Source organism: Algibacter sp. YIN40 (assembly GCF_057219435.1).
The window spans coordinates 288356-346026 of sequence record NZ_JBXVVC010000001.1; the positions used below are offsets into that span (position 1 = coordinate 288356).

The following is a 57671-nucleotide window of genomic DNA, read 5'->3' on the forward strand; positions in this document are numbered from 1 at the left end:
ATTTTATAAAGAAAATGAAAAAATTGCTGAGTTTACTAACAAGAATATAAGATTCTTATAAATATTTTTTTCAATTCAAATAATGTATTTTTGAAATCAAGAATACAAACTTTTTAAATCGTCAAAAACTAAACTCAATTTTCAATTTATACTTGAATTAATTTCATATTTATTTGAAACAACAACTCTTTAAAATATTAATTCTTGCTGTACTTGCATCATATCTTTCATCTTGTGATGCCGTGAAAAGAGTTTCAGAAAACGAATATTTGCTTACTGATAATAAAGTTATTGTAAATGGCAAAAAGGAAAGTTCAGAAACGATTAACAACCTACTTTATCAAAATCCGAACAGAAAAATTTTAGGCGTACCGTTGCGTTTGCATATTTATAACTCAGCGCGCCCAAATATTGATTCGACGTTACAAGCACAGATATACGATAATGAGGAAAAAGTAGCCCGTAAAACAAAATTATTATCTCGCAAGCAACTTGATAAAGACGTTGAGACTCGAAAAGGCTTCAACTCTTGGTTAAAAAAAACAGGTGAAGCCCCCGTAATTGTAAGTGCTAAAAAAACTGGAAAATCCATCAAACGTTTTAGAGATTATTATTTTAACAACGGTTGGTTTGATGTGGATGCCACATTTTACATTAATAAAGACGAAAACAAACGCGCTAATATTGACTATTACATAACAACAGGCAAGGGGTTTTTAATTGATTCCATTTCTAAAAAAATAACTTCCCCATTGGTTGAATTATTATATGAAGCCAGCGAAAAAAAGTCGCTTATTAAAGTTGGCGAACAATATAGGACTCAAAATTTTGAACAAGAACGCGAACGAATCTCTAATGAATTAAGAAATTCTGGTTTGTATCACTTTAACCAAGACTATGTTACTTTCGAAATCGATACTATTGGAACCAATAAGAATGTTAATGTTGGTGTTCAAATTCAGAATCGAGCTATTAGAACTCCAGACTCACTTTTAAGAATCCCGTTTAAAATTTTTAAAGTTGATAAAGTTAATATTATTACAGACGATGCTTTTGTAAACAGAAACAAGCCTTTTAAAGATTCTATAACCTACGAGAATTATAACCTCTATAGTTACGGAGACATGCGTTACAAGCCCAAAGCGCTAACCGATGCTATTTTTATTACCCCAAATACTGTTTTTAAAGACATTGACAGAACACGTTCTTATAGATATTTGAGCGAACTACGGACTTTTAAGTATCCAGACATTAAGTATATAGAAGAAACGGATTCTACTCTAACAGCCAATATCTTCCTGTCGCCTTTAAAGAAGTTTAGTTTAGGGTTTAGAGCTGAAGTGTCACAAAGCAACATTCAATCGGTGGGGTTTGGTTTAAACCCGAGTCTCTTAATACGTAACATTTTTAAAGGGGCCGAAACATTTGAAATTTCTGGAATTGCCTCGGTTGGTTCATCAAAAGATAAAAATGACGAAAACGACCCCTTTTTTGATATTAATGAAATTGGTGTTGATTTAAAACTTACCATACCTAGAATTTTTTCGCCATTTAATACAGAAAAAATAATTCCTAAGTACATGTCTCCTAGTACCAGGATAAGTTTATCTACAACAAATCAAACAAATATTGGACTCGATAAACAAACCTTTAGCGGTAGCTTTAATTACAAATGGTCACCTTCAGAAAGAATAACGAATAACTTAGACCTTTTTAATGTACAATATGTTAGAAATTTGAATGCTGAAAATTATTTCAGGGTCTATGAAACTTCATTTAACTCACTCAACCAAATTGCACAAGATGTAAATTTTATTGATCCATCGTCAAGTTTAAATATTCCAGATGAAGCTAATACCTTTATAGAATACGCCCTGGCTAATCCTACCCCGAATGAAATTTCAAGCAATCAACTTCTTACTATTAACAGTATAGATGAAAGAAAAGGCAGGCTAACCGAAAACAACCTTATTTTTTCATCAAGTTTTGGTTTAACAAAGGATGGAAGAACCAATTTAATTGATGAAGATTTTTCGATTTTTCGTTTTAAACTCGAATTAGCAGGTAATTTACTCGCCAATACTTCTAAATTATTAGGGTTACAAAAAGATAGTGATGATCGCTATGAAATATTTAATGTAGCATTCTCTCAATATGTAAAAACCGAATTCGATTATATAAAACATTGGGACTTGGGCAAAAAGAATGTATTGGCTATGCGTAGTTATTTTGGCATTGCTCTTCCATACGGTAACTCTACAAACATTCCCTTTTCAAAAAGTTTTTTCGCTGGTGGCGCTAATGATAATCGTGCTTGGACTGCCTATAGTTTAGGTCCCGGTAGTTCTGAAACATCGAATGAATTTAATGAAGCCAACTTAAAAATTGCATTAGGTTTAGAACAGCGCTTTAATGTTTTCGAAAATCTAAATGGTGCTGTTTTTATAGATGCTGGTAATATTTGGAATGCTTTGGATGACGTTGATGATGATCGAGCTACATTCACCAATTTCAATTCTTTAGAAGATATTGCAGTCGGCTCTGGTTTTGGTTTACGATATGACTTTAGCTTCTTCGTATTTCGTTTTGATGTAGGATTCAAGACTTACGACCCTTCATATCGCGATAAAAACAGATGGTTTAATGATTATAATTTTGCTAATGCAGTTTATAATATAGGAATCAACTATCCTTTTTAATTACAGAAATAGGCATTTATACTTTTCTTAAAATCCAATTTCTTTTTAATTTTTAAATTAAATTATTCTTAAAAAACTATAACGTTTTAGTACCGCATTACTCTTTTCAAGTTACAAAACCACAGTTATTTATTTAAAATTTGATTACTTTTGTTGCTCATTAATTTAGAAATCATATTAAAGAAAAAATGGGACACAATATTAAACCAGGCGTAGCTACAGGACAAGAAGTTCAAGCTATTTTCAACCATGCAAAAGCTAACAACTATGCGCTTCCTGCTGTTAATGTTATCGGTTCAGATACTATTAACGGTGTATTAGAAACTGCAAGAGACTTAAATGCTCCTGTAATTATTCAATTTTCTAACGGTGGTGCTCAATTTAATGCTGGTAAAGGCTTAAACAACGATGGACAAAAAGCAGCGATTGCTGGTGCTGTAGCAGGTGCAAAACATGTACATACCTTAGCAGAAGCTTATGGTGTTCCAGTTATATTACATACAGACCACTGTGCAAAAAAATTATTGCCTTGGATAGATGGTTTATTAGACGCGAGTGAAACACATTACGCTGAAACCGGTAAATCATTGTTTAGTTCACATATGATTGACCTTTCTGAAGAGCCAATTGAAGAAAATATCGAAATCTGTAAAACCTATTTAAAGCGTATGAGCAAAATGGGTATGACATTAGAAATTGAACTTGGTATTACAGGTGGTGAAGAAGATGGTGTTGACAATACAGATGTTGATGATTCTAAATTATACACACAACCAGAAGAAGTAGCTTATGCTTACGAAGAGCTTAGTAAAGTAAGTCCTCAATTTACAATTGCTGCTGCATTTGGAAATGTGCATGGCGTTTACAAACCAGGAAATGTAAAATTAACTCCAAAAATTCTAAAGAATTCGCAGGAACATATTTCAGAAAAATATGGTGTTGAACATAATCACATCGATTTTGTATTCCATGGTGGTTCTGGCTCAACTGTAGAAGAAATTCGTGAAGGTATTAGTTATGGTGTTATTAAAATGAATATCGACACAGATTTACAATATGCTTTTATGAGTGGTATTCGTGACTATATGGGCGCTAAATCTGAGTATTTAAAAGCTCAAATAGGTAACCCAGATGGTGATGATTCTCCAAACAAAAAATATTACGATCCAAGAGTTTGGTTACGTGAAGGTGAAAAAACTTTCGTAGCCAGACTAAAAAAGGCTTTCCAAGATTTGAATAATGTAAACACTTTATAAATTAAAGTAAATTTACTACAAGCATTAAATATTTAAAGACTCTGTTTAAAACAGAGTCTTTTTTTTACCCATCTGTAAAACAATTAGTTACACACTTTCGGTTAATAAAATCAATTGGGTACTACTCCTAAATTAAAAAAAGGCTTAATTTTGCATTCAGCCAGTTTTAATTGATTGGTTAAATCCTTAACGTTAATATTGAAAGGAATAAGTCTTCAATATTTTTAAAATCATAAATCTCTATGTCTTGGTTTAAAAGAAAAGATAAAGGAATACAAACGTCTACCGAAGAAAAAAAAGATATCCCTAAAGGTCTTTGGTATAAATCTCCTACTGGTAAAATAATAGACACAAAAGAACTCGAACAAAATTTTTATGTAAGTCCAGAGGACGGTTACCATGTTAGGATTGGTAGTAAAGAATATTTCGAGATTTTATTTGATGATAATAAATTTAAAGAATTAGATGCCAATTTAGAATCTAAAGATCCATTAAAATTTGTTGATACCAAAAAATATCCCGATCGCTTAAAGGCAGCACAAGAGAAAACGAATCTTAAAGACGCCGTTCGTTCGGCAGTTGGAAAATCTAAAGGAAAAGAATTAGTAATTGCCTGTATGGATTTTGCATTTATTGGAGGTTCTATGGGTAGTGTTGTAGGCGAAAAAATTGCCAGAGCAGCAGATTATGCCTTAAAAAATAATCTTCCTTTTATGATTATATCAAAATCTGGCGGTGCTAGAATGATGGAAGCAGCTTTATCGCTCATGCAATTAGCTAAAACATCTGTTAAATTAGCACAGCTAGCAGATGCTGGAATACCATACATTTCGTTATGTACAGATCCTACTACAGGAGGCACAACTGCTTCTTTTGCCATGTTAGGCGATATAAATATTGCAGAACCAGGAGCGTTAATAGGTTTTGCAGGACCTAGAATAGTTAGAGACACAACAGGTAAAGAATTGCCAGAAGGTTTCCAAACATCAGAATTCTTATTAGAACATGGATTCTTAGATTTTATTACTCTTCGTAAAGAACTAAAAAATAAAGTAAATCAATATTTAGATTTGATTTTAAATCAACCTTTAAGAGCCTAAAAAAGAGCGGCTAATTAGTCGCTCTTTTCTTTTTATTATATCCTCTTTCAAATCATTAAAAATTCTTATATTTGCCGCTCGAAAGAAAGGCTTTCGTGTACATAACAATCATTTACAATAATATTAGCATGTATTTATCAAAAGAAGAAAAAGCAGAAATGTTTGCAAAACACGGTAAAGGTAAAACTGATACTGGTTCTGCAGAAGGACAAATTGCGTTATTTACGCAACGAATTAATCACTTAACAGAACACTTAAAAAATAATCGTAAAGATTATAACACAGAGCGTTCTTTAGTGAAATTAGTAGGTAAGAGAAGAAGCTTACTTGATTACTTAACTAAGAAAGATGTCTTAAGATATCGTGCCATAGTTAAAGAATTAGGATTAAGAAAATAATTTATAAAAAAGAGGCTTTCATTAGCCTCTTTTTTGTTTTTCCTTCAGGATTGTAGTCCTTTGACTGCGCTCTAGATAAACTAAATATTTTTTATGTAAGTTCGAGTGTTTTGTGAAATATGAGCAAAATATAACGAGAACAAATAAAAAGGATATAGCGAAAAGCCCAAAATAATATAACTCGAGCGTAAGAGTATAAATTACGCAATAGAAGAAGCTATTTATAGTTTTTCATTGGTCACACAACAACTACACACAACACAACGACCATTGTTTAACATAATTTGAGCATGATTGTGCTTGAATTACAAGAAAAAATTTATGATTCCAAAAGTTTTTAGAGAGGTCATTGACCTAGGAGACGGTAGAGAAATTTCTATCGAAACCGGAAAATTAGCAAAGCAAGCGCATGGTAGCGTTGTTGTTCAATCTGGAAAATGTATGTTATTATGTACAGTTGTTTCCAATTACAGACAAAGTCCAGTGGACTTTTTACCACTTACAGTAGATTACAGAGAGAAATTTGCTGCTGCAGGTCGTTACCCAGGTGGTTTCTTTAAAAGAGAAGCAAGACCTAGTGACGGTGAAGTTTTAACGATGCGTTTAGTAGACCGTGTTTTACGTCCACTATTCCCAAAAGATTATCATTCTGAAACTCAGGTGATGATTCAATTAATGTCTCATGATGATGATGTTATGCCAGATGCTATGGCAGGTTTAGCAGCTTCGGCAGCTATTCAATTATCAGATTTCCCATTTGAATGCGCTATCTCTGAAGCTAGAGTAGGTCGTGTAAATGGCGAATTCGTTATCAACCCAACTAGAGCACAATTAGAAGAATCTGACATCGACATGATGATTGGTGCTTCTGCTGATTCTGTAATGATGGTTGAAGGTGAAATGGATGAGATTTCTGAAGAAGAAATGGCTGATGCTATTAAATTTGCTCACGAAGCTATTAAAGTACAATGTGCTGCTCAAGTAAAATTAGCGGAAGCATTTGGAAAGAAAGATGTTCGTGAATATGAAGGTGAAAGAGAAGAAGAAGATTTAGCTAAGAAAATTCATGACATGGCTTATGATAAAGTTTATGCTATTGCAAAAGCTGGATCATCTAAGCATGAAAGAAGTGCTGCTTTTTCTGAAATAAAAGAAGAAATAAAAGCTACTTTTTCTGAAGAAGAACTAGAAGACTTTGGCGATTTAGTATCTAAATATTACTCTAAAGCTGAGAAAGCTGCTATTAGAGATTTAACCTTAAACGAAGGTTTACGTTTAGATGGGCGACAAACTGACGAAATTAGACCAATTTGGTGTGAGGTAGATTATTTACCTTCTACGCATGGTTCGGCAATTTTTACACGTGGAGAAACTCAAGCATTAGCAACAGTTACTTTAGGTACTTCTAGAGATGCAAACCAACTAGATATGCCGTCTTACGAAGGTGAAGAGCGTTTCTATTTACACTACAACTTCCCTCCTTTTTGTACTGGAGAAGCTAGACCTATTCGTGGAACATCTCGTAGAGAGGTAGGACATGGTAACTTAGCACAACGTGCTTTAAAAGGTATGGTTCCTGAAGATTGTCCATATACAGTAAGAATAGTTTCTGAAGTTTTAGAGTCTAACGGTTCATCTTCTATGGCAACTGTTTGTTCTGGTACTATGGCGCTTATGGATGCTGGTGTACAAATGACGAAACCTGTTTCTGGTATCGCTATGGGATTAATTTCTGATGCTGAGTCTGGAAAATATGCTGTGTTATCTGATATTTTAGGTGATGAAGATCATTTAGGAGATATGGATTTTAAAGTAACTGGTACTGCAGATGGTATTACGGCTTGCCAAATGGATATTAAAGTAAAAGGTTTATCATACGAGATTTTAGTGAATGCACTAAAACAAGCGCGTGATGGACGTTTACACATCTTAGAGAAATTGACTGAAACAATTGCTACTCCAAATGCAGATGTTAAAGATCATGCGCCTACAATGGTAACAAGACGTGTTCCTAACGAATTTATAGGCGCTTTAATTGGCCCTGGTGGAAAAGTAATTCAGGAAATGCAAAAAGAAACTGAGACGACTATCGTTATTAACGAAGATCCAGTAACTGAAGAAGGTATTGTTGAAATATTAGGTGTTGGCAAAAAAGGTATTGATGCTGTAATGGCAAAAATTGATGCTATATTATTTAAACCAACTGTTGGTAGCGTTTACGAAGTCAAAGTTATTAAAATGCTTGATTTTGGTGCTGTTGTAGAATATATGGACGCTCCAGGAAACGAGGTTTTATTACACGTAAGTGAATTGGCTTGGGAACGCACTGAAAATGTAAGTGACGTTGTAAATATGGGTGACGTTTTTGATGTGAAGTATTTTGGTGTAGATCCAAGAACACGCAAAGAAAAAGTATCTCGTAAAGCTATTTTACCTAAACCAGAAGGTTATGTTGCAAGACCGCCAAGAGACAGCTCTAGAGACAGTCGTGGGGGACGTGATAACAGAGGTAGAGACAATCGTGGACGCGATAACCGCAGAGACGATAGAAAACCAAGAGAAGATAAGAAAGAAGATTAATTCTTTCTAAATAATAATTTATTAAAGCCTGTTTCTCTCGATACCTATCGGGATTGAAACAGGTTTTTTATTTACATTTGTAAATAAAATAGTACTTTAATATTTCTTTTCATGGTTATAACACTCTTACCTTTATTTCATAAAAACCAACATGTAATTTCCATAAGTTTTGAGTTTAATCTTACTGTTAAAAACTACATTAGCTCTATTGAAGGTGTGAATTGGAGTAAAACACATAAAACGTTTTATATAGAGAACACCTTTTCAAATAAACAAATGTTATACAACATACTAAGACGTAAAAATTGGTATGTAAATTATAGTGCCATAACATCACAAAAAAATAAGACACAGAAAATTAAAGGCGAAATTCCAAACATTAAACTTCCTACTTTATTAGAAGTTAAACAAAAAGAATTAGAAAAGTTTAAAAAATGGATGCTGCAAAAACGCCTAAGTATCAATACAGTAAACACCTATTTTGAAGTAACGTCATTCTTTTTAAGGTATGCACAACTTAAACAAAAACCTATAACCGTAAGATTAGTTGAACAGTTTAATTATGATTTTATTGTAAAACCTAACAAATCTATTTCTTATCAAAATCAATGTATTAATGGTATTAAAAAATATTTAGATTATATAGAGGTTTCGCTCTCAAATTTTACAATTGAACGCCCAAAGAAGCCCAAAAAATTACCTGAAGTATTAAGTGATTTTGAAGTTAAAAACGTGCTAGATAGCATTACAAATTTAAAACATAAAACCCTACTCTCCCTTATTTATTCGGCAGGTTTACGTATTGGAGAAGCATTGCAGTTGCGTGTAACAGACATTGATAGTAAACGTATGCTAATACACATAAAATCTGGCAAAGGCAAAAAAGATAGATACACACTTCTTTCTCCAAAATTTTTAGAATTACTGCGCTTATATTACAAAACTTATAAACCAAAAGATTATTTATTTGAGGGACAATCTGGGAATTTATATAGTACATCAAGTGCTCAGAACATTTTAAAAAAAGCGGCAAATAAAGCCAACATTACCAAACCTGTTACGCTACACACCTTACGTCATAGTTTTGCCACTCATTTACTTGAAAATGGAACAGATATTAGATACATACAATCTTTATTAGGCCATAACAGCACAAAAACCACAATGATTTATACTCACGTAAGTCAAACTAGCATTAGAAACATAAAAAATCCTTTTGATAATTTATAAAATAGCATTACATTTATTTATATGAATTTTTCTACAAAAATAAAATTAAATATACTCAATCAAAACAATCAAAACTTCAGCATAGTTATCCAATATAGCATAATATACTGAACAAACATACGCATATAAACAAGTTGGCATTAATAAAAAAAGAATAACTTTATGTTTTAAACTAAAAATCAATTAATTATGAAGAAAAATTTACTTGGACTATTTTTAGTAGTATTTATATGTGGGTTTGCTAATGCACAAACATATATGTATGGAACTACTTCAGAAGGAGGCGCAAATAATTTAGGAACTATTTACCGTGTTGATGAAAACGGTCAAAATTTTCAAAATCTTTTTGATTTCACCTCTGCTACTGGAGGAAATCCATTTGGAGGATTAACACTAGCTAACAACAAGTTGTATGGTTTTACAACGACTGGAGGACAAATTGTAAATGCTGGAGCAACTATAGCTTTTGGTACTTTTTATGAGTTTGATCCACTAACCAATAATTTGAATGTAATTGAATTTATAGATGACAAATCACTTATTGGGTCTTTCTTCAATCATTCACCCACACTGAGCATGAATGGTAAACTTTATTTTGTAAGCTCACTAAATGGTTTGGACGCTCTTGAAGGAGTTTTATCGTCTTTCGATCCAGTTAGCTCTGAAATTGTTGTTCTTTATACATTAACATCTTTTTATGGTCAACCGAAATCAAAGTTATTGGAAGCATCAGATGGCAATCTATACATAACAACTAATAATGGTGCGGAATTTGGCTTTGGAGCAGTCGTTCAGTATGACATAACAAATGGAACGCTTAATAGGTTGCACAGTTCAATAGGCGGTATCGATGAAAAAGATCAATACGATAATGCGCTTAATAACACCCTTTTTGAAGCTTCTAATGGTGTTTTGTATGGTTGCTCACAAGCAGGAGGAACTGGAGCAGGTGTTGTTTTTAAAATAAATAAGGATGGTACTGGTTATCAAACATTATTTGAAATGAGTGCGGGTATTTCGAATGAAGGTTATTATCCAGAAGGTGGTTTTATTGAAGAGAATGGAGTTCTTTATTCCTCAACACCACAGGAGAATGTAATTGATGTAAATTCAGGTACTCTTTTCACACTTGACATTAATAATAACAATGTTTCTTTTATTCACACATTAGACCTAGAAGGGGCTCAACCAAAAGGTGTATTTACTGAATCTTCAAATGGGAGATTTTATTTAACATGTTCAGGTGGTCTAATAAACAATGGAAGTATTATAGAATATAATCCTTTAAACGGCAACGTAACTCAAAGACATTTATTCGGTATTAATGATGGTTTTAAACCTCAATATGATGAATTGGCTGTTGTAGATTTTTCAGCTTTAAGTATTAATGAATATTCTTTACTAGACAACATTGTTAAAACCTACCCTAATCCAGTTCAGGACGTAGTTAATATTAAAGTTGAGGAATCACATTTGATTGAAACTATTAAAATATTAGACATGAGTGGTTCTGAATTGTTTATTGACAACTCTAGTTCAATTGAATACACTGTGAATACTTCTTTCCTATCATCAGGTGTTTATTTATTGTTCATCCAAACAGATTCTGGAAGTACAACAAGAAAGATTATAAAAGAATAACTAATGCCAACAAGGTATAAAAGCAATAGCGGTTTGGGTGTAAACTCGAACCGATTTTGCATTTAAATAATTACCTTGCTTACCGAAAGGTAAGTGCTTTTAAATCCGCTACTGCTATTATACTGAACGTTGGCAACAATTTGAGAAAAATTGGAGACAAACAATTTATTTTGTAATTTTAAAAAATACTAACTAATTGAAAAACAGAATGAAAACACTCAATAAAATCAATCATCAGCATTTTGGTATAGTTTTATTAATACTTTTTACAATTGCCTGTAAAACCGATAAAAAACAAAATGTTCAAGCAGAAACTGAAAAAAAAGAAAACAACATTATTGAAGTTATTACCAGAAGTATGGATTTCCAGACAGCAGACACCTTAAAATCTGGATGGAATACCTTTGCCTATAAAAACCTGTCTGGCGAAGTGCATTTTTTCATAATGGATAAACTACCTTCTGACTCAATCGTAAAGAGCGATATCAAAGACCATTTATTACCTCCATTTGAAGATGGTTTGAAGTTTCTAATTGAAGAAAAAGCTGATAGCGCGATGGCTGCATTTGGCAAAATACCTGCTTGGTTTAATGATGTAAAACGATTTGGTGGAACAGGATTAATATCGCCAGGTAAAACAGCAGTATCAAGTATACATTTGGAACCTGGAAAGTATATGATGGAATGTTATGTAAAGGCTATTAATGGCGAATGGCATACATCACATGGTATGTGGAAGTTTATAACCGTAGTTGATGAAACTACAAATTTTTCTCCGGATGAGGCCGATCATAATATCAGTGTATCAAGTATAGATGGATATGTTTTTGATGCGCAACCTAAATTAGGCAAAAATAAGTTTAAAGTAGAATTTATTGACCAAGTTCCTCATGAGCATTTTTCTGGTCACGATGTTAATTTAATTAAATATGACGCTTCAGCAAACATTGATTCTTTGGTCTACTGGATGAATTGGATGAATCCTACTGGATTAAGAACACCTACACCAAAAGGCTTTACTTTTTTGGGTGGAATGAACAATTGTGAAGCTGGCGAAATAGGTTATTTTGAAGTAGATTTAGAGTCTGGCAACTATCTTTTGATTTCTGAGACACCAAAAGCAGATGAAAAGGGCATGCTAAAAACTTTTGCTGTAAATGATAATTAAAAAAACTGCACACAACAATAGCTATAAGTAATTGCTTATTCTCGCCTGCTTTGGAAATTCCTGCGGAATTTCCAACTTGGTGTGTACTTGCAAAGTTAAGTGCTAAACCACGCAACTACTCATAGCCGGACCGTTAGCATCCATTAAAATCTTAATAAATATTTGGTTTTCAGCAATTTAATCTCTATTTTTATTTCAACAAAATTCCAACACTCTACTTTTTTGTTCTAATAAACTTCCTACTCTAGAGTCCTTCTAGAAACTATTTTAACTGCGTTGAAGCGGCGAATAAGAATTAATAATAGCAAAATCAATTTTTATTAACTTAAACCAATTAATTATGAAAAATCGAATTTTAATTCTGATGCTGTCAGTCGCTACTTTGTATGCCTGTAGTAGTGATTCACTAATCACAGATGAAGCTGATTTAACCGAACAAACGTTAGAGTTACAGAGAAGTTCTATAGAAAAGGCTGTCACTCGTCCCTTTAAAATTAACGCAGAAGGTGATTTTAATTTATTTCCAGGTGATGGTGTAACTTGCCCAGCTGTAGTTCTAAATGCTCTTGGCGAAGGAACAGCAACACATCTAGGACTCAGTACGATGTTAGAGGAATGGTGTTTTAATGGAGAAGGAAATGACTTAGGAACAAGAACACTCACACTTACAGCCGCGAATGGTGATGTATTGCATGGCACTCACAGTTATATTCTGTGGACTTCTCCAACCTCATTTGAAGAGGTATTGGTCTTCGATGGCGGAACTGGACGGTTTGAAAACGCCACTGGAGAATTTAATGAATCCGTAGTGGTTATATTTGACACCGAGTTTGGCGGAACATTTACTTTGAGTGGTAAAGGAACATTAACATATTAAATAATACTTATACATTTAAAAATCATTCTAAGCACTAGTTGCTTGGAATGATTTTTTTTGAATTTCAATGCCTCCTTTACTTATAAAGTTTGGAATCGATTGAATAATACATTTTTAATAGAAGTAAAAGAATGCATAAAATTTTAATTTTTTTACTTGTTACCATAATTTGTTACAAAACCTTTTGGTAAAATGTGCTCAGATTAAATTAACACTCCAAAAAATAAATTGAACAACAGAAATTAGGTGAAGCAATTAAATATAACGTATGCTAACACCGTGTATAATTAATTGCTTTGGCAAGTGCTCATCTGGAAAATTCCTTCGGAATTTTCTCGCGTTCGTTTTTGTTTACTAAATTAGTTGCTCAAACACGCAACTAACCATACACAAAACCGTTGGCAGTAATTAAAACAAATTGAACATTGACAAATAACATAATAAAAATTTCAGCCCTTGCGTTGGTCGTATTATTAAATGCTTGCAAAACTGAGAAATCCAATACGAAGGAAAGCGATTCATTGACCATAGTAAATCCATATCTTGGTCAAAAGCCCCCCGGATTAAATCCTATACCATTTGCTCCAGGTCTTGTATCTACAGAAATATATGAGTACGATGGCGCATTTACCCCAGATATGAGGGCATTTTATTTTATTAGAAGAGGAGAAGAAACTAAAGAATCAGCTTTTTACGAATACAAATACAATGAAATTAATGGGATGTGGGAAAAATCAGAAGTAGCATCTCCATGGATAGGACGACCAGTAATTTCACCAGACGGTGAAACCATGCATTTAGGTGACAGATATCTAAAAAGAACGGAATCTGGATGGTCTGAATTACAGACTCTTGAACCTCCAACTGTAAGCAATGATTCTATGTATATTATGCGTCTTTCATCATCCGCAAATGGTACATATTATTTTGACACCTATAAAGAGAATGATTCAACTTTTCCAATTCGTTATTCCCGTTTGATAGATGGAAAGCACGAAGAACCAATAGCTTTACCAAAAGCAATAAACACAGGAACTTTTTTAAGCCATCCTTTTATAGCACCAGATGAATCGTATTTGTTATTTGATGCTGAAAGGGAAGATGGTTTTGGTGAATCTGACATTTATATCAGTTTTAAACAAAAAGATGACACTTGGGGTAATGGAATTAATTTAGGAGAAAACATAAACACCGAAGCATGGGAAGCTTCAGCAAGTATAACCCCAGATGGTAAATACCTTTTCTTTAGTAGAAATGTAGGTTCAGACGATTTTGAAAATGTAGATATTTTTTGGGTAAGTACAAAGGTTATAGAAAAACTAAAAAAATAACTACTGCCAACAAAGTGTATAATTCATTGCTAGTACTCGCCTACTTACGAAAATCCTCGCGGATTTTCTATTCGGTTTGTATTTGCTAAATTAGTTGCTGAAACACGCAACGAAATCATACACCAACACGTTGGCAGCAAGCAGGAAAAATATACTTTTTAAACCATAAAATAATACAGATATGAATCCTATTATAAAATTTCCTATCAGATTATCCTATCTGATTATGGTATGTATCATAGTCGGATGTAATAACCCAGAAAATCAGTCTGCTAATGTTGAATCAGATAATATCTCAGTTCTTGTAAAGTATAAAGCTCAACCAGATAAGGGAGGTGTTGCGCTGTCTGAATTGAACCATCTCATCGAACAAGTAAAAGAGGAACCTCATTTCATAAAGATTAAGCTTCATGTCGACCTAAAGGACGATACAAACATCTTATTGTATGAAGAATGGAGTAGCGAGTCTTACTATAATACAGAACACATGAATACGGCTCATTTGAAGGAGTTCATTGCTAACTCTAGAAATTTCTTAGCTGGGCCTCCAGAAATATCACAATGGACAATAGAGAAAATTTTTAAATAGTTAAGCCAGCTGCCAACAACGTGTATAATTAATGCTAACCTACTACTTCAATTTAAAATTTATATATTTAAACAACTGATTTGCAACGATGGAAAATCCTGCGGATTCTCAATCGCACAAATCATACACGAACACGTTAGCCTTCATTATGACCAACCAATAACCAATGATGAAATTCTTTAGAAAAATTCGAAAAAGATTATTGACTGAAAATAAATTTAGTAAGTATCTGATTTATGCTATTGGAGAAATTATACTTGTAGTAATTGGTATTTTGATTGCACTACAGATAAACAACTGGAATGAGAATCGTATAGCAAAAATTGAAGAAGGAAAATATCTCAATGCATTACTAACAGAAGCGAAGATTAATGAAGGAATTCTTTTAAGGAAAATTGAAGATAGAAAAGTCACATTAAATGCTGTTAATTACGCTATAGACCATTTAAATGAACCTATTTTAAATCCACAAGTTATTGATTCCATTTATTCCAAGTTAGGAAGGACGTTCAGTTTGTCATTTACCTTATTAAATACATCTGCGTTTTCAGAAATGGAGTCATCAGGTAGATTGCAAAATATTACAAATGATTCTTTGAGAAATGTCGTAGTAGGTTTTTATGAATATTTAGAATTTGTTAATGATATTGAAGACAGAGGCCCTGTGCATTTCTGGAATAATGATTATAGTCCCTTTTTCCAGAAGCATCTGGACAGAACAAAAACTACAAAGTCATGGAATTCTGATATAGGCATACATGAATTAGATTTACCGCCTATGCCATTTTGGGCATTATCAAAAACGCATCCATTAAAAATTGAATTCTATAATCTATTATCGCAGTATTACTCTGGTTCTTGGTGGATTTTGAACTCACAAAAACGCTTACTAAAACAAGCAGAAAAGATACAGTCAATGCTACGAGATAATCTTGAAATTGTTAATAATGATTAAATTCTTTAGACAAAATGGTAAATCTCTTCTCAAAGAATGGAAATAACGAAAGGCTAACAACGTGTATAATTTAAGCTAGCACTCGAACTTCAATTAAAAGTTATATATTTAATAATCTGATTTGCTACTTCTGAAAATCCTGCGGATTCTCAGCCGCACAAATCGTACACGAACACGTTAGCCTTCATTATGACCAACCATTAAACAATGATAAAATTCTTTAGAAAGATTCGACAAAGATTATTGACCGAAAATAAACTTAGTAAATACATCATTTACGCGATAGGTGAAATTATTTTGGTAGTAATTGGAATTTTAATTGCTTTAAATATTAATAATTGGAATGAAGACAGGAAAACAAAGTTAAGTGCTCAAAATTACATCAATGAAATAGTAAATGACCTTGTAATTGATACTCTAAATATCAATACGTTAATTTTAAAAGCAAATGATTATAAAATGAACGTAAATAATTATTTCTCCTATTTTAATCAAGCTATTGCTCCGATAGAAAAATTCATTGATAGTTCTAAAAATATTAGAGCTGGCTATTTAAGATATATTCCCGTCAATCATACATTTTTGGATATGCAATCCTCTGGTAATACAAACTTATTAAATAAAACTCAACGTAACTTACTCATTGATTTATCTTCTGAACATGAACAATTACAACTAATTATAGAAAAAGTTATTAGTAGCTCTCTCAGTGAAATGAATGAAAGAAATAGATTCTTGGGTTATCCAGATGATTTTTTTGATAAGCTTGGAAAAACAGCCAGTGAAAACAATAAATTACAATGGCTTATCCACCAACACTTAAGTCTTAATAGAAATATGGAGCTCTATTACTTTATTGAGAGAAGAGGTGAAATAATAAAAGAAATGTCTAAGAAGACCATATTAATTTTGAAAGAAAACGATACTTAAAATAGAATAACGAAAGGCTAACAATAGCTATAATTCAGCGTGGCGACTGTACAAAAACCAAAAGTAAAACCTATATTTAAGCTGGTTTCTCTGCGGAATAATCCTACGGACGATTCCACGCCGAAACCATAGCCCAACCGTTATGTAACATAAACGAAAATCAAAAGAAACATGAACCTAAAATTTTACATTACTTCACTATTAATTATCCTAAGTACAGTACTTGTGAATGCACAGGTCATTATCACCGAAGACATAGATTATATTGCTGATTCTGTTTACAATGACAACAAGGATTTTTTAGATATCTACATGCCTGAAGGTAAAAAAGATGCTCCAGTTATTGTTTATTTCCATGGAGGAGCTCTTTTAATGGGAAATAAAAGTTGAGGCAAGGATATCGGTCATAAAGTAGCTCAGTCTGGAATCGGTCTGGTTAGCGTCAACTATCGGTTGTCTCCTGATTTTCAACATCCAGCTCATTTGAATGACGCAGCAGCTGCAACAGCATGGGTAATCAATAACATAGAGAGATATGGCGGAAATCCCAAAAAGGTCTACGTGGCTGGCCATTCCGCTGGAGCTTATCTCGCTGCACTCCTTGCAATTGATTTTTCAGTATTACAAGCCCATAGCATCGAGCAGTCTAAGATCAGAGGTGCTATCTTAATTAGTCCTTTTCTTTATGTTGAAGACACAGCAAAAGACCGTATCCAAAGAGATTCAATTTACGAGACCATTTGGGGTAATAATCCGCAAAATTGGATGCAAGCCTCCGTAACACCTCATATTTTAAGTAATCGAGATAATATTTTACTTATCTACGCCGATGGTGACGATGCCTGGAGAAAAGAACAGAACGAACGATTTGCTGCTGCAATGACAGCGGCGGGTAATCTTCATGTATTTACAAAAGAGGTGCCAAATAGAACCCACGCTACACTACTCACTGCAATTCTAGATAATGATGATATGATTGTAAAACTTATAAGTGACTTTGTAATGAAAAAATAATAAATAAAACGTTACATAACAACGTGTATAATTCATTGCTGGTTATAGCCTACTTACGAAAGTCCTCGCGGACTTTCTATTTCTGATTTATTTGCTAAATTTAGTTCCTAAACCACGCAACGAAATCATACACAAACACGTTGTGTAACATTTGACCCGTCCTGAATAAAGGCAACATAATTTTGAATAAAGTAGAAAAACCATCTTGAAATTGGAGTACTCACATGAACTAATTATTAAAAATGTTAACAGGTTTATTGATTTAACCGAGCTTGAAAAACAGAAGTATATTTCTTTGCTTACAGAAATAAAAGTAAAAAAGAAGGCCTATTTAATACAAGCAGGAGAAATTACTAAATACGAGTATTTTATCACTAAAGGCTGCTTAAAAGTATATACTTTAGATGAAGATGGAGCACCTCATATATCTATGTTTGCTGTTGAAGATTATTGGACAGGAGACTTGGCCAGTTTTATAACCAAGCAGCCATCACGTTATTTTATTAAGGCTACTGAAGATTCGGAATTATTAGGTATCTCTAGAGCTAATTATGATTTACTTTTTCAAGAAATACCAAAATTTGAAAAGTTTTATCGTATACTATATCAAAGGTCACTCATAAGCTACATAAGACGTTCTAACCATGGTATATCCTTAACCGCAGAAGAAAGATATATAGTCTTTAAAAAGAAATATCCAAAAATCGTCAATAGAATTACCCAAAAAGACTTAGCAGGTTATATTGGTATTACGCCAGAATTTATGAGTAAAATTATTTCAAAAGTCAACGGGATGTAAAAATCTTAAACTAGTTCATTTTTTTTCATGTATTCATATTGGAATTTTGAAGCATGAAAAAAATAGTAATCATTACATCGTTTTTAACATTTGGGTTTGCTAACTATTTGCAAGCACAGTTTACACAAGTAGAACTGTTTTCAGGTTTTGATAAAACAGATTTTACTTTATACTCAAGTTATAATGTTAATGAGAGCAAGACTCTAAACATTAATACCTTGGCCTTCTTTCAAAAATTTAGAGATGAAGAAAACCAAGGCTTTGATGAGATAGGTGTGCAACCAACTTTATTCTGGAACATTAATAAGCATATAACAATTGGTCCATCTTTATATTATAATAGTGTTGCTGGGTATTCTGAACGCTTCTCAGCAAAATTCACACTAAAAAATTCACGAATAGTATTTGTATTAATTCCCACAGTTGCCCATTCTCAACAAACGGACGCTAGCTATGCCGAAGTGTTTGCACAGTTTCAGTTTAACATACCCATTAATCACAAATCATTTCTTTGGTTAAACGGACAGTTTTTAACGGTCAAGGACGAGTTTAAAACGCATTCAAGAAGTTTTCAGCAATTACGTGCAGGAGTATCCTTTAACGGGCACCAATTTGGTGTTGGTCTGGACTTTGACCAGTATGGGCCTAGCCCTATAGAAAAATCATCTTTCGGTTTGTATTACCGAAAAATTTTATAAACAATTTAAATATTAAACATTATGAAAAATTTAGTAAAAACACTTTTAACGACAAATCCAAATATTGGATTTAGCATTGCACGATTAACACTTGGTTTAGTAATATTTCCTCATGGTGCACAGAAATTACTGGGACTATTTGGAGGGTATGGTTATTCAGCAACAATGGAATCATTTACAACACAAATGGGATTACCAAGTATTGTAGCTTTCTCAATAATAATGATTGAATTTTTCGGCTCTATATCACTAATTCTAGGATTCTTCAGCAAGTTTTGGGCATTATCACTTACAGGAATGTTCATTGGAATCATTTATACTACACAGTTAGAACATGGCTTTTTTATGAATTGGTTTGGTAATCAAGCTGGTGAAGGTTACGAATATTCTCTTCTAGTCATCGGTCTTGCCTTAACCATAATAGTTAATGGTAGTGGAAAATGGTCAATAGATAATTTAATCTATAAAAAATAGTAATAATGAAAAAAATAATCACAATAGCAGGGAGCAATAGTCAAAAATCTATCAACAAAAGTTTAATAACCTATACCAATGGTTTATTAGAAAATGCAGATATTATTTCAATTGACCTAAACGATTATGTCTTACCTATTTATGGTGCTGATTTTGAAGCTGAAAATGGTATTCCGACTTCAGTTAAAAGACTAGACGAGTTATTAAATACTGCTGATGGATTTATAGTATCCCTCGCCGAACATAATGGGTCTTATGCAGCAGTATTCAAAAATACGATAGACTGGTTATCTCGTGTAAACATGAAAATATGGAGAGAAAAACCCATGTTGTTAATGGCAGCCTCACCAGGAGGCAGAGGTGGTGCAACTGTATTACAATTGGCAAATGACTATTTCCCGTTTATGGGAGCTAGCATCACAGATACGTTTTCATTGCCTTCATTCTATGATAATTTCAATAACGGTGAAATTAATGATGTAAGTTTGAAAAATGACATTCTTACCAAGGTTAATAAATTTCAAACAACAATTAAATAAAACCATTATGAAACAAATTGCAAAAATTTCAGGAATAGCTTATTTAATGATTTTTATATCTGGCTTTTATGCGAATTTTGCAGTGCTTGAAAGCCTTTTAGATATTAATAATCCATCAATTACAACAACAAATTTTATTAATAATCATTCACAATTCGGAAACGGAATACTTGGGTTTGTTATGATGTTGTTTTTTGATGCCCTTTTGGTTTGGTCACTTTTTGGTTTGACAAAATCGATAAGTAAAAACATCTCTTATTTGGCTTCATTTTTTAGGTTGTTACACACCCTATTTTTTGGTATTGCCTTATTTAAGCTATGGAATATTTACCAGCTAACATTTAATGCAAGCAATTCTGTAGCCTTACAGAATCGTGTATTGAAGCTATTATTAGATTTTGACACACTATGGACTGTTGGATTATTGCTTTTTGGTATCCATTTAATTGTTGTAGGCTACCTAGCCATAAAATCACACTACATCCCGAAAGCTCTAGGCCTGTTATTGTTTCTAGCAGCAATAGGTTACATTATAGACGGGATGGCTAAATTATTCATGCCAAATTATTTTGATTATAAAGAAATTTTCGAAGTTATCGTGATTATGCCATCAGTAATTGGTGAGTTTTCTTTTACGGTTTGGCTACTAATTAAAGGGTTTAAAAAACAAAAGGGACTGCAAAATGCAAAATTTGTATAACCCCAAGAACCTCTTTTTAGTCATAATTGGAGATAGGTGAATTTTCTTAAGATTCCTTAAGATTATTGAAAAATTAACTGATTAATTTTGGTGTATGAATAATAAAAAAAGTTAATGCTTTTCTAACAAAATTTTATCCTTTTAAAACCAGTTAGTCATTTGCCAACACTATTACTTTGAAAAATAATAATTATAAATCAATCAAAAAATGAAGAAAACACTTTTGGCTTTACTAATATTATTAATTTTTGTTTCCTGTAAAATTGAGAAAACTGAAAAAGGAAAAATATTAATTATAGTATCAAATACAGAAGACATGGGTGACCCAGAAAAACATTTTGCTGGAAACAACCTTTGGGAAGTAGCTCCTCCTTATCATATTTTTGTTTCTCATGGATATGAAGTTGATTTTGTTTCACCAACTGGTGGAAAAGTCCCTTTTTCAATGGATCCTTTAGGAATTAGCAGTTATACTATAAAGTATGAAAATTTTAATGGTAATGTTGAAAATTCACTTACACCTGACCTAATAGATTATAAAAACTACAAAGCCGTTTTTATTGGTGGTGGATATGGACCACTATTTGATGTGGCAAATAACGAAAATTTATTATCAATTATAGCCAATATTTATGAAAATGTAGGAATAGTAGGAGGTTGTGGACACGGACCCGGTGCTTTTGCAAATGTCAAACTTAGTAATGGTGAATACATGGTAAAAGGGAAGAAAGTGACTGGTTTTCCAAATTCAACTGAAATTACTAAAAATTGGGCTAAAGAAGGAACATTATTACCAGTAATGCTAGAGGATCAGTTAAGGGATAATGGAGGAATATTTCAAACAAAAAGCGATTTGAAAGATAAACATGATTTAGTAATTGACAAAAGAATTGTGTCGACCATGTTTCTGCCCTCTTCGGCAATAGTTGCAAAAGAAATGATTAAACAAATAGAAAGGTAATGCCAACAAAGTACTGTGGTAAATAACAAGTAATAATTGAATACTTCAATAAATGAAATATCAAATAAACTAACAATGAAAAAAATAGTTTCGTTAACACTATTAAGCTTTTTACTCATTAGTTATATAAATGGTCAAAACAGCGTTACTAATAACATCGTAGGTACAAACCACTATATAAAATCTGGAGTTCTGAACGAAGAACGACAAATACAAATCTTTCTTCCTCCCAATTATAAAGATTCAAATAAAGAATACCCAGTTTTTTATCTATTGGATGGTCAGCGTTTTTTTTTATATGCAGTTAGTTTGAGCCAATCTTTCAAACAGTTTCAAGTAACTCCAGAGTTTATTGTTATTGGAATTCACACAGATTACCCAAAGCGATTTCAGCAATTAGGAGACGGAAGGGCTACTTTTATTGAGTTCCTAAGCTCTGAACTTTTACCATATATAGATACTAACTTTAGAACCAATGATGAAAATCTATTTTTTGGATGGGAGTTTGGTGCAAGCTTAGTTTTTAATACGATGTTATCAAACTCAATATTATTTGATGTATATATTATGGCAAGTGCTTACCCTATAATGGAATCCATAGATAAGTTAAACGATGTCTCAGCATTATGTACAAACCTATATTTTTCTGTTAGCCCAGATGAATATGATGTAAAACACAGCGCAGTTAAATTAGAGACATTATTATCCCAAAAACAAATAGAAGGGTTGGAATGGTCCATTTTAAAACTTGATATAGAACAACACCGCTCAACAGGTTACCCAACTCTTTATCATGGAATACGAAATTATTATAAATATTTTCAGGAATTTGAAACCAATAACCTTCAAAAATTTATCAATGCTAGTGGTATAGATTATGCTTATCGATATGTCAAAGAAAGAGCCAACAGACATGAGTTTTCTCCAGAGCTTTCTCTCTGGTCTAAATTTACTATGGTTAGAAGTGCCATGAGAGCAGAAGATTTTTATCATTTTGAAACATTACTCAATGCTTTAGATAAAGAGAAAATAATTAACGGTCTGATGAGTGGTAAAATGGAGTATGCCGTTTCTCATTTTGCTGCCTTTTATGAGAAGAATAATCGCTTTAATGAGGCGGTTGAATTGTATAATATTTTACTAGAAAAATATCCATATTCGGAAAATTATTAAAAAAGAAAGCAAAAGCAGTAAATGCAATAAAAAAAGAGTAAAATAAAAAGAAAATGAAAAGAATAGTAAAATTGTTAGGGTTAATAGGATTTGTTGCTATTACTTTTTCTAGTTGGGCAAAAAGCGATTTGCATAATGATGATTCCAAGATAATTGACTTAATTATCAAGACAAAAGATGTCAAGATAGGTGGAACCCTTATTATACCAACTAATCTTAAAACCTCGTCATTAGTTATAATGACTTCAGGAAGCGGAGATCAGGACAGAGATGAAACCTTAGAGGGTTTTAAAATATTTAAAGTTATTGCTGATCATCTAGCTTCAAAAGGAATAGCCTCTTTTCGTTATGATGATAGAGGTGTTGGAACGAGTACAGGAGATTTTGTTAATAGTACAATCGAAGACCATTCAAATGATTTAGAAAGCATAATAAATTATTTTAAATCCTCAAAAGTTCATCAATTCAAAAGATTCATATTGTTTGGGCATAGTCAAGGAGGTATTGTTGCTGCAAAAGTCGCTGTTGGAAATGAGTCTATTAAAAAAATAGTGTTAATGGCTGCACCAGCTGTTCCTTTAATAGAAGTGGTTTCTTATCAAGTAAGGCAGGAATATAACCACTCTAAAATTTCTAAATCTCTTATAGAAGCTGATGTTTCAGCACATAATATATTGATGAGGGCTATTGAAGATAATAAGAATATCAACAAGGCATATAGCTTATTTAGAGACACAAACGAAACTATATTATTAGAAATGTCTTCAACAGATAAAGTTGTTGATACTGTAAAACTTAAACAGAATGCTATAGCTAAAGCGGACGAATTTAAAATAATTTATGCATTACCATCATTAACGTCCTTTCTATATTATGATCCTTCTAAAGATTATGAACGTTTAAAAGTGCCAGTATTGGGTCTATTTGGTGGTTTAGATTTTCAAGTTCCTATTCACCAAAATAAAGATCGAATGGAAAATGCCCTCCTTAAATCGGGTACAGATTATCATTTTACAACTTTTGATAATGCTAATCATTTTTTCCAGAAAGCAAGAACAGGGAGTAGAGATGAATACACAACACTTGAAAAGAAGTTTGTAAATGATTTTTTGAATGAAATTTCTTTTTGGATTCTTGCGTTTAAATAGTTGTAAATGAAATTACTGTGCACAACGGCTATACTTCATTAAGGCTGAAATTCCTGATCGGGATTTCAAGACTTTTTGATAAATTTATGGTCACGGCGGAACGGTTCGCGAGTATCATTCCGGAACGAAACTGTAGGTACTGTGTTAAAAAACAAATAAATTAATAAAAAATCAGAATGATAAACAATAAAGTTAAAGGATTAGGGGAAATAATATTACGAGTTAAAGATATGGAATTGATGAAAAAATTCTACAATCAAACTATTGGACTTGAATTAATAAATGAATCTGAAAATTATACTTTTTTCAAAATCGCAGTTGGTTATGGAGGGCATACTCAGACTCTTGCATTATTCGCTAAATCAAACCTAAATGCCTTTAATGAAAAGTTTAAAGATATTAAAACAGTTAGAAGTACTTTACATCATTTTGCCCTTGAAATTGATAAAAAAGACTATGAGAATATATTAAACTCCTTTAAAAAGAATCATATCGAATATATAACGGAAATTTTTGAGTGGGTTAAATGGAAGTCAATCTTTATCAAAGACCCTGAATCAAATATTGTTGAATTTGTTTGTTATGATTCTGAAATTTAAACCTATCTAACTGAAAATGAAAACAGGAATAATAACTGGATGTAGTAGAGGAATTGGACTTGCAACAGTTGATCTACTGACAGACAATGATAACATAAAAGTTATTGGAACTTCTACTTCTGGAAATTGTTCAATCTCAAAATCAAATTTTGATTGTTTTCAATTAAATCTTTCCGAAAGTAAATCTATAAATGAATTCGTTAATATCATTGGAAACACAAAGATTGATTTCCTTCTTAATAATGCTGGGATTTTAATAGAATACTGGAATGAATCTGTAATAAACCTCGAACATTTGAGACAGACATTTAATGTGAATTTATTCGGGACAATTGAATTATCTGAAAAGTTGATTCCTAATTTTAATGAAAATGGACAAATAGTCAATGTTACATCTGATTGGGGTTCGTTCAGCGAAAAGAATTTTGATGAATTTCAACCACATTATAAAATGTCAAAAGCTGCCTTAAATATGTACACAAAACTACTGGCAAAAAGACTTGAAAATAAAAATATAATTGTCTCGTCTTTTGACCCAGGATGGACTCAAACTGATATGGGAGGAAATGATGCTACAAGAAAACCAATAGCAGTTGCTAATGATATTAAAAACTTACTAAATAGAGTTCCTGAAAGTGGAAACTTTTGGCATCAAGGAAAAATAAGAGAATGGTAAAATACGTTACACAACATTGTGTATAAGTAATAGCGGTTTAAGTGATAAAACGAAAGTATGAATATAAAACTAAAGTCAGTGCTAAACCGAAAGGTTCATGAGTAGAAATCCGCTACTACTCATACACGTGGACGATGATGTACAATTCACCAAAAGGTGAACCCAAATTGCTACATCTCACTACGTTCGATTCCCGCCCTTTGGGATATGTACATCATCGCTGCGCTATGCCAGATTGCATTAGGCTTATGAATTAGGCATATAACTGGCAATCACCTTTGGGTGCCATCGAGGAAAAATGTACATATCAGGTCGCTAAATGCAATCTGATCACGTTTAATCTGTATTTTAAATTTATTCCAATAAATTGCATAAATTTAAAATCCAAAACGTGACTGCACATAGCGCAGCGTTAGGTTTAATTAAAAAAACGGAATGAAAAACCCATTCCGTTCACTTTTAGATTATGCTCTCTGAAATCCAAATGCTCGTGGAGCGAAAGTTGCTTTAAGACCCATACCTATTGCAGCTTGTTTCATTTCTTCAGGAATTTCACCACAAAATAAGAATTCACCTGGGTTAGCAATTGAAAGTAAATTTTCAAAGTGTCCAGCAGCAGTCGTTCCAAGATGAAATCCAACTGCACTAGCATTTGCAAATAAATCCATAACTACTAACGTTGAAGATGTTTCATCAAAATAACATTCTACGTGTTTTGCATCAGGTTCATTGGCTTCCATTTGCTGTGAAACTTCTCTATATATTCCCTTAAGAGTTTCAGATTGTCCCTCTTTGGCAGTCCACTTATATACTACCATTACTTCTTGATTTGTCATAATTACTGATTTTAAATTTATAATAATACAAATATATGTCGTATTGATAATTTGTAGTTGTGTCATTTACGACATTTTAAAGGGTTGTTTCCGACACGTATTTTAACTACATTTGTCAAAACCCAATAAATGAAACACATAAGTGTAATAGTTCCATCTGGAAAGAGTATTGTTGATACAATCATAGCTCCATATAATTTGTTAAATATGGCAAATTCCTATTCAATGCAGCTAAGTAAATCTCACGAGAAACCATTCAAAATTGATTTAGTGGGTTTAAAATTAGAACCTGTCTTGTATCAAGGTCTATTCAGTATCCAACCAACAGCAACTATTAGTGACATAGATAAAACAGACTTGATTATTATTTCTCCAATTAGTGGTGATTTAGTTTTGGAAGTCCAACAAAACATTGAGTTTGTTCATTGGATTAAAGAACAACGAATTAAGAACGGAGCAGAACTTGCCAGCTTATGCAAAGGAACATTTTTATTAGCTGAAACAGGATTGTTAAATGGAAAGTCCTGTACAACGCATTGGACTGCTCACGACCTATTTAAACAAAGGTATCCTAAAGTAAACCTTTTACCAGAAAAAATAATTTGTGAGGATAATGGAATTTATTCAAGTGGTGGCGCATATTCCATATTAAATTTCACTCTATACTTGATTGAACGATATTTTGGAAGAGAAACTGCGATTTGGTGTTCTAAAATTGCTGAAATTGATTTTGATAGAAAAAGCCAGAGTGAATTCATTATTTTTAATGGGCAGAAGGATCATTCTGATACAGCAATTCATAAAGCTCAAGAATACATTGAAAATAATTTTAAAGACAAATTGAGTGTAGAGCAAATTGCAGATGTCGTTAATTTAGGTTCTCGCAGCTTTTTAAGGAGATTCAAAAAAGCGACATATAATACACCATTAGAATATATACGTAGAGTCAAGGTCGAAGCTGCAAAGAAGCAACTCGAAAGTACAGCAAAATCAATACTCGAAGTGATGTATTTTATTGGGTATAATGATGAAAAAGCTTTTAGAACTACTTTTAGAAGGTACTCTGGGCTTTCTCCAAAAGAATATCAAAAAAAGTACAACCGAGAAATGGCTTTTGCATCTTAACAATTGAGAAATAACTAAACCTAACAACGTGTATAGTCAATTGCTAGTTCTATGTGTACTCGGAAAATCCTGCGGATTTTCCTCTGGTTCGTTTTCTTTTGCTAACTTAGTTCTTGCCAACGCAACTAACCATACACGAACACGTTGTGCTTCATTCTCAGAAATCGCTAACCAATGACAGTATTTACTTTTGTTATTTTATAGAAAACACATTTGAATGACGCATCATTACATATGACTAGTTCTTGTACTATCCATAATTTATTCTATAGACAAATACTAAGTTTCGGATAAAAAAATACACATTTCGTCCTATTATTGGTTTTATTTAACTCTGAATATCAGTAACTTGCTGTAAGGATTCCAAAAATGAATTTATTTATCATTAACCATTTAAAAGCTATTAATTATGAAGACTTTAAAAACAATTTTATTAGTAGTTTGCATCGCATTAATATCTCCAGCTACAACACAAGCTCAAGAGCAATCAAATAGGTCTATAGAAGAAATGGTCTCCATTATTGACCGGACTGTTAATTCTGAATATATTTATGAGTATGAACAAACAAAATATGTGCCACCTAAAGGAAAAGCGCTACTAATTATGGGGCAAACCACTGAAACAATTTCAGAATATATGGATAAATTTCCAGACCGAAAAAAGCCAAGTGGCTGGTCGTCGTATTGGGGTGTTGCTGAATTTAAAGGTATCATGGAGCCCCTCAAGATTAATGCGGCTAATACACAACATCATCAAATGATTGTTGAAAAATTCCCAAATACTATAATACAAAGCGCCATGTGGATGGTAGGTAAATGGGATATAGCAAAAAATGCGGGAAATGGCGTATATGATAAGGTTATTAAACAATTTAGCGCTTGGGCTAAAAGTGCCAATAGACCAATATATTTAAGAATAGGTTACGAGTTTGATGGCCCTCACAACGAACTTGAACCAGATGAATATGTAAAAGCATACAAGCATATTGTTGATTTAATACGTGCGGAAGGCGCCGATAATGTCGCCTTCGTGTGGCATTCATACGCATCAAAACCTTATAAAGACTATCCCTTATCTGCGTGGTATCCTGGTGATGACTATGCCGATTGGGTGGCCATATCCGTTTTCGGACACGCATACGGTAAAGACTTTGGACTCGATTGCCAAAATGTTTTAGATTTTGCCAGAGCTCATAAAAAGCCTGTAATGATTGCTGAATCTAACCCGGTAGATGGTATAACGAAAGAAAATACTGAAGTATGGGATAGTTGGTTTGCAAATTACTTTTCATTCATTTACAACAAGAATATAAAGGCAATTAGCTTTATAAACGAGGACTGGCCCAATATAGGTATTGAAGGCATTTCTGAATGGAAAGATAGCCGCCTTTACACCAATGCTAAAGTTTCTGAAGCTTGGTTTAAAGAGACTAACAATTATCTGTATTTAAAGCAATCTTCGGAATTATTTGGGATGTTAGGCTTTGACCCCGATCCAAACGCTCCGGATTTCATTCTTGAAGAAGAGAAAATAGTGGAGATAAAAAAAATGGACTTGCCATTCTACGTTTATCGAGATGGAGAAAACAACCCATACTTTCCTAGTGCTTACATGGGTAATCACGAGGGGATATCGGTGGACTTAAAAAGCACACAAGATGCGCATTCTGGTACGTCTGCCCTAAAACTCTCTTATAATGATGACTACCAATGGTATGGCTTAGGTTTAGTAACACCTCCAGATGATTGGGGCGATATTGAAGGTGGCTATGATCTTTCAGGTGCTACCCAATTTAGTTTTTGGGCAAAGTCAAGTGAAAATAAACTATCTGCTAAAATTGGTTTTGGGCTCATAAAAAAAGACAAGCTATTTCCAGATAGTGCAATAGAGCATAAAGAAATTAGACTTACCACTAAATGGAAAAAATATACCATTAAATTGAAGAATAAAGATATGTCTTGTATTCGGTCAGGTTTGGTTATTTTTTCGCAGGCTAATGGTATGCCACATCAAATATATATTGATGATGCAGTTTTTGAATAAGTCAAGAAAATTACGGATGAAGTTATCAAAATACATCTAAAGGGAACATATAGGTCTAAAATGAAATAACTAAAGCACAACAACGTGTATAGTCAATTGCTCGTTCTGTGCGTACTCGTAAAATCCTACAACCTAAGCTAAAGCTTCGGTTTTCGTGGACAGATTTTCCTCTGGTTCGTTTTCTTTTACTAATTTAGACCTAGCCAACGCAACTAACCATACATGAACACGTTAGCATTAATATAAATCAACCATGAAATTAGCACTAAACTTCCTAATTCTTATTTTAATTTTTGGATGCAAAGAACAGGCTGACTTAAATCAATCAGTCGTTACAGCGTCAATTCCTGAACCTGATTTTACAATTTCAGTTGATAAAAACCATAATAAATTCAGCAGTTCCATCCCTTATCAAATCAAAGTTCCAAGTGGAAGTATAATTGAAGCATTTACGCTAGAAGCCACTGGTGGACAATTGAACATAAATTCCACCTTAGAAGATTTTGAAAAAGTGGATATGGATAAAGTCCACACATTAACAGGACCCATATACGTTGAAGATGCAGAAGTGGGTGATGTATTGGCTGTTGAGTTATTGGATTTAGAGCCTGGAGAATGGGGATGGACTGGTATGGGACCCGAATTTGGGTTTTTAGCTGGTGAGACCGATGCCAAAGGATTTAAAATCTATAAACTGGATAAAGAAAATAATCTAGTACACTTTTCTGGAAGCATTAGTATACCTATGAAACCATTTCCCGGAGTAATGGGTGTAGCACCAAATACAGAAGAAATGTTAACGACTTTTCCACCTAGAGCAAATGGAGGAAATATGGATGACCCAAATTTAGTCAAAGGTGTAACTGTATATTTTCCTGTTTTCGTTAAAGGAGCATTTTTTTCTATTGGAGATACGCATGCCGTTCAAGGTCTTGGTGAGGTAGTTGGTACAGCCGTAGAATGTGATATGCGCATTCGATTTAGATTAAGTGTTATAAAGGATAAAAAAATAGCAGAACCACAATATGAATCTGAAGATTATTATGCTACAACTGGTTTTGGCACGACTATAGACGAAGCAGCTAAAAAAGCTACACGTTACATGATAGAACATATTTCAAGCACTTATGAAATATCATGGGAAGAAGCTTATATGCTTTGTTCACTTGTTGGAGACTTAAAAATTGCGGAAGTAGTTGATGTACCTCATATGCTAGTAACAATGCATATTCCAAAAAATGTATTTGAAAAAGATAAAAAATACTAATGCCAACAAAACCTATAATCTATACGCGCTTCAGGCTTAATCGAAAGGTTTGCGTATTTTTATGATGTCCGCAAAATCTTTGGAATTTTGCTTTTTAGCGGGACAAAGAAAAAAATAAAGCCAAAAGATTTCGCTATGTACGTGGCGGAAAGCAAACTCTAGTTTGCTCCCGTAATGTTCATAGCTCAATCGTAGGCATTAATTGCGAAAGACTGTAACATTCTTCCCAGTTTAGTATCTTATATAAAATTCAATCAATCAAAAAAATGAGAAAAACACTTTTAGCATTACTGATATTACTAATTTTTGTTTCCTGCAAAGATGAGAAAACTGAAAAGGGAAGAATATTAATTATAGTATCAAATACAGAAGACATGGGAGACCCAGAAAAGCACTTTGCGGGTAACAACCTCTGGGAAGTAGCTCCTCCCTATCATATTTTTGTTTCTCATGGATATAAAGTTGATTTTGTTTCACCAACTGGTGGAAAAGTCCCTTTCTCAATGGATCCTCTTGGAATTAGCAGTTATACTATAAAGTATGAAAATTTTAATGGTAATGTTGAAAATTCACTTACGCCTGACCTAGTAAATTATAAAAACTATAAAGCCGTTTTTATTGGTGGAGGATATGGACCATTATTTGATGTGGCCAATAACGAAAATTTATTATCAATTATAGCCAATATTTATGAAAATGGCGGAATAGTTGGAGGTTGTGGACACGGACCTGGTGCTTTTGCAAATGCCAAACTTAACAATGGTGATTACATGGTTAAAGGGAAGAAAGTGACTGGTTTTCCAATTTCAACTGAGATTACTAAAAACTGGGCTAAAGAAGGAACTTTATTACCTGTAATGCTAGAAAATCAATTGAGAGCAAATGGCGGAATATTTCAATCCAAAAGTGATTTGAATGATAAACACGATGTAGTAATTGACAAGAGAATTGTGTCGACCATGTTTCTACCCTCTTCTGCAATAGTTGCAAAAGAAATGATTCAACAAATAGAGAACTAATGCCAACAACGTGTATAGTTCATTGCGGCTGAATTCCTTATCGGAATTCATTGCAATTTTGCTATCTTTCGGTCACGGCGGAAAAGTCCTTTGGACATTTTCCGCAACGAGCTATACACAAAATTGGAGGCAAGACTAACGTAACTTAAAATTATTAATTAAATAAAAAAAATCATGTTCATTGGACATTTCGCACTTGGATTATTAGCAAAAAAAGATAAAAAACTACCATCATTAGCAATGATGTTTATTGCAGTTCAAATGTTGGATTTGATATGGCCAATTCTTGTCTTATTTGGAATTGAATCCATGTCAATCGACCCAGGTAACACTAAGCTAACACACCTTAGTTTTGATTATTATCCTTATTCGCATAGTTTACTTATGGCTTTAGTTTGGAGTTTATTGCTAGGATTTTGTTATTACTTATATACAAAAAATAAAAAAGGTTCGTTATTACTTGGCGTATTGGTTATGAGTCATTGGCTTCTAGATTTTATTACACATCGACCCGACTTACCACTATCTCCTTTTACTGAAACAAAAGTTGGGCTCGGGTTATGGAATTTTCCAATTGGAGAAATTTTTCTAGAATTGACACTTTTTCTAATAGGAGCAATTATATATTTTAAGTCTTCAAACTTCAAACGAAAAACTGCTTTTTGTTTATTAATTGTATTCCTTCTTATTGCTCATTCGATGAATCTCTTTGGGTCTCCTCCTCCAAGTATCATGGCTGTTGCTTGGTCTGCTAACTTAATGTGGATTATTGTTATTTGGGCTTGGTGGATAGAAAAAAAGCCCTCCATTAGTTCATGAAAATTGTCCAGCCACCAACAACGTGTATGGTCAATTACTGGTTTTGTGTGTACTCGGAAAATCATTCGGATTTTCCTCTGGTTCGTTTTCTTTTGCTAACTTAGTTCCAACCAACGCAACTACTCATAGCCGAGACCGTTGTGCTTCATTATGACCAACCAATAACCAATGATAAAATTCTTTAGAAAAATACGACATGATCTTATGGAGAAAAATAAAACTGGAAAGTATTTTAAATATGCCATTGGAGAAATATTGCTTGTAGTTATTGGGATATTAATTGCGCTTCAAATTAATAATTGGAATGAAGAAAAAAAAGCAAGTCTTTTTCAACACAAAATACTCGTTGAATTGCATTCTTCGACTCTTAATAATATTCACGAACTGAATGAAGGGATAAGAATGAACGAAGAAGCTAAAAGATCGTGTGAGATTATATTAAATCATTTAGCAGATAACATAGAATATCAGGATTCATTGGACATTTCATTTAGTAAATCGTTGTTTTGGTATAAGTATGTCCCAGATGATAGTTCCTATGAATCAGTCAAAACATATGGACTTCATATTATAAAAAATGACAGTATTAGAAATTTAATACCTAAAGTAAATGAAAGTAAAGTAGATTGGATTCAGACCAGGGAAAAAAGAAATCATGATTTCTTTTATTTAACCATTCAACCAGTATCATTAGAATTATTTGAATCGACCACTGACTGGCAAAGGATGACACCAATGAATTATAATGATTTAAAAAACAATAAAAAATATCTGCACATCTTAAATTCTCTTGTAAATTACAGAATTGAAGATATTATTTGGTATAAAGAGTTATTAGTGGAAATGAAACATCTGGAAAAACTTTTACAATCTGAAATTAATAAAGGATTGTAAAAGTCAAAAGACTCGAAAATAAATAACGAAAGCACAACAACGTGTATAATTAATTGCTAGTTTGTGCCTACTTACGAAAATCTTCGCAGATTTTCTATTCGGTTTGAATTTGCTAAATTAGTTGCTGAAACACACAACTACTCATAGCCGAGACCGTTAGACTTAATCATCACCAATCCAAAACAAATTGAAAAAATCAACTAAAAATATTCTAATATGAGAAAAATATTATTTTTTATCTTATTCCAAGTAGTTATGTTACCAGCCTTTTCCCAGCATGATCATGGTGACCATTCAAAAGCAATAAATCACGTCATGGCCTGCAGAAGTGGCGTAAATTATATTGACAACCTTCCTGCTCCAGAACTCACTAATGGTGTTGGATCTTCAACATTAAAAATAAAAACTTCGTCAGAACTTGCACAAAAGTATTTTAGCCAAGGAGTTAGTCAATTACATTGCTTTTGGGACTTTGAGGCCTATAGATCATTTAAGGAAGCTATAAAGATTGATTCTACCGCAATTATGCCATATTGGGGTATTCTTCACACAATTTTATTTATTGATAATGAAGAGTTTGATGAAGAAAAAAAAATAGCCGTAGAAAAACTTAAGGTATTAAGTAAAAATGCAGAAGGACATGAAGCTCTTTATAGCAAAGGAATACTCGATTTTGTTGAAAAGAAAAATCCAGAAGGTTATTTGAAACAGTTAGAAAATATCGTTCATAAATACCCAGAAGATGTTGATGCAAAACTTTTTTTGGCCCTATTTAATATGTCTGGATACGATGAACATATGGATCCCCGAAAAGGGACCATTTATAGTGAATATTTGTTACGAGACCTTCTTATTTCTAATCCAGAGAATCATGGTGTTCATCATTATTGGATCCATCAAATGGAAAACTGCTGTCCTAAGGAGGCTTTAAGGAGCGCTGAAAAACTAGCAGATTTAGCTCCAGAATCAGGACACATTGTCCATATGCCTGGACACATCTATTATAAATTAGGTAATTACAAAAAAGCACATGATCAATTCATTAAAGCTATACAAGTAGACTCAACCTACATGGCCGATCAAAATATTAAGGAGATTGATAACTGGAATTATATACACAATCTTAATTATTTGTTAGCGAATTGTGCTCAAGATGGACGTTATAAAGAGGGTCTGCATTACGCAGAAAAGCTTGAAAAAATGGTTGCTGTTGCGGACAGAGTTGACATGCATCGAGGAGCTTACTTTTATCAAGGAATAATTACCCCTGCAATTATGGAAATGCGCTTTGGCTTTTGGGATAAAGCGGTTGAAAAATTTGATAAAATAGTGGATTTAGATTCAATATATGGAAGGCAAGCCATGGATTACAAAGCTGCGTTTTCTACTTTTTCTTCAGGAATGTCTGCTTTAAAAACTAAAGACATTTCTAATGCAAAATCAAAATTAGATCAACTGGATGCTTTGTTTTGGCGAAATTCACAACTAGAAAATGAAAAGGATAAAATCAATCAATTCCGATTGAAAACACTACTCGTCACTTCCATAGAACTAAAAGGAAATATTTTAATTGCCAAGGAAAAATATGATAAAGGAATAGAAGTCTTAAAAAAAGCTGTTGAAATGGAAAAAGATTTAGGTTATTCAGAACCTCCATATTACCCAAGACCGACCTTGTTAAGTTTAGCAGATGCATACACTAAAAAAGGTGATTATGAAAAAGCTGAATCTTGTTACGGAAAAATACTTGACAAACATCCAAATAGTTCTATGGCATATTGGGGACTAATGAAGATTTACAAAAAGATGAAAAAACAGGACAAATATGAAGGGATTAAATCAAAATTTGATAATGTAATTCAATATGGTGATAAAGACATCTTTAAATAGGATTAACGTAGTCATTTTTAAATCGAATATTAATAAATAAATCTAACAAAGTATATAATTTATAGCTAGTTCTAGCCTACTTACGGGTTTTATATACGGTTTGTATTTGCTAAATTAGTAGCAAAACACGCCACTAATCATACACGAACACGTTGTGTGTCATTGAACTAAAGCAGATTTACTGAAAACTGAATAGAGTAGGCCGAATTTTAAAACCAACTAAAATGAAAAAATCATTGTTCTTATTAACCTTTTTAATTTTTGCGTCTAAAGGTTTTTCTCAAAAGCTGAAAACTTTCTACATAAATTATAAGAGTGAAAAAACGTCAGAGTTAAACGCAAAATTTAAACGCACTGTTCAAAAGCAGAATGATATTTGGGTTGTCCAAGATTACTATCTAAATGATTCATTAAAAAGGAGTGGCAGTTTTAACGATAAAAAACTCACTCAAAAAATAGGTGAGTTTAAGCTCTATTATCCAAATGGAAAGCTGTCATCTGTTCTTGAATTTAAAAACAACAAGAAACACGGTCTTGAGAAAACTTATTATATAACAGGAAATATATCACGATTAGCACATTATAATATTGGAGAAGCTACAGGAAAATGGATTTGGTATAATGAAGATGGCAGTATCGAAAATGAATTAGATAATATTAATCCAATTATCCTTCATGATAATTACGCTCATGCGGAATATCCTGGAGGTAAAAAGAAACTAATGGAATATATTAAAAAAGTTGATTACGAATTACGAAAAGGAAACATGGTATATAATGGCAAAACAATTACGGCATTTCAAATTAACGAAGAAGGTAAAGTAACGGATGTTGATATCATTGTAAATGGTACTAAACAAATGGATTCGGCAATTATTAAGCATCTCTATAATATGCCCAAGTGGAGAGCCTTTAAAAAGAGTGGTAAATATGTTACTTCGAATTATGTTTTACCTATAGCATTTGGTCAACAGAATAAGACAATGTTAAGTGACAAAGTCATTGGTGAGGCTTTCTATAATAGTAGTATTAATGATTACAAAGAAGAGAAATTTGATAAAGCAGTTTTTAAACTTTTAAAGGCCATTAATTATAATCATATGCAGGCGAAATATTATTTTTTATTGGGCCATAGTAACTTTCAACTAAAAAAACAGGATTTTGCATGCGAAAACTGGACTATTGCTAATAGCCTTGATAGTGAAATATTAAAAAAAGAGATTAAGGATTTATGTAATTTAAAATAGTGCTAAATAAGTATTGACAGCTTTTGAAATTATGATTGATGATTTACAAAAGTCTATTTCAATAATTTATGCGGTATTTAATAAAAAACGCCACACAACACCGTATAAAATTAATTGCTTGGCGCTTGCCTACTTACGAAAATCTTCGCAGATTTTCTATTCGGTTTGTATTTGCTAAATTAGTTGCTGAAACACGCAACGAAATCATACACAAACACGTTAGCATTCATTTAAAAAACAGACATTGATGAAAAAAATACTTTTCATATTATTATTTATTACAAGTTCAATAATAACTGCTCAAAATGACGGCTGGCATATAAGCACGAATGAAAATTCAGATTATACTGGTATTGCTATTGCGAATGGTAGAATAGGAATGCTTAGCTCCTCAAAGCCTCTTCAAATACAGCACGTCGTTCTAAACAATGTCTATGATGTAGACCCTAACTTAAAAGTAAGTCAAATTCTTCATGGTATGAATTTTGGCAATCTTGATATGTATATTGATGGTGAAAAAATCACAGCTGATAATATCTCAAATTGGCAACAAACAATGGATATGAAAAGTGCTGCGTTAACTACAAGTTTTGATTTTAAAGACAAAACTAAAATTTCATGTACGGTTTATGCCCTTCGCAATTTACAGTATACTGGTTATATAGATATTAGTGTTCAGGCTACTAAAGAAATTGATGTAAAAGTTACTGGAAAAATAATAACACCTAAAGAGTATCAAACTCCAAAAAATTCATTTCAAATATTAAAAGATGTTGAAACCACAATGCCAATTTTGCAATCCGTTGCTAGAAGTCCATTTGAAAAACATCTTGTTAGTACATCTGGCACATTCATATGGCATAAAATAAATTCTTCTAGAGAACATGAACGACCAGAATTAACTCACAACCTTACATCAGACTATGAAAACTCTTTATCATTTGATTATAGTATTAAGAAAAATGAAAGTTTAGATTTTGCATGGACTGGTGCGCAATGCACTACCAAAGATTTTTCTGACCCAAAATCAGAATCGGAAAGAATGGTAATCTTCAATTTATTGAATTCAAAAGAAGTATTACTAGCTCAGCATAAAGCACAATGGAGTAAATTATGGGAAGGAGATATTATTATTGAAGGAGATTTACAATCGCAACAAGACGTTCGTTTAGCATTATATCATTTGTATGCTTTTGGTCGTGGAGATTCGGATTTAAGTATCGCACCAATGGGGCTCTCACTACAAACACCGTATAATGGTCATATCTTTTGGGATACCGAGCTTTGGATGTTTCCACCCTTATTAATGTTTAATCAAGATATTGCCCGCTCTTTAGTTAATTATCGTTCTGACAGACTTGAGCCTGCAAAAAAGAGAGCATTAAATTATGGTTACCAAGGTGCAATGTTTCCTTGGGAGAGTGACGATACTGGTGAGGAAGCCACGCCACCTTTTGCCCTTACTGGGCCTTTTGAACATCATATAACAGCAGACATAGCAATTGCATTTTGGAACTATTATCGTGTTACCCAAAATAAAAATTGGCTAACCCAAAAGGGCTATCCTTTAATGAAAGAAGTGGCAGATTTTTGGGTAAGCAGAGTTACTGAAAATAATGATGGTACTTACTCCATCAATAATGTTGTTGGGGCTAATGAATTTGCACCAAATGTAAATAATAACGCCTTTACCAATGGGGCTGCAATAACGGCTTTAAAATTTACTACCAAAGCGGCTATCGAAATTGGAGAAACGCCAAATCCACAGTGGCAATTGGTATCAGAAAAAATTAAAATCCTAAAACTTAAAGATGGTACTACTAAAGAACACGAAAATTATAATGGAGAAATCATTAAACAAGCAGATGTAAACTTACTTTCTTTTCCGCTCAATATAATAAATGACAAAGAGTCTATTCTTAAAGATTTAATATATTACGAGCCAAAGTTATCAAAAGATGGTCCTGCAATGGGTAAGTCAATTTTTTCAGTATTATATGCAAGGCAAAGTGATACAACTAATGCGTACCGCCTTTTTAAGGAAAGCTATGTGCCTAATCAGCAGGCTCCTTTTGGTGCCTTATCCGAGGTGGCAACTTCTAATTTTTCATATTTTGCAACGGGTGCAGGTGGAATGTTACAAAGTGTTCTCTTTGGTTTTGGTGGTTTAGATATCACGGATGAAGGAATTATTCAAAAAAATCCAATTCTTCCAAAAGAATGGAAATCCTTAACCATAAAAGGTGTTGGTATGGATAAAAAAACATACCGAATTGATAGATAAATTAACCGTTAAAAGCAGAAAAACGAAATGCCAACAAAGTATAAAATAATAGCTATTTAATTACTAAAACTATAGTAAGTAAATATAAAAAAGGTCTGTGTTTAATCGAAAAGTGAGTGTGTAAAAACCCGCTAATATTCTTATACTAGACCGTTGGCGGTCATTTAAGAATACGCAACAATTTAAAATCGAATTACAAATACTAATCGTGAAATTATGCTGACTGATATCATTCCGAAATTACCAATCCGTGATAAAAATGTTACCAGAGCATTTTATATAGATAAGTTGGGATTTAAAGAAATAGGCGATTATGAAGCGTATTTAATGGTTCGAAAAGATAAAATAGAAATTCATTTCTTTGAATTTAAAGAACTTAACCCTAAAGAAAATTACGGACAAGTTTATATAAGGACCAATGGCATCGACGATTTTTACCAAACATTATTAGACGATAATATAATAATACACCCAAATGGGAAATTGGAATCAAAACCTTGGGGACAAAAGGAATTCTCATTACTTGACCCAGATACTAACCTATTGACCTTTGGGCAAAGCATTTAAAAAAGTAAAAAACGAACCGCCAACAATGGCTATAAGTAATTGCAAGTACTCATTGCCGAGACCGTTGGCAGTAATTAGAAGAAAAACTCAAATGAACATTAGGAAAACAATATTAATAACATTAATTGGATTGACTTTCTTAAGTTGCTCACAGAATAAAAACGAAAACAACATTAAAAACGAAATAAATCAATTACGAGTCGAAAACGACAGTTTGAAAACTTTACTAAAACAGAAAAAAAATATTATGAAGAATCAAATGATTAGGTCATTAACTTTTCAAGATGGAAATGCTGAAAATGCAATGAATTTTTATATGGGAATATTTGAGAATTCTAAAATCATTAATGTTATTCGATGGGGAAATAATGCTCCTACAGATGAAGGTAAAATTATGCAAGCAACATTTGAGTTAGATGGTAATTTATTTATGTGTAGCGATAGCCCTCCTATTCACGATTGGAATTTTACTCCCTCAGTATCAAACTATATTGAGTGTGAAAATGAAATTGAAATAAACACACTATTTACAAAGCTATCTGAAAACGGACAAATTATGATGCCATTAAACAATTATGGTTTTAGCCAGATATTTGGATTTATAGAAGACCAATTTGGAGTTTCTTGGCAATTGAACTTGAAATAGAAAATATGAAAACAGCAACATTCCTAACATTCGTTGGTGACCAATGTGGAAAGGCTGAGGAAGCGATAAATTTTTATACTTCCATTTTTCCAAATTCGGAAATTAACAGCATTAAAAAATATTCAGAAGGAGAGGCAGGCGGAACACCTGAACTTATTAAATACGGTGTATTTACATTGAACGGAACTAAATACATGGTTTCTGAAAGTAGCTATAATCATGATTGGTCATTTAGTCCCGCTGTATCACTTTTTATAATTCACAATTCTAATGAGTTGATAAAAAAACTTTTTGATAATCTTTCCTCAAATGGTGGTCAGATAATGGTCCCACTTGATAACTATAAAGGTGAGGGAGATTATGGTTTTGGTAAGAAGTATGGATGGTGTGAAGACAAATATGGTATATCGTGGCAATTTGTACTTTCTGAATAACTAACTATAAGAAAACTATCGAAATATAAAATAACTACTGCCAACAACGTTTAGAATTAATGGCTAGTTCGGGCTGGCTTACGAAAATCCTAGCGGATTTTCTATTCGGTTTATACTTGCTAAATTAGTCACTTAATAAACACGCCACTAATCATACACAAAACCGTTATAGCCAATTAATACAGCTAAAGCATAAATATAATATGAAATATCAACACTTAATTCTACAAGCCAAAAAGATAAGATTCTTAATGATCCATATTGCGTTTCTTAGCCTCTGGAGTTGCTATCAAAATCCATCAGAACAATACAAAGTAAGTATTTACCAAACATCACAAGCTGGAGACAATCTAAATAAGATCAACACTAGTAAAATAGGCAAATTTTCAGATGAGTATAATATAATCAACATCGAGATGCTACCTGATAAAGAGTTTCAAGATTACATTGGCTTCGGAGCATCATTTACTGAATCATCTGCCTGGAATCTTGCAACGATTCCTGTCAACTCACGGAAGGAAGTATTGACCAAGTTATTTAGCCCAACCAAGGGTGCTGGTTTTAGCCTAACGCGCACGCATATTAATAGTAGCGATTATTCAAACGGTCATTACACCTACGTTGAAGAAGGAGATGAGAGCTTGGAAAGCTTCAGTATTTATGAAGATATGAAGGGTTTTACGGGTAATGAAAATGAACAGGTTCAAGGTGTCGAACTAATAGAGCCCGGATATGATATCATTCCGATGATTTTAGAAGCTTCAAAAATTCCGGAGGCAAACTTCAATATCATCGCTTCGCCTTGGAGCCCTCCCTCTTGGATGAAAACCGGTGAAACAGATATAATGACCAATGGCTCACTTATGCCAAAATATTATAGTCTATGGGCAAAGTACTTATCAAAATATGTAAGTGCATACAAAAAAGAGGGTATTACATTGTGGGGTATCACCCCTCAAAACGAGCCTTTACATGCACATGATGCTCGTTGGGAAAGCAATGGATTTACTCCTGAACAAGGGCGCGACTTCCTAAAATTCCACCTTGGCCCACAGCTTGTTAAGGATGGACATTTGAATCTCGATGATTTAGAAGATGGTTTACGCATAATAATATATGACCATAATAAATCAAACCTGATTGACTATGTTACTCCTACTTATTCAGATCCAGAAGCTGCAAAATATGCTTGGGGAACAGGTTTTCATTGGTATGCAAATTCCGAACTAGAAGAAAACAACTGGTTTAGAGAAGACCTAAATAAGCACACCCAGAAATGGCCTAATAAAGGAATGATTCATACTGAATCGAGCATTGATATTGATGCAAAAGATCCAATAGATCAATATTGGCGCGAAAGTACTGATTATGCTGGAACATTTGTGCCCTTCGACACTTATGTGAATGACATTATCACAGATTTAAATGCAGGTACCCAAGGGTACATCGAATGGTGTATGATCTTAAGTAATAATGGGGAACCTAACCCCTATGATAATTTTAACAGCGCCCCTGTGCTGATTAATCCTGAAACAGATGAAGTCATTTATACTCCACTCTATTATCTGTTAAGTCACTTTAGTAAGTTTATTCGACCCAATTCCAATAGAATTGGCACAAAAGGAGAACCTACTAAAGGAATTACTTATACAGCTGCGAAGAATAAAGATGGCTCCATTGTTCTTGTAATTTTCAATGAAAATGAGGAGCCGAATCAAGTGTCGATTACATTAGGGGCAGATACTTATTCTTCAAAAATTAACGAAAGATCGTTACAAACTATTCACTTTGAAAAAAAATAAAAGGCTATAACAAATTGTATAGTGTATACCCTTTGGGATACACACCATTCTTAAAACCGTTGGTATGTAATTGCCTGTGGCACGTAGAATCGCGTTTTGCAAACGCTTCCTTTCTACTAATTACATACCAACGTCCACTGTTAATTGCACCTCGCCAATTTAATTGTATATTTAGTCGAACCAACGAGAATTCAATAGGAAACTGTACACAACAGCGTATATAGCTAATGAGGAGCAATTATGGCACCCCGTGAGGCGCGCCTCACTTAGCTATACACAGTGGACGTTGTGCTTCATTATAACCAAAAACTAACCAATGATAAAATTCTTTAGGAAAATTAGACAAAACTTACTTATGGAAAACAAAACTGGAAAATACTTTAAATATGCTATTGGTGAAATTATTCTTGTAGTTATTGGAATTTTAATTGCTCTTCAGATTAATAACTGGAATGAAAACAGAAAAAATAATTCAAAAGTTAACACATATTTAAATAATATGATACAAGATTTGACTACCGACCAAGAAAGTCTGAATGAAATGTATAGTCAACATAGTTTTAAATTTTATTCTATGCAGTATCTATTAACTTTGGAAGGGTCAAATCCCTACGACCCAATTGGTGATAGGAAAGATAATATTCCACAATTTCAATCAGACAGCATTTGGGATGTAGAGATACCTAAACTTTATGATTTAGAATTCATTCGTCTAGCATTTAATCAAACCAATAGAGATTTTATCTATCCAATTGCAAAAACTACATTCGAAGAACTAAAAAGTTCAGGAATGTTCTCAAATATTAACCCAGATTTAACAAAGAAAATTTCTTTTTATAATGAATTATGGGAAGACTATTTTAACGGGAAAGTTGAATCACTAGCACTTGATTGGCAGGAATCATTAGCAGAAGATGGATATATTGCGGCTAACGCATACAAATTATCTGACCCAATGAGTTTAATAAAAGACAACCCTAAAAGAATAGGTTTAATGAATAGAATGACAAAAGAATCTGGTTGGACTTTACAAGCTATCAATAGATTGAAAATTGATAATGAAAAATTAATACAATTATTAGAAAAAGAAATAGCTGGCTTCTAAATATCACTGATTAAATTCTTTTTAATAAAATAACGAAAGCACAACAACGTATATAATTAATTGCTCTGGCAAAATGCTTATCTAGAAAATTCCTTCGGAATTTTCTCGCGTTTGTTTTTGTTTACTAAATTAGTTGCTTAAACACGCAACTAACTTTATACAAACACGTTGTGCAAAAACTGGAGAAAATGAGAAAAATTTTAACTATAACTACAATGATAATGGTATTTTTTTCCTGTGGTGAAGAAAACAAATCAACGCAAAATAAAATTGTTGCCGATATAGAAACATTTGAATTGACCAAAACCAGTAAAAATCAAAAACCCCAAGATGACAGCTACAAAAGATTTGTTGATACCGAGTATAGATATATTGATACTAGTGGAAAGAGTTTGATTATACAAAACAGTTTACCAAAAGGAGGACTGGAATATACTGACAATAATGGAGAAAACTTTGTTTATGCTATATTTTGGACTCTGATAATTAATGAAACAGATAATCCTTTTAAATTATCAATTGAATTTCCTGCAACTTCATTCCGCCGTCAGGATTCACCGGACAACTATTTCAAAATATTTGTTCCAAAAAAGAAAATTAACTTTAATAATTTATCGTTACTAAATTTTGGAATAGGAGATTTAGGTGCCATTTTAGATGATAAACTTCAGAAAGCATCTTCATTGCAAAGAACCATAAGCCCAAAAAATACGAGTTCCTTTTATGTTATAACCCTGTTTAATAAGGGCTTAGAAGGTCCGGTAAGAGCAGGTTTAAGCGCAAAAGAAGACAATTTATTTTATAGATTGAACCAAAATGAAATACATATTGGACAGGTAAACATTAAGAACTTGACATTAACGGAATAATTAAAAGCCAGCGCACAACAATGGCAATAATTTATTGTAGCATTAAGTTAAAATGAAAAATTGTAAATTTATCACGCCTGATTTCTATAGCGGAAAATCCTAACGGATTTATCTACAGCGAAACCATAGCTTGACCGTTGTGCAACATTACCAAAATCAAGTATAGTAATTAAAGAAAATGAGTTCGCAAGTTATTAGTAACTTACATACACTAACCAACAATCAACAAACATGAAAAACTTATTATTAATTCTAACATTAGTTTTCGTTTCTTCTTTTGTTAGCGCTCAATCATTTAGCTTAGAACATGACCATTCAACAATTCAAGTCGAAAATATAGATAAAAGCGTTGAGTACTATAAAGACATTTTACAGCTAAAGGAAGTAAATACACCTTGGCCTGACAATAAGATGATACGATTCTTTGAGATTGGAAACAACAATCATCTTCATATTGCACAGGTTGATGAATATGGTTCCGTGAAAATTAACAAGGTTCTTCATTTAGCATTTGCAGTAAAAGACTTCGATGGATTTATAAAATACTTAAATGATAAAGGAGTAAATTTTTCAAATTTTGCTGGAGAGAGTCACAAAATCCAAAAAAGAAAAGATGGAGTGAGGCAGATTTATATTATAGATCCTGACGGTTATTGGATTGAGATAAATGATGCGAAACATTAATCTGGTTTGACAGAAAGCTAATACATCAACAATTAGGATTAAGAATGAATCGTGAAATGATCGACATAAATGATTATACCATATTATTGGAAGAAGCTTGTTCTGATAATAATTTAATAGATTCATGTTTTTTTGACGAACCAGTAATAGCTATCGCCTTTTATGGTGCAGGTGATGTTAGCCTTAAAGTAAAATTTGATGAAAACATAAAAGAGTTTCGTCATACCAAGGGCATGATTTTATCATTTTACGCTGATGACAAAGTGGAGTTTGAACATCATGTCTCAAGATTAAAATCTCTTCAATGCCTGGTGATAGCGACAACTATTAGAAACATAGACAAATTACCAAATGGAGAAGGTCAGTTTTTAGAAAAATTTTTACATCAGTTAGTACACCCAAAAAATCATTATGTTGAAGGTCCTGTATTTAATATGAGCCCAGAAATGTTTCTATTAGTGGAACAATTCTTTAGTAATACTTACGAGGGCGAGATTAAAATGATGTTCTACAAAAGCCATATCACAGCTTTACTTTCTCATTATTTTGGACAATTGGCAAAACAACAATACTCAAAACTTAATATTTCGCAACTAAAAAAAATTAATCTAGCCCAAGAAATTTTGTTATCCGATTTAGAGAATCCACCTTCCTTAACAGAATTAGCCAATAGAATTGGAATCAACACCAATAAGCTTAAAATAGAATTCAAAGCGCAGTTTGGTGTTCCTGTTTTCAAATACTTACAAAACGAACGATTAAAGAAAGCTTACAATTTAATAAAGAACGAACGAAAAACTATTCAAGAAGCTGCTTGGGCTGTGGGTTATGATAGTTTAGGTTCTTTTTCAAACGCTTTTGAAAAAAAGTTTGGTTATAGACCTAGCCAAGCATAAAATTCTTTTCGAATAAATCATAATTCTTTCTGAATAAGTCGCTGGCTTGAATCTGCTATAGATTTGTATCATAATTCAAAAACCAAAGATTATGATTAGTAAAAATTTATTTAGCATTGCATGCGCCATATTGGTTTGGATTTTAGGTGTTAGCTTTTACCTCTTATCATTTTATGCCCCCATTTTAGAAAATCCTGAACTACAATCTAATGTCGCATTAGCTTTAGGTATAATACCTAGCGCATGTTTAGGAACATATTTGTTCTATACAAAAAGTTACATAAAACCATCTGCTTTGGCACTTACGTTTTTATTAGTGGCTACCATATTAGATGCATTGATAACGGTTCCTGTATTTATAATACCTTACGGTGGTAGCTATTCGAAATTCTTTGGAGACCCTATGTTTTATACTATTGCGGTTGAGTTCTACTTCATTGTATTGTATTTCGGAACTCATTTAACAAAAAAAATAAAAGCATGAAAACAGCTTTTATTTTTATAACGGTTTTATTGAATGCGCTTTCTATAGGTTTTTTCTTCGCCTGGTCTGTTTCGGTCATTTTGGGAACACAAAAAGTAGGTCATTTAACGTATTTGGAAACAATGCAAAACATTAATAGAGAAATCTTGAATCCGGTGTTCTTCATCGTGTTCTTTGGAAGCCTAATTGGATTGGTGATAACTATTTATTTACAGTTCAACAACAAAACTGTATTTGTTTTAGTGTTGGCATCAACAATCATATATCTAATTGGCACTTTTGGAGTTACAGCATTTGGAAATGTCCCCTTAAACAATGAACTAGAAGCATTAAATATTACCAAACTTAACTTAATAGAGCTAAAGGATTTTAGAACCTATTATGAAAGTGCTTGGAATCATTTCCATGGTATAAGAACCGTTTCAAGCATGGTTTCATTCATTCTATTACTTACATCATTATTTATTCAAAAAACATTTTAAAACAATTCATTATGAAAACAAACATTTTAGTTATCGGAGGAACAGGGAAAACTGGTCGCCGCGTAGTCGAGCAATTACAAAACAATGGAATTGAGCCAAGAATTGGTTCAAGAAATTCATCACCAAGCTTTGATTGGGACAATAAAGATACTTGGGTAGATGCCTTAAACGGCATCGAAAAAATGTATGTTACTTTTTATCCTGACCTTGCGGTTCCTGGAGCTAAAGAAGCCATAGAGAGTTTAACTTATTTAGCTATAGAATTAGGGGTAAAAAAAATGGTTTTACTTTCTGGAAAAGGTGAAACTGAAGCTGAAGCCTGCGAAAAAATTGTTATGGATTCAAGCATAAATTACACAATTGTTCGAGCCTCATGGTTTAACCAAAATTGGAGCGAAAGTTTCTTTTTAGACCCTATTCTTTCTGGAGAAGTGGCATTACCAATGTCTGATGTTTTAATACCATTTGTAGATGTAAATGATATTGCAGAAGTAGCAGCAACTGTATTATTAGATGATACTTATAATGGTAAAATTATTGAGGTAACTGGTCCAGAATTAATCACGTTTAAAGATATTGTGAATATCATTTCAAGGACTAGTAAAAGAAATTTGAATTTTTATGATATCACACTAGAGCAGTATACAGATGGCATGAAACAAATGCAAATACCTAATGATGTAGTGTGGTTAATTGAGTATTTATTTAGTCATGTTTTAACCAATCCAAAAAATCAACTGGTAGTTAATGATATTGAACGAGTTTTAGGCAGAAAAGCAAAACCATTTATGGAATATGCTAAAGAAACAGCTAAAACTGGTATTTGGAATCAGGTAAGCGTTACATAACTATTGCCAACAACGTGTATAGCGAATGAGTCGCAATTATGGCTTCCAGTGAGTAGCGCCTCGCTTCACCATACACAGTGGGTAAACGAACAAAAATCCCTACAACTCATAACGAATTCTAAAAGTAACAAAACGTGGTTGTATAAACGTTTCTGAGTTTAGTACAGAAATATTATTCGCACTGTTTCTCGCCCTAGAATCTATATCTAAAAGGTTAGTTGCTTTTATTTCGTATTCCCATTTAGCATCTCTGTTTTTTCTATACGCAAGCGACGCATCCCAAGTTTCGAAGGTCTGTTCTGGTTGCGAACCACCATCTTGATTGGTGTAGGTATACTCTGTTTTAAAAGTTAACGATTTCCAGATGTAGGCATCAAAATCTATAGACGGTGCCTTAGTAACAAACTTTGTAGAGCTTGTACCTTGGTTATTATCTGAAACACTATAACGATATCTTAGTCTAACATTTGGTGCTTCTCTAAAATTGGTGCGCAATTCTGGTCTGTAACTTTGCGTAAAGCGTTCATTTAAAGACTGACGTCCTTGTACAAACTGATTAATCTTACTGTAATTAAAGTTAGCCGAGAGGCCTGCTCTTAGTTTACCAAAAGTACGTTGCACACGCCCGTTTGCTGAGACACTTTCGTCTGCAAAATCGGAATTAAAAAAAGTGCCTGTACGAATTACATTTTCAAAATCTGTTAAGCTTCGTATTTGATCTATATTCTTATTGTAAGATACACGCGCAAATACATTTGTATAGTTAAACAAATTAAAACTACTATAAAACAAACTCACATTATGTGACAAGGCATTTTGTAATTCAGGCTCTCCAAATTGAATACTATTAAAGTTGTTAAATACTAATCCCTCTGCTAAACGTGTAACATCGGTAAATTGATTTTGCATGTTATATCGAAGGGTTAAACTTTCGCTCTTTTTAAATTGAAGGCGCGTTTCAAAATCTGGTAAAAACCTAAAGAAATTGTCTTTATATGTTTCTCCAAACTGGCTGTTTTTATTTGAGTAAGCATGAACAGAAAACCCAGGAGTAAAAGTAAATATACCTGCTTTTAAGGTATAATGAAGCCCTAAATAAATATCGCTAAAGTTATAATCTGTATCGTTAGTGGCACGTCCATCATTAAAGTTTGGTGTTGGATTGAATTGCGAACCGTTTTCTAAAAACTGAAACATATTTGAATTAAATTCTTGGCTGCTTAAAATAGTACCAAGCGTAAAATTGATATTACTTTTGGCATTTAGAATATTATAATAATCAAGTTTCGCATCCAACTGGTTTGACTTTATCAATCTGTTCTGTCCTAAATCGTAATTATTTAAAGATGTATTAAAGCCAATAGCGTCTGCTGTATTATCAAAAGCATCTTCATTATCGGGGTTGTTTACTAATAGTGCATTATAGAACGGATCTTCGTTTTTTATAAGATGCTGTGCTTCAAAAGCAAAAATATTATTTTCGTCAAGGGTATAGTAATAATTTAAATTCTGATTAATACTAAACGGGGTAACCTCATCTAACTGATTGGTATTACCAACAACCGAAGAAAACAAATTTTGAGTTTGCACATCTTTTGAAAACCGACCAAGCACATCATAATCCATCTGGTTATTTAAATTAGGCTTATAGGCCGTACTTAACTTTAATAACCCTTGATTTGATCGTTCCTTGCTACTTTGCTCTGTTGCCTCATCTGGAATTCCTAAATCGGCGTCAGTGTATTGCACAAAACTTATTTCTTTGGATAGTATGCGACTGCTATTATAAATTGCAAATCCGCTGATGTCTAAAGCCTTGTTTGGAGAATAACTAAAATTGGAAGCTGCGAGTTTATTCTCTATTTCTAAAGCATTATTTTGATTGGCTAGGAAATTAAGACCATTATCGCCTAAATTTATAGCTGTTCCGCTACTTCTGCTAGGTGCTCTAAAACCACCACCAAAGCCTCGAATGTCGCGACGCGATAGAGCTAATTCGCCTATATTATTTAAATCACCTATAAAATTTAGACTAAATTTAGGGCTATAATAAAATAGTTTAGGTTGTGCCAGATACAATTCACTATCAGGCGAAGCGCCTCCTCCAGCAGTTATATTACCAAACCAAAAGTTTTCTTTTCCTTCTTTAAGCTTAATGTTTAAGGCGATATTATCTTGGTTATTAGTTACTCCACTTAACTGACTAACTTCGGAGTAATTCCTTAACACCTGTACTTTATCTACGGCATTAGACGGAATATTTTTAGTTGCTAATTTGGTGTCACCATCAAAAAAATCTTTCCCATTTACCATGAGCTTATTAACCACTTTACCTTCTACTTCTACCTGTCCATCATCATTTATTTCTATTCCTGGTAGTTTTTCTAAAACATCTTCAAGTTTGCGTTCTGTACCATTTTTGAAAGAATCAGCATTGTAAATTAAGGTATCACCTTTTACGGTTACTGGCATTTCATAAGTAAGTTCGATAGCATCTAATACATTATCTGTAGTCATTGAAATGTCTTTTGTCAAATCTACTTCTTGAGTAGAAATTGTTTCAGAATAGGTTTTCATGCCTATATAACTCACTTGCAAACTATAAGTGCTATTTTTAGCTAAAGCCAATTTATACTTACCGGCATCGTTTGTAATTCCATAAGACTCTAGAGCCTTTGTTTCTTGATTAATGGCAATTACATTGGCTAATTCAAGAGGCGCTCCAATACTGTCTTTAACGACACCTTGTAGCTTTACTTGAGACATAGATATATTAGCGACGCAAAGTAGCGCTACAAAAATTAGTTTTTTCATGATTTTGGTTAATCGATTTTTTTGATTGATAAAAAGTTCAAATTATCCTCTTCGGCGACCGCCTCTTCTACCTCTATTCTCTCTAAACTCCTTCATTTTTTTGGTAATAATTTCTTTGTATTCTTTTTTTGTAACAGCATTACCTTTTTCTAAGATTTTTATTTTTGTTTTTTCTTCCGGGTTCATAACCACCTTATTACATAATATGACTGTATTTCCAACATTCACTTCTAGAATAAGTCCAGGAAGTCCCCAATAATCTCCAGGCCCTTGGCTAACCGGAATCATTGGTGTATACCATACAACAATTTCTTCCATTTTAACAACCTCTTCTTTTGGTATTTCTAGAGCGTTTTTAGTGGTTTTAGTTTCTGAAGAATCAGGTTTCTTTTCAAGTTGATTTCTAACTTCTTCCCACGAAAAGTTCCACCAAGAAACATCAAAAGTCGATCGTTCACAGGTAGCTTTAAAGCAAGTATATTGTCCTATTTGTTTTGTTTCACTTCCCATCTTCCAATTCAGAGACTGTAAACTATCCTTTACCAAAAACTTCTTTCCATAAAATTCTTGCTCTTGTAAAAAAGTATTATTCTTTATGTTCTTATATTGAATACCTGGCATAAAATTCTTTCCCCATGAGTCTGTAGCTCCAGAAATAGCATCCAGTTTTTCATCTTCCTTGTACATCGATTCTTCTCTGTTAAACGTTAGAATATAGGTCTTCTCCAACCTGTTTTGAAGACGTGCAGCTATTTGTTTTTTTTGCTCTTCACTCATTTTTGCTCCAAAACGCCCCAACTCCATTGGTGTTTTTGAAAAGTAATATGCTTTTCCTTGAAAATCTTGAGCTTGAATTGAAACTGTAACAAATAAGAATAACCAGCTAATCGAAATTTTTTTGATGTATACTTTCATTTTGAGTATCTAAATAATTTTGTTTAACAAATATAGTAATTTATTAAACAATATTTTTTTGTGTTTAAAAAACATCCTTTAGACACCAATACTAGGCTTTAGTTTAACGGGCTTTTGTTAATTATTAGTTAAAAATTATCCACCAATACGGATCATAACGCGCTCACCATCTTCGTGACCGCCTCTTCTTGATTGGAATTGTTCCATCATTTCCTTAGATTTTTTATCGCTAATCTCGTCAAACTCTTTTTGCGTAACTTCTTTACCCTTTTTAGGCTCGACAATAGAAATTTCTTCTTTTGGATTAAGTACAATTTTTGAGCAAACAAGCGTTAAATCGCCATCATTAACCTCCAAAATTAATCCTGGCAATCCAAAATAATTTCCTGGACCATTGTTTACAGGTATTTGAGGCGTATACCAAACCGTTGTTGTTCTAGGCTTAGTTTCTTTTGTTAATTCACCTTTTTCATTTATGGTTTGTGTAGTATACTCATCTTTAAACTCAGCCTTAAAACACGTGTAATCACCAATAAATTTCGTTTCATTTAAAAGCTCCCATTTTCTGTTTTCTAGACTATCTTTTATTAAAAACACCTTTCCAAATATTTCATTTTTATTAGTGTATCTATCCTCTTTTATGTTCTTATACATAATGTCTGAACCTTGGGAAACCTTTATTTGAATCCCAGATTGAATAGGATTTGGCGCATCCAACTTTTCTTCCTGTTTGTAAATAGATTCATTTTTGTTAAAGGTAAGCGTGTATTCTTGTTGAAACTGTTTTCGCAATTGTGCTTGAATTTGTTCCTGCATTTCGGAGTTCATGTTCTCATCATCCATTTTTAAATCCACCTTGCGATGCGACTTATAGGTAGCGATACCTTGAAAATCTTGAGCAGTTAAACTCGTTATGGTAAATAAGATAAACACGTAGACATAATTAAACTTCATAACTGTATTCGTTTTTTGATTAATGAGCTACAAATATGAAAAGTAAATTAAATTATTATAGTTAATGAGTGTTAACGTGTGTTAACCAATTCGTTTTATAGCTATTTAACATTTACTTTTGAACTAATGAACGACAAGAAATATACCTGGCTTTTATATCTTATAGTAACTACCATAGTTTTAACTATTGCGGTTCAAGCTTATTGGAATTATAAAAACTATTTGCTGAATAAACAATATTTCACTAATCAGGTTCAGGTTAGTTTAGACAATGCTCTCGACACCTATTATGCAGATCTTGCAGAATCTAATGAAATGACTATTATTGAATCGGATAGTATTTATATTAATAAAGAACCGCATACGATTAATCCCGATTCTATCCTAAAAAATATAGAACTTGAATATAAAAACATCCATGATAATGGCATTTCTGGCTTCACCGAATTAAACGATTCCAATAGTGGTTTTACCTTCAAGAAAGGCCAAGAGCATATCTCAAAAATAAAAGTTGTTAGAGGTAAAAAAGCGTCTGATAGTATTAAGCTTTTAAAAGGTATCACGTCCATTTTTATTTCCATAAAAAATGATAGTTTAGATTTCTCCAAATTAAATCCTTTAGTAGATAAAGAGCTAAAAAGAAAACAACTAGACATTCCTTTTGCATTAAAACATTTTAAAGATGATAGCCTTTTTAATTCAATTAATGTACAAAAAGTAGATTCCAGCTATTTAAAAGCAGAATCAAAATCTACATTCTTAAAATATAATGAAACACTAATAATTGCATACCCAAATGCAACAAGTATTATTTTAAAACAGGGGTTAGTGAGCATTCTAATTTCGACATTACTTGTATTTGCAATTGTAGGATGCTTACTCTATTTACTTAAGATTATCCAGAAACAGAAGCAACTTGCCGAAGTAAAAAATGATTTGATTAGTAACATTACCCATGAATTTAAAACGCCTATTGCTACTATTGGAGTCGCTTTAGAGAGCATTAAAAACTTTAATGTTATTGATAATAAAGAAAAAACTAAGTCCTATTTAGATATGTCTAGCAATCAACTGTCAAAACTAAATGTGATGGTTGAAAAACTTTTAGAAACAGCCACTTTAGATAGTGATAATTTAGAATTAAAGAGAGAGGCATATGCTATTAATGAAATACTAGAGGCCATTGTTGCAAAACATAAAATACAATGCGAAAACAAAACCATAAATTTTTTAGGTTCGTCTGAAAATGTAGTTGCCAATGTAGACTCTTTTCATTTTGAAAATGCTATTAATAATATTTTAGATAATGCAATTAAATATGGTGGGGATCTTATTAATATAGAATTATCGCAAGGTGCAAAAGATTTTTATGTTTCAATTTCGGATAACGGAAACACTATTAAAAAAGCTAATACGGATAAAATTTTTGAAAAGTTTTATCGGATTCCAAAAGGAAATACACATGATGTAAAAGGTTTTGGAATTGGTTTATATTACACCAAAAAGATAATTGAAAAACATAATGGCACAATTAATCTCGATTTGAGTAAAAATTTAACAACGTTTAAAATAACGCTCCCAAATGACTAAGCTAACTAAGATACTTTTAGCTGAAGACGAACCAGCATTAGGACAAATAATTAAGGAAAGTCTTGAAACACGAAACTTTAGTGTTATACTTTGCGCCAACGGCGATATTGCTTTATCGAAATATCAAACTGAAAAACCAGAACTATTAGTTCTAGATGTTATGATGCCAAAAAAAGATGGCTTTACGTTGGCAAAGGAAATTCGTGAAACAGATGATTCCATTCCAATCATCTTTCTTACTGCCAAATCACAAACTCAGGATGTAGTTGAAGGATTTACTATTGGTGGCAACGATTATTTGAAAAAACCTTTTAGTATGGAAGAGTTAATTGTTAGAATTAATAATTTACTTCATAGAACAAGGGAACAAAAACAAGTTGACACCATTAATTTTAGCAAGTATACTTTTAATTTCCCTAAACAAACCCTTCAATATAAAAATGAGGCCATAGTGCAACTCACGCATAGAGAAGCGCATTTATTGTTTCATCTTATAAAAAATAAAAATCAAGTTTTAGATCGCTCTTTAATTCTTAATAAGCTTTGGGGTAACGACGATTTTTTTAATGCACGAAGTATGGATGTTTTTATTACCAAACTCAGAAAAAAGTTAAAACAAGATAAAGAAATTGAAATTATTAACGTTCGTGGTTTTGGCTATAAACTAATTTGTTGAAAGTGGTTTGATTTTTGTACTTTTCAAGCTACGATGAAATATATTCAATACATTATTTTCTTCCTCTCAGTTACAATAGTCGCTCAAGAATCTATTGTAACTACTTTGATTAAAAAAACAGACCTCAATGTTGAATCTCTTATTGCAATTGATAATTTTGGAACAACTTATTACGAAAACAATAATGTATTTTATAAAAAAGATGCTAGTAAGACCATTACCTACAACAATCTACAATTAGGTGAATTATTATCAGCAAATGCCTTTAACCCCTTAAAAATTAATTTATTCTACAGAGATTTTAATTCAATAATTATACTCGATAATCGCTTAGCAGAAATATTTAAAATTGATTTTAACGCTATCCAACCATACAAAAACGTATCTCACATTACTACGGGTTACGATAACACTCTTTGGATCTTTAATATAGATAATCAACAATTAGAACTTTATGATTATAAGAGTAATACAACGCGCGCTCAAAGCTTACCTATTCAAAGTGAAGTACTAGATTTAAAAAGCAATTACAACTATTGCTGGGTGCTTACTAAAGATTCTATTTATAAATATAATTACTTTGGAAGTCTGGTTTCAAAAATTAAGAATGATGGTTACACAGCTATTACCGAAAACAATGGATACGTTTTTTTGAAGAAGGAAAACATCCTTTTTAGACTGCAAAAAGAATCAAAAAACATGATGCCAATTAATATATCAAATTTGTTGATAAATCAGTTTTTTGTAACCAATGAAACCTTGTATATTTACGATTCCAAAACTCTCTTTGAGTACCAAATAAAAATCAATTAAAAACTATGCACATTGCTATTGCCGGAAATATTGGCGCTGGAAAAACAACGCTCACTAAATTACTTGCAAAACACTATAAATGGGAAGCACAACTTGAAGATGTTGTAGACAATCCGTACTTAGACGATTTTTACAATCAAATGGAACGTTGGAGTTTTAATCTGCAAGTATATTTCTTAAATAGCAGATTTCGGCAAGTGTTACAAATCCGTGAGAGTGGAAAAGACATTATTCAAGACAGGACCATTTATGAAGATGCCCATATTTTTGCCCCTAATTTACATGCTATGGGTTTAATGACAAATCGTGATTTCGAAAACTACCGATCACTTTTCGATTTAATGGAATCTTTAGTTAAAGGACCAGATGTTTTAATTTATCTGCGAAGCTCTATTCCTAATTTGGTATCTCAAATTCATAAACGTGGTCGTGATTACGAAAATTCTATAAGCATCGATTACCTTAGTCGATTAAACGAACGTTATGAAGCTTGGATTCATGGTTATGACAAAGGCAAACTTCTAATTATTGATGTTGACAAACTTGATTTTGTTGATAATCCAGAAGATTTAGGCAACATTATAAATACCATTGATGCCGAAATCAATGGGTTGTTTTAAAGCATTTAATACTTTTTTAGATTTTAAAAAATCAATAAACTTACCAGTTTAACACCATTTACAACATTTAACATTTCTTTAATAGGGGTTATTATTATTTAACGACTCATTAGTACATATCACAATATCTTTATTTATACTTTTGTTTAATAAATTTATGTGTGGTTATTAAGACGTTATTGGGAGTACTAAAAAAATCTTCCATAAATAATTCAACCTATGAAAAATATCATTCTTGTTCTTGTACTTATTTCATTTTCTATCGGAAATTCACAAATTTTGGATCCCGTTAAATGGCTAACTTCTGTTGAAAAAGTTTCAGATACCAAGTTTAATTTAATAACTAAAGCTTCGATAGAAACTGGTTGGCATTTATATTCGCAAAATGTGCCAGACGATGGACCAATTCCAACAACCTTTACTTATAATTATGAAGAAGATACCATTAAAATTATTGGAAACACATCTGAAGAAGAAGGACATACTGTGGATGATCCTGTTTTTAATATGAAAATTAAGTTTTTTGAAAATAGTGCTGTTTTTGTACAAACCATAGAAATTTCAGGAAATGTAAATACCGTAAATGGGACTGTGGAATTCATGGTTTGTGATGATACTAGATGCTTACCGCCTACCGAAATTGATTTAGTTTTTAATATCCCCAATGAATCGAAAGACAATAGATTTAACTCCGATGAAAACACCTTTAGCTTAAACGAAAATACAGATGGGATTTTAAAGCCCGTTACTTGGAATTATAAGTTCAATAAAACTTCCTATGAAGAATACGAATTAATATTTACTGCAGATATAGACGAAAACTGGGCTATTTATTCACAACATTTAAGCATTGAAGGACCAAACACAATCTTTGATTTTGAGGAAAACGCAAACATCGAATTAATCGGTAAAACTATTGAAAACGACAAAAACAAAGTAACTAAAAAAGAACCATTATTTGATAATGTTGAGCTTAGTAAGTTTTATAAACAAGCTGTTTTTACTCAGAAAATTAAAATTAAAAAACCTAACACCTCTATTAAAGGAAGTATCTCGTATGTTACCTGCGATGACGAACAATGTGTATTTCCTCCTAGTGAATCCTTTCAATTTGTTTTTAGCGAACAAGGCTTAAAAATACTTACCGAAGGCATAAACAAAGACTCATCCATTGACAATAGTGATGTTAACCTGTCCTTGTATGGTATGTCACCTGAGGAATTGCAAAAATCAAGTGTTAGCTGTGAAAGTCAAGCAAGTAATAATGTGGCAGATATAAAAGAAGGAGGAAAATCGTTATGGAGTATTTTTGCTTTAGGATTTTTAGGAGGTTTATTAGCCTTACTTACACCATGTGTATTTCCTATGATTCCTTTAACAGTATCATTTTTTACAAAAAAAAATGGACAAAGCAAAGGTTCTGGAATATCCAAAGCACTTTTATATGGTTTCTTCATATTTGCAGTATACGTCATATTAAGTGTTCCTTTTCATTTGTTAGACTCTGTAAAC

54 protein-coding genes (1 of these 54 cut by a window edge) are annotated in these 57671 nt (G+C 32.6%); 50 read left to right on the forward strand and 4 right to left on the reverse strand.

What is annotated here, in order from left to right; all coding sequences use genetic code 11:
• Window positions 1-173: 173 nt before the first annotated feature.
• The 25 genes from tamL (at window position 174) to AC2D6V_RS01530 (ending at window position 25535) form a co-directional block, all read left to right on the forward strand.
• On the forward strand, window positions 174-2699 hold the full coding sequence (tamL, locus tag AC2D6V_RS01410; protein ID WP_484646253.1) for a translocation and assembly module lipoprotein TamL: 2526 nt from the start codon (window positions 174-176) through the stop codon (window positions 2697-2699).
• Between the two features lie 188 nt (window positions 2700-2887).
• The gene (gene fbaA / locus AC2D6V_RS01415) at window positions 2888-3955 is read left to right on the forward strand and encodes a class II fructose-bisphosphate aldolase (protein ID WP_484646254.1); all 1068 of its coding nucleotides are present in this window, start codon (window positions 2888-2890) and stop codon (window positions 3953-3955) included.
• 242 nt (window positions 3956-4197) lie between these two features.
• The gene (gene accD / locus AC2D6V_RS01420; protein WP_484646255.1) at window positions 4198-5055 is read left to right on the forward strand and encodes an acetyl-CoA carboxylase, carboxyltransferase subunit beta; all 858 of its coding nucleotides are present in this window, start codon (window positions 4198-4200) and stop codon (window positions 5053-5055) included.
• A gap of 128 nt (window positions 5056-5183) precedes the next feature.
• The gene (gene rpsO, locus AC2D6V_RS01425) at window positions 5184-5453 is read left to right on the forward strand and encodes a 30S ribosomal protein S15 (RefSeq protein ID WP_484647500.1); all 270 of its coding nucleotides are present in this window, start codon (window positions 5184-5186) and stop codon (window positions 5451-5453) included.
• A gap of 321 nt (window positions 5454-5774) precedes the next feature.
• Window positions 5775-8033: a polyribonucleotide nucleotidyltransferase gene (locus tag AC2D6V_RS01430; RefSeq protein ID WP_484646256.1), complete on the forward strand. Its 2259-nt coding sequence runs from the start codon at window positions 5775-5777 to the stop codon at window positions 8031-8033.
• 111 nt (window positions 8034-8144) lie between these two features.
• A complete protein-coding gene (locus tag AC2D6V_RS01435; protein ID WP_484646257.1) occupies window positions 8145-9263 on the forward strand; it encodes a tyrosine-type recombinase/integrase in 1119 nt (372 codons plus the stop codon).
• Between the two features lie 189 nt (window positions 9264-9452).
• On the forward strand, window positions 9453-10904 hold the full coding sequence (locus AC2D6V_RS01440) for a T9SS type A sorting domain-containing protein (RefSeq protein ID WP_484646258.1): 1452 nt from the start codon (window positions 9453-9455) through the stop codon (window positions 10902-10904).
• A gap of 208 nt (window positions 10905-11112) precedes the next feature.
• Window positions 11113-12072 carry a hypothetical protein gene (locus tag AC2D6V_RS01445; protein ID WP_484646259.1) on the forward strand — a complete coding sequence of 320 codons (960 nt, stop codon included), beginning with the start codon at window positions 11113-11115 and terminating at the stop codon, window positions 12070-12072.
• Window positions 12073-12412: 340 nt separating this feature from the next.
• Window positions 12413-12949 (forward strand): hypothetical protein, encoded by a 537-nt coding sequence (locus tag AC2D6V_RS01450; protein ID WP_484646260.1) that lies wholly within the window; start codon window positions 12413-12415, stop codon window positions 12947-12949.
• A 425-nt stretch (window positions 12950-13374) separates the two neighbouring features.
• Complete coding sequence (locus AC2D6V_RS01455) at window positions 13375-14280, forward strand: TolB-like translocation protein (protein WP_484646261.1); 906 nt, start codon at window positions 13375-13377, stop codon at window positions 14278-14280.
• A gap of 181 nt (window positions 14281-14461) precedes the next feature.
• Window positions 14462-14869 (forward strand): putative quinol monooxygenase, encoded by a 408-nt coding sequence (locus tag AC2D6V_RS01460; RefSeq protein WP_484646262.1) that lies wholly within the window; start codon window positions 14462-14464, stop codon window positions 14867-14869.
• 166 nt (window positions 14870-15035) lie between these two features.
• Window positions 15036-15824, forward strand: a complete 789-nt coding sequence (locus AC2D6V_RS01465; protein ID WP_484646263.1) for a DUF6090 family protein — start codon at window positions 15036-15038, stop codon at window positions 15822-15824.
• Between the two features lie 207 nt (window positions 15825-16031).
• Window positions 16032-16754 (forward strand): DUF6090 family protein, encoded by a 723-nt coding sequence (locus AC2D6V_RS01470; RefSeq protein ID WP_484646264.1) that lies wholly within the window; start codon window positions 16032-16034, stop codon window positions 16752-16754.
• Between the two features lie 171 nt (window positions 16755-16925).
• Window positions 16926-17144 (forward strand): hypothetical protein, encoded by a 219-nt coding sequence (locus tag AC2D6V_RS01475; protein ID WP_484646265.1) that lies wholly within the window; start codon window positions 16926-16928, stop codon window positions 17142-17144.
• A gap of 9 nt (window positions 17145-17153) precedes the next feature.
• On the forward strand, window positions 17154-17768 hold the full coding sequence (locus AC2D6V_RS01480) for an alpha/beta hydrolase (RefSeq protein WP_484647501.1): 615 nt from the start codon (window positions 17154-17156) through the stop codon (window positions 17766-17768).
• Between the two features lie 211 nt (window positions 17769-17979).
• The gene (locus AC2D6V_RS01485; RefSeq protein ID WP_484646266.1) at window positions 17980-18567 is read left to right on the forward strand and encodes a Crp/Fnr family transcriptional regulator; all 588 of its coding nucleotides are present in this window, start codon (window positions 17980-17982) and stop codon (window positions 18565-18567) included.
• Between the two features lie 53 nt (window positions 18568-18620).
• Complete coding sequence (locus AC2D6V_RS01490; RefSeq protein ID WP_484646267.1) at window positions 18621-19265, forward strand: hypothetical protein; 645 nt, start codon at window positions 18621-18623, stop codon at window positions 19263-19265.
• 21 nt (window positions 19266-19286) lie between these two features.
• On the forward strand, window positions 19287-19739 hold the full coding sequence (locus AC2D6V_RS01495) for a DoxX family protein (protein WP_484646268.1): 453 nt from the start codon (window positions 19287-19289) through the stop codon (window positions 19737-19739).
• Between the two features lie 5 nt (window positions 19740-19744).
• Window positions 19745-20278: an NADPH-dependent FMN reductase gene (locus AC2D6V_RS01500; RefSeq protein ID WP_484646269.1), complete on the forward strand. Its 534-nt coding sequence runs from the start codon at window positions 19745-19747 to the stop codon at window positions 20276-20278.
• 7 nt (window positions 20279-20285) lie between these two features.
• Entirely contained in the window at window positions 20286-20978 is a 693-nt protein-coding gene (locus tag AC2D6V_RS01505; protein WP_484646270.1) for a DUF4386 domain-containing protein, read from the forward strand.
• 208 nt (window positions 20979-21186) lie between these two features.
• A complete protein-coding gene (locus tag AC2D6V_RS01510; protein ID WP_484646271.1) occupies window positions 21187-21939 on the forward strand; it encodes a type 1 glutamine amidotransferase domain-containing protein in 753 nt (250 codons plus the stop codon).
• 75 nt (window positions 21940-22014) lie between these two features.
• Window positions 22015-23112 (forward strand): alpha/beta hydrolase, encoded by a 1098-nt coding sequence (locus AC2D6V_RS01515; RefSeq protein ID WP_484646272.1) that lies wholly within the window; start codon window positions 22015-22017, stop codon window positions 23110-23112.
• Window positions 23113-23165: 53 nt separating this feature from the next.
• Window positions 23166-24260: an alpha/beta hydrolase family protein gene (locus AC2D6V_RS01520; protein WP_484646273.1), complete on the forward strand. Its 1095-nt coding sequence runs from the start codon at window positions 23166-23168 to the stop codon at window positions 24258-24260.
• Window positions 24261-24436: 176 nt separating this feature from the next.
• The gene (locus AC2D6V_RS01525) at window positions 24437-24859 is read left to right on the forward strand and encodes a VOC family protein (RefSeq protein WP_484646274.1); all 423 of its coding nucleotides are present in this window, start codon (window positions 24437-24439) and stop codon (window positions 24857-24859) included.
• A 16-nt stretch (window positions 24860-24875) separates the two neighbouring features.
• Window positions 24876-25535 carry an SDR family NAD(P)-dependent oxidoreductase gene (locus tag AC2D6V_RS01530; protein WP_484646275.1) on the forward strand — a complete coding sequence of 220 codons (660 nt, stop codon included), beginning with the start codon at window positions 24876-24878 and terminating at the stop codon, window positions 25533-25535.
• A gap of 464 nt (window positions 25536-25999) precedes the next feature.
• Here AC2D6V_RS01530 and AC2D6V_RS01535 read toward each other — a convergent pair whose 3' ends face one another.
• A complete protein-coding gene (locus AC2D6V_RS01535) occupies window positions 26000-26371 on the reverse strand; it encodes a hypothetical protein (RefSeq protein WP_484646276.1) in 372 nt (123 codons plus the stop codon).
• Window positions 26372-26500: 129 nt separating this feature from the next.
• Between AC2D6V_RS01535 and AC2D6V_RS01540 the strand changes: the two genes are divergently transcribed.
• From AC2D6V_RS01540 to AC2D6V_RS01635, 20 genes are all read left to right on the forward strand, one after another.
• Entirely contained in the window at window positions 26501-27496 is a 996-nt protein-coding gene (locus tag AC2D6V_RS01540) for a GlxA family transcriptional regulator (protein WP_484646277.1), read from the forward strand.
• A gap of 409 nt (window positions 27497-27905) precedes the next feature.
• Window positions 27906-29540, forward strand: coding sequence for a glycoside hydrolase family 26 protein (locus tag AC2D6V_RS01545; RefSeq protein ID WP_484646278.1), 1635 nt, complete (start codon window positions 27906-27908; stop codon window positions 29538-29540).
• Window positions 29541-29793: 253 nt separating this feature from the next.
• Window positions 29794-30807, forward strand: a complete 1014-nt coding sequence (locus AC2D6V_RS01550; protein ID WP_484646279.1) for an acetamidase/formamidase family protein — start codon at window positions 29794-29796, stop codon at window positions 30805-30807.
• A gap of 266 nt (window positions 30808-31073) precedes the next feature.
• The gene (locus tag AC2D6V_RS01555; RefSeq protein ID WP_484646280.1) at window positions 31074-31826 is read left to right on the forward strand and encodes a type 1 glutamine amidotransferase domain-containing protein; all 753 of its coding nucleotides are present in this window, start codon (window positions 31074-31076) and stop codon (window positions 31824-31826) included.
• 174 nt (window positions 31827-32000) lie between these two features.
• Window positions 32001-32645, forward strand: a complete 645-nt coding sequence (locus AC2D6V_RS01560; protein ID WP_484646281.1) for a metal-dependent hydrolase — start codon at window positions 32001-32003, stop codon at window positions 32643-32645.
• A gap of 204 nt (window positions 32646-32849) precedes the next feature.
• Window positions 32850-33539: a DUF6090 family protein gene (locus tag AC2D6V_RS01565; protein ID WP_484646282.1), complete on the forward strand. Its 690-nt coding sequence runs from the start codon at window positions 32850-32852 to the stop codon at window positions 33537-33539.
• Window positions 33540-33755: 216 nt separating this feature from the next.
• A complete protein-coding gene (locus AC2D6V_RS01570) occupies window positions 33756-35429 on the forward strand; it encodes a tetratricopeptide repeat protein (protein ID WP_484646283.1) in 1674 nt (557 codons plus the stop codon).
• 224 nt (window positions 35430-35653) lie between these two features.
• The gene (locus AC2D6V_RS01575) at window positions 35654-36676 is read left to right on the forward strand and encodes a hypothetical protein (protein WP_484646284.1); all 1023 of its coding nucleotides are present in this window, start codon (window positions 35654-35656) and stop codon (window positions 36674-36676) included.
• 247 nt (window positions 36677-36923) lie between these two features.
• Window positions 36924-38960 (forward strand): kojibiose hydrolase, encoded by a 2037-nt coding sequence (locus AC2D6V_RS01580; protein ID WP_484646285.1) that lies wholly within the window; start codon window positions 36924-36926, stop codon window positions 38958-38960.
• 192 nt (window positions 38961-39152) lie between these two features.
• Window positions 39153-39527 carry a bleomycin resistance protein gene (locus tag AC2D6V_RS01585; RefSeq protein WP_484647502.1) on the forward strand — a complete coding sequence of 125 codons (375 nt, stop codon included), beginning with the start codon at window positions 39153-39155 and terminating at the stop codon, window positions 39525-39527.
• A gap of 247 nt (window positions 39528-39774) precedes the next feature.
• Window positions 39775-40173, forward strand: a complete 399-nt coding sequence (locus AC2D6V_RS01590) for a VOC family protein (RefSeq protein WP_484646286.1) — start codon at window positions 39775-39777, stop codon at window positions 40171-40173.
• A 5-nt stretch (window positions 40174-40178) separates the two neighbouring features.
• Window positions 40179-40607 carry a VOC family protein gene (locus tag AC2D6V_RS01595; RefSeq protein ID WP_484646287.1) on the forward strand — a complete coding sequence of 143 codons (429 nt, stop codon included), beginning with the start codon at window positions 40179-40181 and terminating at the stop codon, window positions 40605-40607.
• Window positions 40608-41023: 416 nt separating this feature from the next.
• Complete coding sequence (locus tag AC2D6V_RS01600) at window positions 41024-42409, forward strand: glycoside hydrolase family 30 protein (protein ID WP_484647503.1); 1386 nt, start codon at window positions 41024-41026, stop codon at window positions 42407-42409.
• 355 nt (window positions 42410-42764) lie between these two features.
• Window positions 42765-43514: a DUF6090 family protein gene (locus AC2D6V_RS01605; protein ID WP_484646288.1), complete on the forward strand. Its 750-nt coding sequence runs from the start codon at window positions 42765-42767 to the stop codon at window positions 43512-43514.
• 188 nt (window positions 43515-43702) lie between these two features.
• Window positions 43703-44383, forward strand: coding sequence for a hypothetical protein (locus AC2D6V_RS01610; RefSeq protein ID WP_484646289.1), 681 nt, complete (start codon window positions 43703-43705; stop codon window positions 44381-44383).
• 231 nt (window positions 44384-44614) lie between these two features.
• Window positions 44615-45067, forward strand: a complete 453-nt coding sequence (locus AC2D6V_RS01615) for a VOC family protein (RefSeq protein WP_484646290.1) — start codon at window positions 44615-44617, stop codon at window positions 45065-45067.
• Window positions 45068-45111: 44 nt separating this feature from the next.
• Complete coding sequence (locus tag AC2D6V_RS01620; protein WP_484646291.1) at window positions 45112-45963, forward strand: helix-turn-helix domain-containing protein; 852 nt, start codon at window positions 45112-45114, stop codon at window positions 45961-45963.
• Window positions 45964-46054: 91 nt separating this feature from the next.
• Window positions 46055-46447, forward strand: a complete 393-nt coding sequence (locus AC2D6V_RS01625) for a hypothetical protein (RefSeq protein ID WP_484646292.1) — start codon at window positions 46055-46057, stop codon at window positions 46445-46447.
• Window positions 46444-46929, forward strand: a complete 486-nt coding sequence (locus tag AC2D6V_RS01630) for an anthrone oxygenase family protein (protein WP_484646293.1) — start codon at window positions 46444-46446, stop codon at window positions 46927-46929. Before AC2D6V_RS01625 ends, AC2D6V_RS01630 begins: the two co-directional genes overlap by 4 nt.
• 11 nt (window positions 46930-46940) lie before the next feature.
• Entirely contained in the window at window positions 46941-47777 is an 837-nt protein-coding gene (locus AC2D6V_RS01635; protein ID WP_484646294.1) for an SDR family oxidoreductase, read from the forward strand.
• A 99-nt stretch (window positions 47778-47876) separates the two neighbouring features.
• Here the strand turns inward: AC2D6V_RS01635 and AC2D6V_RS01640 are convergent, their stop codons facing one another.
• From AC2D6V_RS01640 to AC2D6V_RS01650, 3 genes are all read right to left on the reverse strand, one after another.
• Window positions 47877-50591 carry a carboxypeptidase regulatory-like domain-containing protein gene (locus AC2D6V_RS01640; RefSeq protein ID WP_484646295.1) on the reverse strand — a complete coding sequence of 905 codons (2715 nt, stop codon included), beginning with the start codon at window positions 50589-50591 and terminating at the stop codon, window positions 47877-47879.
• Window positions 50592-50633: 42 nt separating this feature from the next.
• Complete coding sequence (locus AC2D6V_RS01645) at window positions 50634-51506, reverse strand: GLPGLI family protein (RefSeq protein WP_484646296.1); 873 nt, start codon at window positions 51504-51506, stop codon at window positions 50634-50636.
• Between the two features lie 135 nt (window positions 51507-51641).
• Window positions 51642-52460: a GLPGLI family protein gene (locus AC2D6V_RS01650; RefSeq protein WP_484646297.1), complete on the reverse strand. Its 819-nt coding sequence runs from the start codon at window positions 52458-52460 to the stop codon at window positions 51642-51644.
• Between the two features lie 126 nt (window positions 52461-52586).
• Here AC2D6V_RS01650 and AC2D6V_RS01655 point away from each other — a divergent pair, with 126 nt between their 5' ends.
• The 5 genes from AC2D6V_RS01655 to AC2D6V_RS01675 all read left to right on the forward strand — a co-directional run.
• Window positions 52587-54050 carry a sensor histidine kinase gene (locus tag AC2D6V_RS01655; protein ID WP_484646298.1) on the forward strand — a complete coding sequence of 488 codons (1464 nt, stop codon included), beginning with the start codon at window positions 52587-52589 and terminating at the stop codon, window positions 54048-54050.
• On the forward strand, window positions 54043-54726 hold the full coding sequence (locus AC2D6V_RS01660) for a response regulator transcription factor (protein ID WP_484646299.1): 684 nt from the start codon (window positions 54043-54045) through the stop codon (window positions 54724-54726). The genes AC2D6V_RS01655 and AC2D6V_RS01660 overlap by 8 nt, the downstream gene beginning before the upstream one ends.
• A 33-nt stretch (window positions 54727-54759) precedes the next feature.
• A complete protein-coding gene (locus tag AC2D6V_RS01665; RefSeq protein WP_484646300.1) occupies window positions 54760-55539 on the forward strand; it encodes a hypothetical protein in 780 nt (259 codons plus the stop codon).
• A gap of 5 nt (window positions 55540-55544) precedes the next feature.
• On the forward strand, window positions 55545-56159 hold the full coding sequence (locus tag AC2D6V_RS01670) for a deoxynucleoside kinase (RefSeq protein WP_484646301.1): 615 nt from the start codon (window positions 55545-55547) through the stop codon (window positions 56157-56159).
• Between the two features lie 219 nt (window positions 56160-56378).
• On the forward strand, window positions 56379-57671 hold the 5' portion of the coding sequence (locus tag AC2D6V_RS01675) for a protein-disulfide reductase DsbD family protein (protein WP_484646302.1). Its footprint extends 1194 nt past the window's final position; only the first 1293 of its 2487 coding nucleotides appear in the window; its start codon is at window positions 56379-56381; its stop codon lies beyond the right edge, outside the window.

Bases quoted from the DNA above. Each gene is read 5' to 3' on its own strand.
- fbaA (WP_484646254.1), top strand. From the start codon at position 2,888: ATGGGACACAATATTAAACCAGGCGTAGCTACAGGACAAGAAGTTCAA.
- accD (WP_484646255.1), top strand. From the start codon at position 4,198: ATGTCTTGGTTTAAAAGAAAAGATAAAGGAATACAAACGTCTACCGAA.
- rpsO (WP_484647500.1), top strand. From the start codon at position 5,184: ATGTATTTATCAAAAGAAGAAAAAGCAGAAATGTTTGCAAAACACGGT.
- AC2D6V_RS01430 (WP_484646256.1), top strand. From the start codon at position 5,775: ATGATTCCAAAAGTTTTTAGAGAGGTCATTGACCTAGGAGACGGTAGA.
- AC2D6V_RS01435 (WP_484646257.1), top strand. From the start codon at position 8,145: ATGGTTATAACACTCTTACCTTTATTTCATAAAAACCAACATGTAATT.
- AC2D6V_RS01440 (WP_484646258.1), top strand. From the start codon at position 9,453: ATGAAGAAAAATTTACTTGGACTATTTTTAGTAGTATTTATATGTGGG.
- AC2D6V_RS01445 (WP_484646259.1), top strand. From the start codon at position 11,113: ATGAAAACACTCAATAAAATCAATCATCAGCATTTTGGTATAGTTTTA.
- AC2D6V_RS01450 (WP_484646260.1), top strand. From the start codon at position 12,413: ATGAAAAATCGAATTTTAATTCTGATGCTGTCAGTCGCTACTTTGTAT.
- AC2D6V_RS01460 (WP_484646262.1), top strand. From the start codon at position 14,462: ATGAATCCTATTATAAAATTTCCTATCAGATTATCCTATCTGATTATG.
- AC2D6V_RS01465 (WP_484646263.1), top strand. From the start codon at position 15,036: ATGATGAAATTCTTTAGAAAAATTCGAAAAAGATTATTGACTGAAAAT.
- AC2D6V_RS01470 (WP_484646264.1), top strand. From the start codon at position 16,032: ATGATAAAATTCTTTAGAAAGATTCGACAAAGATTATTGACCGAAAAT.
- AC2D6V_RS01475 (WP_484646265.1), top strand. From the start codon at position 16,926: ATGAACCTAAAATTTTACATTACTTCACTATTAATTATCCTAAGTACA.
- AC2D6V_RS01490 (WP_484646267.1), top strand. From the start codon at position 18,621: ATGAAAAAAATAGTAATCATTACATCGTTTTTAACATTTGGGTTTGCT.
- AC2D6V_RS01495 (WP_484646268.1), top strand. From the start codon at position 19,287: ATGAAAAATTTAGTAAAAACACTTTTAACGACAAATCCAAATATTGGA.
- AC2D6V_RS01500 (WP_484646269.1), top strand. From the start codon at position 19,745: ATGAAAAAAATAATCACAATAGCAGGGAGCAATAGTCAAAAATCTATC.
- AC2D6V_RS01505 (WP_484646270.1), top strand. From the start codon at position 20,286: ATGAAACAAATTGCAAAAATTTCAGGAATAGCTTATTTAATGATTTTT.
- AC2D6V_RS01510 (WP_484646271.1), top strand. From the start codon at position 21,187: ATGAAGAAAACACTTTTGGCTTTACTAATATTATTAATTTTTGTTTCC.
- AC2D6V_RS01515 (WP_484646272.1), top strand. From the start codon at position 22,015: ATGAAAAAAATAGTTTCGTTAACACTATTAAGCTTTTTACTCATTAGT.
- AC2D6V_RS01520 (WP_484646273.1), top strand. From the start codon at position 23,166: ATGAAAAGAATAGTAAAATTGTTAGGGTTAATAGGATTTGTTGCTATT.
- AC2D6V_RS01525 (WP_484646274.1), top strand. From the start codon at position 24,437: ATGATAAACAATAAAGTTAAAGGATTAGGGGAAATAATATTACGAGTT.
- AC2D6V_RS01530 (WP_484646275.1), top strand. From the start codon at position 24,876: ATGAAAACAGGAATAATAACTGGATGTAGTAGAGGAATTGGACTTGCA.
- AC2D6V_RS01535 (WP_484646276.1), bottom strand. From the start codon at position 26,371: ATGACAAATCAAGAAGTAATGGTAGTATATAAGTGGACTGCCAAAGAG.
- AC2D6V_RS01540 (WP_484646277.1), top strand. From the start codon at position 26,501: ATGAAACACATAAGTGTAATAGTTCCATCTGGAAAGAGTATTGTTGAT.
- AC2D6V_RS01545 (WP_484646278.1), top strand. From the start codon at position 27,906: ATGAAGACTTTAAAAACAATTTTATTAGTAGTTTGCATCGCATTAATA.
- AC2D6V_RS01550 (WP_484646279.1), top strand. From the start codon at position 29,794: ATGAAATTAGCACTAAACTTCCTAATTCTTATTTTAATTTTTGGATGC.
- AC2D6V_RS01555 (WP_484646280.1), top strand. From the start codon at position 31,074: ATGAGAAAAACACTTTTAGCATTACTGATATTACTAATTTTTGTTTCC.
- AC2D6V_RS01560 (WP_484646281.1), top strand. From the start codon at position 32,001: ATGTTCATTGGACATTTCGCACTTGGATTATTAGCAAAAAAAGATAAA.
- AC2D6V_RS01565 (WP_484646282.1), top strand. From the start codon at position 32,850: ATGGAGAAAAATAAAACTGGAAAGTATTTTAAATATGCCATTGGAGAA.
- AC2D6V_RS01570 (WP_484646283.1), top strand. From the start codon at position 33,756: ATGAGAAAAATATTATTTTTTATCTTATTCCAAGTAGTTATGTTACCA.
- AC2D6V_RS01575 (WP_484646284.1), top strand. From the start codon at position 35,654: ATGAAAAAATCATTGTTCTTATTAACCTTTTTAATTTTTGCGTCTAAA.
- AC2D6V_RS01580 (WP_484646285.1), top strand. From the start codon at position 36,924: ATGAAAAAAATACTTTTCATATTATTATTTATTACAAGTTCAATAATA.
- AC2D6V_RS01590 (WP_484646286.1), top strand. From the start codon at position 39,775: ATGAAGAATCAAATGATTAGGTCATTAACTTTTCAAGATGGAAATGCT.
- AC2D6V_RS01595 (WP_484646287.1), top strand. From the start codon at position 40,179: ATGAAAACAGCAACATTCCTAACATTCGTTGGTGACCAATGTGGAAAG.
- AC2D6V_RS01600 (WP_484647503.1), top strand. From the start codon at position 41,024: ATGCTACCTGATAAAGAGTTTCAAGATTACATTGGCTTCGGAGCATCA.
- AC2D6V_RS01605 (WP_484646288.1), top strand. From the start codon at position 42,765: ATGGAAAACAAAACTGGAAAATACTTTAAATATGCTATTGGTGAAATT.
- AC2D6V_RS01610 (WP_484646289.1), top strand. From the start codon at position 43,703: ATGAGAAAAATTTTAACTATAACTACAATGATAATGGTATTTTTTTCC.
- AC2D6V_RS01615 (WP_484646290.1), top strand. From the start codon at position 44,615: ATGAAAAACTTATTATTAATTCTAACATTAGTTTTCGTTTCTTCTTTT.
- AC2D6V_RS01620 (WP_484646291.1), top strand. From the start codon at position 45,112: ATGAATCGTGAAATGATCGACATAAATGATTATACCATATTATTGGAA.
- AC2D6V_RS01625 (WP_484646292.1), top strand. From the start codon at position 46,055: ATGATTAGTAAAAATTTATTTAGCATTGCATGCGCCATATTGGTTTGG.
- AC2D6V_RS01630 (WP_484646293.1), top strand. From the start codon at position 46,444: ATGAAAACAGCTTTTATTTTTATAACGGTTTTATTGAATGCGCTTTCT.
- AC2D6V_RS01635 (WP_484646294.1), top strand. From the start codon at position 46,941: ATGAAAACAAACATTTTAGTTATCGGAGGAACAGGGAAAACTGGTCGC.
- AC2D6V_RS01640 (WP_484646295.1), bottom strand. From the start codon at position 50,591: ATGAAAAAACTAATTTTTGTAGCGCTACTTTGCGTCGCTAATATATCT.
- AC2D6V_RS01645 (WP_484646296.1), bottom strand. From the start codon at position 51,506: ATGAAAGTATACATCAAAAAAATTTCGATTAGCTGGTTATTCTTATTT.
- AC2D6V_RS01650 (WP_484646297.1), bottom strand. From the start codon at position 52,460: ATGAAGTTTAATTATGTCTACGTGTTTATCTTATTTACCATAACGAGT.
- AC2D6V_RS01655 (WP_484646298.1), top strand. From the start codon at position 52,587: ATGAACGACAAGAAATATACCTGGCTTTTATATCTTATAGTAACTACC.
- AC2D6V_RS01660 (WP_484646299.1), top strand. From the start codon at position 54,043: ATGACTAAGCTAACTAAGATACTTTTAGCTGAAGACGAACCAGCATTA.
- AC2D6V_RS01665 (WP_484646300.1), top strand. From the start codon at position 54,760: ATGAAATATATTCAATACATTATTTTCTTCCTCTCAGTTACAATAGTC.
- AC2D6V_RS01670 (WP_484646301.1), top strand. From the start codon at position 55,545: ATGCACATTGCTATTGCCGGAAATATTGGCGCTGGAAAAACAACGCTC.